Genomic DNA, 55,008 nt, shown 5'->3' with positions numbered 1-55,008 from the left:
TTGCCTGGCGGCTTTAGCGCGGTGGTCCCACCTGACCCCATGCCGAACTCAGAAGTGAAACGCCGTAGCGCCGATGGTAGTGTGGGGTCTCCCCATGTGAGAGTAGGGAACTGCCAGGCATCAATCAGAAGAACCCCGTACCGAAAGGTGCGGGGTTTTTTGCTTTTGGATTTTCTCTTAATTAGCCTTTCTCCTAATCGCTTATCCTGCTAATGGAATGTGTGATCTCTGTCTCAATGTTGTTTATAACAAAATTATAACATTTCATTTACGAGGTAATTGAGTCTCCTGGCTCAATACGCCGCTGTTTATGGCTGGAGCATAATCACAATGACAGAAAGCATTGCATCAAACGGGACGCTGGCTAACAGTGATACCCGCAGAAGGGTATGGGCAATCGTCAGTGCCTCTTCAGGGAACCTTGTTGAATGGTTCGACTTTTACGTCTACTCATTCTGTTCACTCTATTTCGCACATATCTTCTTTCCTTCGGGAAACACCACGACGCAGTTGCTACAAACGGCAGGGGTATTCGCTGCAGGATTCTTAATGCGACCAATCGGTGGCTGGCTGTTCGGTCGCATTGCGGATCGTCGTGGTCGTAAGGCCTCCATGTTGATCTCGGTTTGTATGATGTGCTTTGGCTCGCTGGTGATCGCCTGTCTACCGGGATATGAATCGATTGGGACCTGGGCACCGGCGCTACTTTTACTGGCCCGCTTATTCCAGGGGCTATCTGTCGGCGGTGAATACGGTACCAGTGCGACCTACATGAGTGAGATTGCACTGGAAGGCCGTAAAGGTTTTTACGCCTCATTCCAGTACGTCACGCTAATTGGTGGTCAACTGTTGGCCATCCTTGTCGTGGTGATCCTGCAGCAGATTTTGACGGATGAGCAGCTTCACACCTGGGGATGGCGGATTCCTTTCGCCATGGGGGCAGTACTGGCTATCGTCGCACTTTGGCTGCGTCGTCAGTTAGATGAGACCTCTCAGAAGGAAGTCAGAACGCTGAAGGAGGCGGGAACATTCAAAGGGTTATGGCGTAACCGCAAGGCTTTCCTGATGGTGCTGGGCTTTACTGCGGGCGGCTCTCTCAGTTTTTACACTTTCACCACTTATATGCAGAAGTATCTGGTGAACACTACAGGTATGCATGCGAATGTCGCCAGCGTTGTCATGACGGTGGCTTTATTTGTTTTTATGCTCATACAACCGCTCATCGGAGCGCTCTCGGATAAGATGGGTCGACGTACGTCGATGCTCATTTTTGGCGGATTATCTGCATTATGTACCGTCCCCATTTTGACTGCGCTTCAGCATGTTTCCTCACCGTATGCGGCATTTGCGCTGGTGATGGTGGCAATGGTGATCGTTAGTTTCTATACCTCGATCAGCGGCATACTCAAGGCGGAAATGTTCCCGGCTCAGGTTCGTGCGCTGGGGGTTGGGCTTTCGTATGCAGTGGCGAATGCGATTTTTGGCGGGTCTGCGGAATACGTTGCCCTGTCGCTAAAATCATGGGGCAGTGAAACAACGTTTTTCTGGTATGTTACGGTGATGGGGGCTCTGGCTTTCATCGTGTCCCTGATGCTGCACCGCAAGGGTAAAGGTATTCGACTTTAATCATGCGCCAACTGCCACACGGCATAGCCGGTCGTTGCGCCGGCGACATCCCAGGCAAAATCTTTCCAGCTCCAGCCGCTCCCTGCGGGGCGGCTGTCCCAAAGCTCTTTTGATGCTCCAAGGCTTACTGAGAACATCAGGCCGATTGCCGCACTCCGATCTCTGCTGTATCCCTGATGTTGCGCATACTCATTACCGGCAGCGGACAACATGGCAGAAGCGATAAAGTGTTGGGCTTTATCCTGACCCGACCAGCTATCGTTAGCCATGTGGCTACATCCTGTCAGGCACAAGAGGGCGAATAAGAGAGGGATGCGCATTAACGAACTCCATAAAAAAGCCCTGCTAATGACAGGGCCTGAACATTACAGAATACGGCTGATGAGGCGGTCTATCCGGATCCGACGTAAACGACGAATAAGTTTACGGACCTTCACAGGATAATCGGCAATGCTCTGCAGATCGCGGTAATGGCGAACGACGGTGGTATGAGTACGAATCAATTCCAGCTCGCGCTCGCGTTTCGCGGCTAATTCGTGCTGCGGATCGTGGATCAAAATGGCATTTTCCAGATCCAGGCGCCAGGCGCGTGGGTTCAGGTTATTGCCTGTCAGCAGCATCCATTCATCGTCGACCCACATACCTTTAAGGTGATAGCTGTTGTCTTCATCTTTCCAGAGACGCACAACCAGTTGGTCGGTATTCACATAATACTGCAAACGGCTCAGGAATCGACGCAGGTTGATCTCATAGAGATAAGGTAACGCGCCGATAATCTTGAACGGCTGATCTTCCGGGATAAAGAAGTCGTTTGCCGTTTTATCCCCGACAATGATTTCCACTTTTTTACCATCACGCAGCAGCTGGATGATATTGCGAACCAGCACCGCGGGAAGGTTAAAGTACGGCGTGCAGATGGTCAGTTTCTGTTCCGCACACGGCATTAAATGGAAAATGGTCTTGTTCAGCAGGCTCGATTTGCCTAAACCAACGAGTGGCGTAACGGAAAGCTCTTCGTTATTGGCATCGCCCTGAAAATGATACACCGCATCGCGCAGCTCCTGACGGAAAGTGCGAACATCGTTTTTGATTTCGGGGCTTTTAGGTCGATGGGGATCGTCGAGACGGTTCACGCCACGGCCATGGACCAGGTGTCTGTCAACCCAGTTAAACATGATATCCGCCATCTGCGCATTGCGAATCAGATGGTAGCGGTCATATCGATATTTATCGAGCTGATGGAGGTAAACGTCATTCAGACTCGCGCCGCTGTAGAGGACGCTATCATCAATAATGAAGCCTTTGAAATGCAGAACGCCGAGTGCTTCACGGGTATTGACCGGTACGCCATAAACCGGCACATCGACGCCAGGGTTCTCCTGCGCCGTGCGGCAATACCAGTCAGCATTCGTGTTAGACGCCGCCGCACCAATGCGGCCGCGCTGTGCACGGTGCCAGTCAACCAGAACGCGAACATCCAGCTCCGGACGTTGACGCTTAGCTTCATAGAGCGCGTTCAGGATCGCGCGCCCGCCTTCATCTTGTTCAAGATACAGCGCCACAATACAAATACGTCGCGTAGCGCTGGCGATCTTTTCCAGGATCGTCTCCCGAAAATGAGCGGGAGCGTAAAAGAACTCTACATCATCAACTGACTGAGAAATCTTCGGTAGTTGAGCAAGGTGTTGTTGATGTTTATTACGCTTGAATTTTGACAACATCACAGTGCGTTTCTTCTCTGTTCATTGAAGGGTTGTCTGTAGCATGCAAACAACATAAGCGGACAATGATACCCCAGTGCTATCAAAAGTGGGTAACATTTCCAGTAGGTTACTCTTGTTTATCTGCTGATGTCAGGGGGAGGGACAAGGCCACAATCCCTTCGTCCAGCTGAACATCCACGTCAAAACCCAGTTTGCGCGCCAGAGTGACCATACCGCGATTGTTGGGCATAGTAATGCCATTCAGGCGGAGCAATCCGTGATCTCGCGTATAACTGATGAGTTTTTCCAGCAGCCGTCTCCCCAGGCCCAGGCCTTTCAAATCAGAGCGTACCAGCACGGCAAACTCCGCATCGATATTATCCGGATCCGAAATAGCACGCGTCACGCCAAGGATCTCATCACTCTGCCCGGAACGCCGTACGGCCACAAACGCCATTTCTCGATCGTAGTCGATCTGCGTCATATTGGCTAAATCATCATGAGTGAATTCATTGATCTCGCTAAAGTAGCGGTAGTAAAGATCTTCTTTGGTCACCTGAGAGATGAACGTGCGTAGCTGCGGCTCATCTTCCGGCAGAATAGGGCGGAAGAGTGCGCGTTCGCCGTTTTTCATCTCCACCCATTCTTCGAGGTGTAAAGGATAAGGGCGGATCGCCAGACGGCTCTCTCTGTCTCCTGTGAATGGCGCAATATCCAGCGTGACATCCAGCGCGATAAACTCATTGCCGGACGCGAGCAGCGGGTGAATATCCAACCGCTGAATCTCGGCACAATCCACAATCAGGTTAGAGACCTGCACCAGGAACTGGCTTAATCCGGCAATATCAAGCGGGCGCAGGGCGCTCCGGCCACGGATTTTTTTGCTCTTTATCGCCTGTATTATCAGATAGCGTGCCAGATTCATATTCAATGGCGGTAATGCCACCACCGCCTGCTCTTCAGGTCGCCAGTCAACGCCGCCTTCACCCAGCATAATCAGCGGCCCAAAGACCGGATCGTGCTCAACCACCACGCGTAGCTCCTGGGCGCCTGCTCGGTTAGCCATGCTTTGCACGAGAAGGCCGTGGATCCTGGCCTGCGGCCAGGCCATTTTGACGCGATCGAAAATGGCATCTGCAGCTTGCTGCACTTCCGCAGCCGTGCGTAAGTACAACATTACGCCCTGAATATCCGACTTATGTGGGATATCCGGAGAGCGAAGCTTCAGGGCAACCGGGTAGCCAATTTGCTCAGCAATATGGACGGCTTCCGCGCTGTCGCTGGCGATCCATGTCGGCAGCGTTTGCATGCCGTAACTGCCGAGAACGGGCTGTACCTCATGCGTGTCGAGCGAGGTCGCCCCCTCTTCGATAGCCTGCTGCAGCAGTCGGTGGACGTCGACGGCATTCGCAGTCAGGTTACCTGGTAAAGCCGGGGTTTCACGCAGTTGCTTTTGGTTACGACGGTATTCCACCATATGCATAAATGCGGTGATAGTGCCTTCTGGTGTGCGATACGTCGGCAACCCGGCTTCACTGAACAGCCGGCGTGCCTCCTGAGAGGAAAATTCACCGCACCAGTTGGTGAGCACGGTAACGTATTTGCCGCGCGGATGATTACGCACAGCGTCAATGAGCGTCCGCGCGCTTTCAGTACCAGGCGCAACCGCACTGGGCGAGTGGATGATCATGAGCGCGTCGAAATCCTGGCTGTCCAGCAAAATTGAAATGGCCTTTATATAGCGCTCGCTGCTGGCATCATCGCGTAAATCCAGCGGGTTTCCGGGTGCGACGCTGACGGGTAATGCCTCACGCAGGTGTTGAAGCGTCTCTTCGCCGAGCGTAGCCAGCTTGCCGTTGCGTAGCCAGAGCTCATCCAGTGCCAGCGCTGCAGGTGCCGCCCCATTGCTGACAATCATTAGCTTTTCGCCGCGTAACGGACGCATATGGCTCAGCGTCTCAACGGCGGAAAAAAGCTCGTGCGTATCCTGCACCCGAAGTAAACCGGCACGCTGGATCGCGGCATCCCACGCGGGATCCATACCTGAATGCGAATTCAGCAGACGCTGCGCCGCCGGGCTACGCCCACTTTTGATGACCAGGATCGGTTTATTGCGCGATGCGCTACGCGAAGCTGACACAAAACGACGGGCATCGCTTAAGTGCTCGAGGTAGAGAAGAATCGCGCTGGTTTTACTGTCTCTGGCCAGAAAATCCAGCAGTTCATCTACGTCGATATCGAGGCTATCACCCAGAGCGATGAAGTAGGAGAATCCCATCTCACGTTGCTGCGCCCAGTCGAGAATGGTGTTCGATACGGCTGCCGACTGCGAGATAAAGGCCAGTTTGCCTTTGCGGATAGGCACCGGGGAGAAGCTGGCGTTCAGTCCTTGCCATGGTGCGAGCAGTCCCAGACTGTTTGGCCCCAGAATACGCATCTGAAAGCGACCGGCACAAGCAAGGAGTTCTGGCTGCTGTTCAGGAGGTGAGGAGAGGATAATGCAGGTTTTGCACCCTTTTTGGCCAAGTGACTCCAGTAAGTCCAGATTCCGTTTCGCATGCGTACAGATGATGGCGAGGTCGGGAACGAAGGGCAGGCTCTGAATATCTGGCCACGCAAGCACGCCCTGAACGGCTTTATAAGCAGGGGTGACGGGCATAACAGGGCCATTAAATCCGCCAGCCAGCAGGTTACGCATCATCAGGTAACCCGCACGGTCCGGTTTCATGGAGGCACCAATAACGGCAATGGATTTAGGTCGTAGTAGCGCTTCTAACCCTCGCTGGCTCATGCAACTCTCCTGTGAATGCAAGCGGCCTGATGATTTTAAACGCTTTCTGCCTCGGCTGCTGTGACGCTGCCCTTATGAACGGTTTTTCCTGCCAGGTAACGCTCGCGGAAACAGGAAAAATGGCTGCCTAACGCGCTGGCGGCCAGGGTATCTCCGGCCAGATCCAGAAGCGCAATTGCCACTTCCGCCGTACAATATTGCCCGTCAGCATGGGCTTCACGCAGGCGATAGGCCGAGACGCGAGACAAATCGACCGAAATCACCGGTAAAGCATCCAGATAGGGGCTTTTGCGGAACATTTTTCGCGCTTCGGTCCAGGTGCCGTCCAGCATAATAAACAGCGGCGGTTTACCGGATGGCGGCGCAGAAAGAACCTGACGCTGTTCTCCCGCGTAGGACGCCGGGAAAACCACCATTGGCTGATAGTCGGGGTTTGTGACTAAATCGAGCAGTGCCTGAGGGGGGTCTGTACGAGACCATTGAAACGCGGCGGTATTCGGTAAAATATCGGCGATAAGACGCCCCGTATTGCTGGGCTTCATCGGCTCGGTATCGAACATGACGAGACAAAAACGGCTTTCCGCCGTACTCGGGGTAAGCGTCTCGCAGAGGCAAACCTTCAGCGGCAGCAGGCAGCGCTGACAGCGGCGGATACGGTTGCCGCGGGCAAGAAACGGGCGCGTGGCGCGCGCAAGGCGTTCGGCGCGTAATTGGAGAACAGCGTTATCAGTCATGGGCGAAATGCAGGAAAAACCCTATTTTCGCAGAGGCGAGAACGGGGCACAAGATGTGCCCCGCGATTGTTACAGCGACTCGTTTAACCAGCTTTCAAATGGTGCCTTCGGAACTGCGCCGTTGAGCATGTCGATCACTTCACCATTTTTGAAAATCATAATGGTCGGGATGCTGCGAATACGAAAACGTGCGCTCAGTTCGCGCTCGGCTTCGGTGTTCACCTTAACGAAACGCATTTTTCCACTACGCTCTTCGGCCACGTCTTCGAAGATCGGCGCAAAGCTGCGACAGGGGCCGCACCACGGTGCCCAGAAATCGACCACCACAGGAAGATCGTCCTTGAGGAGTTTGTCCAGCGTAGCACCCGTCGCGTTAATGACATCGCCATCAAATAATTCATGGCCACAACGTCCGCATTTCGCACCATCTTCCATCCGATCGTCCGGAATGCGATTAAGAGCCTGACAGTTGGCACATACGGTATTCATAACTAACCTCTGATAGAACCGTGGGACAGCGGCAGAACGCCGATAATGTTTCTAATATGTTACATATTATCAATGAGCCTGTTTGAAACAACAATGCGTTTTATTCAATGAGAACAATAGTCACAGGCTTTTGTACGAAATTATGGCTATGCGCTGGCACATCGGGTAATCTGCGCGCTTCGCGCAGCGCTGGTGGAGAAAAGCATGAACGACGAAATGAAAAACAAAAGCGGCAAGGTCAAAGTGATGTATGTCCGCAGTGATGATGACTCTGATAAACGCACCCAAAATCCGCGTACCGGAAAAGGGGGCGGGCGTCCGGCGTCTTCTCGTGCAGACGGTGGCCGTCGCCCCGCCCGCGATGACAAAAATACCCGCGGTGATGACCGCAAACGTGACGATCGCAAACGCGATGACCGTCCGCGTTCCGACCGCCCACGTAATGACCGTCCACGCGACGATCGTCCGCGTGATGACTTCTCACGCGATAACGCCTCACCGTGGCGCACCGTTTCTCGCGCTCCTGGCGATGAGACGCCAGAAAAAGCCGATCACGGCGGTATCAGCGGTAAGAGCTTTATCGACCCGGAAGTGCTGCGCCGTCAGCGTGCGGAAGAGACCCGCGTGTATGGCGAGAATGCCTGTCAGGCCCTGTTCCAGAGCCGTCCTGAGTGTATCGTCCGCGCCTGGTTTATCCAGAGCGTGACTCCGCGCTTCAAAGAAGCGCTGCGCTGGATGGCCGCGAACCGCAAAGCCTACCACGTTGTGGATGATGCCGAGCTGACCAAAGCGTCCGGTACCGAACACCACGGCGGCGTTTGCTTCCTGATCAAAAAACGTAACGGCACCACCGTGCAGCAGTGGGTCAGCCAGGCGGATGCCGATGACTGCGTGCTGGCGCTGGAAGATGTGGGGAACCCGCACAACCTGGGTGCGATGATGCGTAGCTGCGCGCACTTTGGCGTGAAAGGCGTACTGTTGCAGGATGCCGCGCTGCTGGAATCCGGTGCCGCGATCCGTACTGCGGAAGGCGGAGCAGAGCACGTACAGCCGATCACCGGCGACAGCGTTCTGGATGCCCTTGAGCAGTTCCGTAAAGCGGGCTATTCCATCGTGACCACCTCGAGCCATGCCGGTACGCCGCTGTTTAAAGCGACGTTGCCACGTAAGATGGTGTTGGTGTTAGGTCAGGAACGCGATGGTCTGTCTGATGCAGCGCTCTCCAGTGCGGATCTGAGCGTCTCTATTGACGGGACAGGCAATGTGGAAAGTCTGAACGTTTCCGTTGCAACCGGCGTGCTGCTGGCTGAATGGTGGCGTCAGAATAAGGCATAAGCCTCTTATGTGCCGGGCCTGACCCGGCACATTCAAATCCTACTCGCTCTCTGCCGGTAACACAGGCATCCAGTCAATTGGCGTTTCGCCACGTTTTTCCAGCCATTCATTCGCCAGAACAAAATGATTACTGCCAAAGAAACCGCGATGAGCAGACAGCGGTGACGGGTGCGGTGCTTTCAACACGTGATGACGCTGACGGTCAATAATCGCCCCTTTCTTCTGCGCGTGAGAACCCCAGAGTAAAAACACCACTCCTTCGCGATGCTCGTTGATCAGGCTGATGACTTTATCGGTAAAGGTCTCCCATCCAAGGCTGGCGTGCGAGTGCGCCTGGCCCGCGCGCACGGTCAGGACGGTATTCAATAGCAGCACACCTTGATGCGCCCAGCTTTCCAGGTAGCCGTGGTTTGGCCGGGTAAACCCGGGCACGGTTCCCTCAAGCTCTTTATACATGTTGAGCAGAGAAGGGGGGATAGCCACGCCCGGACGTACGGAAAACGCCAGCCCATGCGCTTGCCCTGGGCCGTGATAGGGATCCTGACCCAAAATAACCACTTTTACATCGCTCAGTTCGGTATAGCGAAAGGCGTTGAACACATCTTTCTGCGGCGGGTAAATTGTCTGTCCGGACTGGCGCTCAGCAGCAACGGTGCTGAGTGTATTGATAAAATAAGGCTGCTGTTTTTCTTCTGCCAGCACGTCATGCCAGGTTAAAGGTGTCGTCATCTCGCTCTCCTGCGAATCTCAATCTGTGACTAGCTTACCTGTTTAACCCCGGTGAGCAAAATTACACGCTGAAATGTGCGCTAAGTGGCTAAATTTATGTTGAAAAGATGCAGGGCAAGTTGAATTGGTAAGGCTGTGAAATTGATCTAAAACAATAAATTCAAACCACACTCTTTATGTGGTTGGTGTTTTTGTTGATTTAAATCAATAAATCACCGAGGTGTGAATGATATATATACACACAAGAAACAATGGTTTTACCAATTGGCCGCGAGAGGCCGACATCAGTTAATGTAGCCTAGGGAGGCAACACATGATTACAGGTATCCAGATTACTAAAGCTGCAAATGACGATCTGCTCAACTCTTTCTGGCTGCTGGACAGCGAGAAAAACGAAGCGCGCTGTGTCGTAGCGAAAGCGGGTTTTGCAGAAGACGAAATCGTGCCAGTGAGCAAACTGGGCGAAATCGAATACCGTGAAATCCCAATGGAAGTGAAACCAGAAGTGCGCGTTGAAGGTGGTCAGCACCTGAACGTTAACGTGCTGCGTCGCGAAACGCTGATGGACGCCGTTGAGCACCCTGAAAAATACCCACAGCTGACCATTCGTGTGTCTGGCTATGCGGTACGCTTCAACTCACTGACTCCAGAACAGCAGCGCGACGTTATTGCCCGTACCTTTACTGAAAGCCTGTAAGGGTTTCAGCCACGGGGGTGGAATAAAAAAGCCGGGAAATTTCCCGGCTTTTTTTTACTCTTCAGTTTTCGTTTCTGGCGCGGCAGCGCTTGGCTTGCGACGTTTACCAATATTTTTGGTGTCGCGGTGGCGTTGCTTAACGCGCGGCTTCTCTTTTTCTTTCTCTTTTCTCTCAGCACGTTTCGCGAGCGCTTTTTTGGACGGCTTGCCCGTCATTTTTTCGCTCGGCGCACGGGTGGTCGGGCGAAGCTCATCAATGACGCGCGCTTTCAGCGGCTCATCAACATAGCGGCCAATCTTCTGCAGCAGCAGGTAGTCATGTGCTTCAACCAGTGAAATCGCAATCCCTTTGCGGCCCGCGCGGCCGGTACGGCCAATACGGTGCAGATAGGTATCTCCGCTGCGCGGCATATCGAAGTTAATGACGTGGCTGACGTCCGGGATGTCGATCCCGCGTGCGGCAACGTCAGTCGCAACCAGCACGTTCACGCGGCCATCGGTCAGACGCTTGATGCCTTCGGTGCGCTTGATCTGCGCCATCTCGCCTTCAAGATAGCAGTTGTTGATCCCGGCGTTACGCAACATTTCAGCCAACTCGTGCACGCGCTCGCGCTTACGCACAAACACGATTGTGCGCAGAGCGTCTTCCTGCTTCAGCAGGTGTTTCAGCAATTCTACTTTGTGCTCGAGGTTGTCCGCGCGGTAGTACCACTGGTGGATCTTCTTACGCTCACGGGTGGACGGCGTCGCCGAGACTTCCACCGGATCTTCCAGCAGACGCTCTGCGAAGTCTTTGATCGCTTCCCCTTCGAGAGTGGCAGAGAACAGCATTGTCTGGTTACGCCAGCGCGTTTCACCCGCAATGTGTTCAATATCCTGCGCGAAGCCCATGTCCAGCATGCGGTCGGCTTCGTCGAGGATCAGCGTTTCAACCGCGCGGCAGTCGAAGTTCTCTTCTTTGATGTACTGCAGCAGGCGGCCGGTCGTCGCAACGACGATGTCCTGGTTTTCACTGAACACTTCGGCGTGGTTCATGTACGCAACGCCGCCGGTGATGGTGGCGATATCCAGATGAGTATTTGCCGCGAGTTCACGCGCGTGATCGGCAACCTGCATTGCCAGTTCGCGCGTAGGCGTCAGAATTAAAATACGCGGTGGGCCTGATTTTTTACGTGGGAAATCGAGCAGGTGCTGCAAGACAGGCAGCAAGTAGGCTGCTGTTTTCCCCGTGCCGGTTGGCGCAGAACCGAGCACATCGCGGCCCTCAAGCGCAGGCGGAATGGCCGCGGCCTGAATGGCGGTCGGGCGTGTAAAGCCTTTGCTCTCAAGTGCATTGAGCAGGCTTTCATCGAGTTCAAGTTCGGAAAAAGTCGTTACAGTCATGTTCTACCTCTGTGTGGGGCGCTGATTATAGACGTTACGGCTGTAATCTTCATCTGTTTGTATGGATATCGCTTTTCGACCACTTCGCTTTCCCCTATGCTACTCCAGTTTCACTTAGAAGGTTGCCCTGACATGTCTCAACTCAAAGCGCAGCTGCGCCGCGATGGTTTTACGTTTAAGCAGTTTTTTGTGGCGCACGATCGCTGTGCGATGAAAGTCGGTACAGACGGTATTTTACTGGGTGCCTGGGCACCTGTCGCAGGTGTTAAGCGTATTCTTGATATCGGTACGGGCAGCGGGCTGGTGGCGTTGATGCTGGCGCAGCGCACGGAAGAACATGTCACCATTGATGCCGTCGAACTGGATGCGCAGGCCGCAGGGCAGGCGAGTGAAAATGCTGCGGAATCCCTCTGGGCACCACGCCTTTCCGTTGAGTGTGCGGATATTCTTGCCTGGGCGCCTGAGCAAACTTCACGTTACGATCTCATTGTCAGTAACCCTCCTTACTACGAACCCGGCGTGGAGTGCGGTACGCCCGAGCGCGAACGGGCTCGTTATACCGGTTCACTCGATCATAAGGCGCTGTTAACCAGTGCGGCTGAGCTGATCTCTGAAGAGGGTTTTTTCTGCGTGGTACTGCCAGAAAGTACCGGCAATAACTTTATTGAGATTGCCCGGGAGATTGGCTGGAATCTGCGTTTACGCACCGACATTTCGGACACTGAAGGGCGGTTGCCGCATCGTGTGTTGCTGGCTCTCTCACCGAAAGAAGGGGAGTGTTTCAATGACAGAATGGTCATCCGTGGGCCAGACCAGCGTTACTCCGAAGATTACACTGCTCTGACCCAGGCGTTCTATCTGTTTATGTGAGCGTGAGGAGACAAGACCGACGGGCCGGACGCTTCCAGCTGATCGGGATAGTCCAGGGTGTAATGCAGCCCGCGACTCTCTTTACGCATCATTGCGCAGCGTACGATAAGCTCCGCAACCTGTACCAGGTTGCGCAGTTCCAGCAGGTTATTGGAGACACGGAAATTGGCGTAATACTCATCAATCTCCTGCTGTAGCATCGTGATGCGGCGCAGGGCGCGTTCAAGACGTTTTGTCGTCCGTACAATCCCAACGTAGTCCCACATAAACAGCCGCAGTTCGTGCCAGTTATGCTGGATAACAACCAGTTCGTCCGGATTTTCTACACGACTTTCATCCCAGGCTGGCAAATGCTCTGTTTCACGTGCATACGGCATACGGCTGGTAATATCCTCTGCTGCAGACCATCCGTATACCAGACACTCCAGCAGCGAGTTTGAGGCCATGCGGTTCGCGCCGTGCAGGCCGGTATAACTCACTTCTCCAATGGCGTACAGGCCGTCCACGTCGGTGCGGCCGTGATCGTCAACCATCACGCCACCACAGGTATAGTGGGCTGCAGGCACAATGGGCACCGGGTCGCAGGTCAAATCGATGCCCAGGCCCAGCAGTTTTTCATAAATCATCGGGAAGTGCTGACGAATGAACTCAGCTGGCTTATGGCTGATATCCAGATACATACAATCCACGCCAAGACGTTTCATTTCATGGTCGATTGCGCGAGCGACAATATCGCGCGGGGCCAGTTCGCCCCTGGCATCAAAGTCAGGCATAAAGCGGGAGCCGTCGGGACGCTTCAGGTAAGCGCCTTCTCCGCGCAGGGCTTCCGTCAGCAGAAAATTACGCGCCTGAGGATGGAACAGGGCTGTTGGATGGAACTGATTGAACTCAAGGTTCGCCACGCGACAACCGGCACGCCAGGCCATGGCTATACCGTCTCCGGAGGCAATGTCCGGGTTAGTCGTGTACTGATACACCTTAGAAGCACCGCCTGTCGCCAGGACGACCGCTTTTGCCCGGCAGGTTTCCACCTTCTCTTTATTACGATTCCACACCCAGGCACCGACGACGCGTCGCGTGCCCGGTAGACCAATTTTATCGGAGATAATCAGGTCAACCGCATTGCTACGCTCAAGGACGCGAATATTAGGATGGCTAAGCGCTTTACTGACCAGCGTGGTTTCAACCGCTTTTCCGGTCGCGTCTGCCGCATGAAGGATCCGACGATGGCTATGTCCGCCTTCACGGGTCAGGTGGTAGCTCTCTTCACCGTTAGGCTGGACGTGGGTATCAAACAGCACCCCCTGATCGATAAGCCACTGTACGCAATGTCGGGCGTTGCTGGCGACAAACTCTGCGGCATGTTCATCCACAATCCCCGCCCCGGCAATGAGGGTGTCTTCAACGTGCGAGGCAATGCTGTCCGTTTCATCAAACACGGCCGCAATTCCGCCTTGCGCATAGAAAGTTGAACCCTCGCTCATCGGGCCCTTACTCAAGACGATCACGTTCTGGTGCTCAGCAAGGCGCAGCGCAAGGGAGAGACCAGCAGCACCGCTGCCGATGATCAGTACATCACAATGAAGTTCTGGCGTTGTGTTCATGATGTTTGTTTAATTTACTAAACAGTGTTTGGCCAGAATAGCACCTGACTGAGACGTTTCGCACGTTTTTTTTGTATGTTGTTATGGTGACTAAACGTAAAGTCAGAGCTAAACAAGAGGTAAATGAACGAAAATATTTTGCGAAGCAGATCGTTAGCTTCAGATTTTGTGGTGAAATAAAGCCGGTGTTGCGTTACTCTTCTGACGATAAAGTTGATGATTCTTGTCAGAAAGTGGGTGCGTATCGTGATCAGACTTATAATGAGAGAAAATGATCGGTCTGCGGCGCGATGAACAAAAACAAAAGCGTGACGGAACTTATTGAAGAATAGACGCTCTAAGCCAGTGCTTGCTCAAAGTACAATGCTGTTAGAGTGGCGTTTCGATAGCGCGTGGAATTTAGGTTTGGGGAGACATTACCTCGGATGAGCGAGCAGTTAACGGACCAGGTCCTGGTTGAACGGGTCCAAAAGGGAGATCAGAAAGCCTTTAACCTACTGGTGGTTCGCTACCAGCATAAGGTGGCGAGTCTGGTTTCTCGCTATGTCCCCTCGGGAGATGTTCCTGATGTGGTACAAGAGTCTTTTATTAAGGCCTATCGTGCGCTGGATTCATTCCGGGGAGATAGTGCTTTTTATACCTGGCTGTATCGCATTGCCGTGAATACAGCAAAAAATTATCTGGTCGCTCAGGGCCGTCGTCCGCCTTCTAGTGATGTGGACGCAATCGACGCCGAAAACTTCGAAAGTGGCGGCGCGTTGAAAGAAATTTCGAACCCTGAGAACTTAATGTTGTCAGAAGAACTGAGACAAATCGTTTTTCGCACGATCGAGTCGCTCCCGGAAGATTTACGCATGGCAATTACGTTACGGGAGTTGGATGGCCTAAGCTATGAAGAGATAGCGGTCATCATGGATTGTCCGGTCGGCACGGTTCGTTCACGAATTTTCCGTGCGCGAGAAGCAATTGATAATAAAGTTCAACCGCTTATCAGGCGTTGACGATAGCGGGATACTGGAAAAGGTATTAGGCATGCAGAAAGAACAACTTTCCGCTTTAATGGATGGTGAAACGCTGGATAGTGAGCTGCTCAATGAGCTGTCTCATTCTCCCGAAATGCAAGAGACCTGGGAGAGCTATCATCTCATCCGTGACACCTTACGTGGTGATACCGGCGAGGTTCCCCATTTCGATATCTCGGCTCGCGTCATGGCGGCCATCGAGAACGAGCCAGTACATCAGACCACTCCGCTGATTCCTGAAGCTCAGCCCGCGCCTCACCAGTGGCAGAAAATGCCGTTCTGGCAAAAGGTGCGTCCGTGGGCCAGCCAGCTTACCCAAATGGGTGTGGCTGCTTGCGTATCGCTTGCAGTTATCGTTGGCGTCCAGCACTATAACACTCAGTCTGAAGCCAATCAGCAGCCTGAAGCGCCAGTGTTTAATACACTGCCGATGATGGGCAAAGCCAGCCCGGTTAGCCTGGGCGTACCGGCAGATGCTTCCGCAAGCGGCGGTCAGCAACAGCAGGTACAAGAGCAGCGCCGTCGCATCAATGCGATGTTGCAGGATTATGAGTTGCAGCGTCGTCTGCACTCCGAACAGCTTCAGTTTGAGCAGGCACAAACCCAGCAGGCTGCTGTGCAAGTGCCCGGAAACCAAACTTTAGGAACGCAATCGCAGTAATGAAGCAACTTTGGTTCGCCATGTCTCTGATGACAGGTAGCCTGTTCTTCTCTGCCAACGCCTCGGCTGATGTTTCATCCGGGGCGTTGTTGCAGCAAATGAATCTGGCCAGCCAGTCACTCAATTACGAGTTGGCATTTATCAGCATTAATAAGCAGGGCGTCGAATCGTTACGCTATCGCCATGCCCGTCTTGATAACCAGCCGCTCGCCCAGCTTTTACAGATGGATGGTCCACGTCGGGAAGTGGTTCAGCGTGGCAATGAAATCAGCTACTTTGAACCTGGCCTGGAACCTTTCACTCTGAATGGCGACTATATCGTTGATTCCTTGCCATCGCTTATCTATACCGATTTCAAGCGTCTTGCGCCTTTCTACGATTTTATCGCGGTCGGCAAAACCCGCATCGCCGACAGACTCTGCGAGGTTATCCGCGTTGTTGCCAGAGACGGTACGCGTTACAGCTACATCGTCTGGATTGACGCAGAAACCAAGCTGCCAATGCGCGTTGACCTGCTCGACCGTGACGGTGAAACGCTGGAACAGTTCCGCGTCATCTCCTTCAGCGTGAATAATCAGGTGGGCAATAGCATGCAGAATCTTGCCAAAGCCAGCCTGCCGCCGCTGCTTTCTGTTCCTGCCGGTGATTCTGTGAACTTCAACTGGGTTCCTTCCTGGATCCCGCAAGGATTTAGTGAAGTCTCCAGTAGCCGTCGCCAGTTACCGACCATTGAAACGCCGGTCGAATCGCGTCTTTATTCAGACGGGTTATTCAGCTTCTCGGTGAACATCAACCGTGCAACGGCAAACAGTTCAGAACAAATGCTTCGTACCGGGCGCCGTACGGTGAGTACCACGGTACGTGATAACGCCGAGATCACCATCGTCGGGGAATTGCCGCCGCAAACGGCGAAGCGCATTTCCGACAGCATTAAATTCAGGGCTGCGCAATGATTAAAGAGTGGGCTACGGTCGTATCGTGGCAGGATGGTGTTGCGTTGGTGAGCTGTGACGTAAAAGCATCATGTAACAGTTGCGCGTCCAGAGCGGGTTGCGGCAGTCGCGTGCTCAACAAGCTGGGGCCGCAAACGTCGCATACGATCGCCGTCCCGAGCGAACAGCCGCTGGTGGCAGGGCAAAAGGTGGAACTGGGCATCGCAGAAGGCAGTCTGTTGACCTCCGCGATGCTGGTTTATCTCTCCCCACTGGTTGGTTTGTTTGTTATGGGCGGTATTTTCCAGACGTTGTTTGGCACCGATTTGGCTGCCATGTGTGGTGCTGCACTGGGTGGCGTAGGTGGATTTTGGCTTGCCAAAGGCCTGTCGCCAAAGCTCGCTGCACGTGAAGAGTGGCAACCCGTTATCCTCAATGTTGCACTCGCGCCTGACCAGCTTCGTGTCGAGACGCTCTCTTCTGAAGCCCGGTGATCCACCGGGCTTTATCATTATTTACATCTCAAAAAAGAAAACGCCGTTTCTTCGCGCTATGCTTGGCTCTAAGTGCATTTCCAGGTTGCGGGGATGTAGTGTAGAATGCTGCGTTTTCGCACTGAAAAACGTCAGGCTAAGAACAGCGGCCTCCAGGAATTCGTAAGGCATAATTATTTAACTATATGAAGAACATACGTAACTTTTCGATCATTGCTCACATTGACCACGGTAAGTCGACGCTGTCTGACCGTATTATCCAGATTTGCGGTGGCCTGTCTGATCGTGAAATGGCAGCCCAGGTACTGGACTCCATGGACCTGGAACGCGAACGCGGTATCACCATTAAAGCGCAGAGCGTGACGCTCGACTATAAAGCGACCGACGGTGAAACCTACCAACTGAACTTTATCGACACCCCTGGCCACGTTGACTTCTCCTATGAAGTTTCACGCTCGCTGGCGGCCTGTGAAGGCGCGCTGCTTGTGGTCGATGCCGGGCAGGGCGTAGAAGCCCAGACCCTGGCGAACTGCTACACCGCGATGGAAATGGATCTCGAGGTCGTGCCGGTTCTGAACAAAATTGACTTGCCTGCCGCCGATCCTGAGCGCGTAGCGGAAGAGATTGAAGACATCGTCGGCATTGATGCGACCGACGCGGTACGCTGCTCGGCGAAAACCGGCGTCGGTGTTCCCGATGTGCTGGAACGTCTGGTGCGTGATATTCCGCCACCGGAAGGTGACCCGGAAGCGCCGCTGCAGGCGCTGATCATCGACTCCTGGTTCGATAACTACCTTGGCGTTGTTTCGCTGGTGCGTATCAAAAACGGGACCATGCGTAAAGGCGACAAAATTAAGGTCATGAGTACCGGCCAGGTCTACAACGCTGACCGTCTGGGTATCTTCACGCCAAAACAGGTTGACCGTACCGAGCTGAAATGCGGCGAGGTAGGCTGGCTGGTCTGCGCGATTAAAGACATCCTCGGTGCTCCGGTGGGCGATACGCTGACGCTGGCACGTAACCCGGCGGACAAAGCGCTGCCAGGCTTTAAAAAGGTGAAGCCGCAGGTTTACGCGGGCCTGTTCCCGGTCAGCTCTGACGACTACGAAAACTTCCGTGATGCGCTCGGTAAGCTGAGCCTGAACGATGCTTCCCTGTTCTACGAACCAGAAAGTTCAACGGCGCTGGGCTTCGGTTTCCGCTGTGGCTTCCTTGGCCTGCTGCATATGGAGATCATTCAGGAACGTCTGGAGCGTGAATACGATCTGGATCTGATCACCACCGCACCGACCGTAGTGTATGAAGTGGAAACCACCTCGAAAGAAGTGATCTACGTCGACAGCCCGTCCAAGCTGCCGCCGCTGAACAATATTCACGAGCTGCGTGAGCCTATTGCTGAGTGTCACATGCTGCTGCCGCAGGAGTTCCTGGGCAACGTCATCACGCTCTGTATTGAGAAGCGTGGCGTGCAGACCAACATGGTTTACCATGGTAACCAGGTGGCGCTGACCTACGAAATCCCGATGGCGGAAGTGGTCCTCGACTTCTTCGACCGTCTGAAGTCGACCTCCCGTGGCTATGCGTCACTGGATTACAACTTCAAGCGTTTCCAGGCCTCTAACATGGTGCGTGTGGACGTGCTGATCAACAGCGAGCGCGTCGATGCGCTGGCGCTGATCACCCACAACGACAACGCGCCATACCGTGGTCGTGAGCTGGTTGAGAAGATGAAAGAGCTGATCCCGCGTCAGCAATTTGACATCGCGATTCAGGCGGCCATTGGTAACCACATCATCGCCCGTTCTACCGTTAAACAGCTGCGTAAAAACGTCCTGGCAAAATGCTACGGCGGTGACGTCAGCCGTAAGAAAAAGCTGCTGCAGAAGCAGAAAGACGGTAAGAAGCGTATGAAGCAGGTCGGTAACGTTGAGCTGCCGCAGGAAGCATTCCTTGCCATTCTTCATGTTGGTAAAGACGGCAAATAACCCTTAAGGAGTTGGCATGGCGAACATGTTTGCCCTGATCCTGGTCATCGCTACCCTGGTGACAGGTCTGCTGTGGTGTCTGGATAAGTTTATCTTCGCCCCAAAACGCCGTGAACGTCAGGCTGCCGCACAGGCAGCCACTGGCGATGGGCTTGATGCGAAAACCCTGAAGAAAGTTGGCCCGAAACCGGGCTGGCTGGAAACGGGAGCCTCGGTATTTCCGGTGCTGGCAATTGTGCTGGTGGTGCGTTCGTTCATTTACGAGCCTTTCCAGATCCCATCAGGTTCCATGATGCCAACACTGCTGATTGGCGATTTTATTCTGGTTGAGAAGTTTGCCTACGGCATTAAAGATCCGATCTACCAGAAAACGCTGATCGAAACCGGTCATCCGAAACGTGGCGATATCGTGGTGTTTAAATACCCGGAAGATCCGCGACTGGACTACATCAAGCGCGCGGTGGGTCTGCCGGGTGATAAAGTTACCTACGATCCGGCCTCGAAGGAAGTCACCGTTCAGCCGGGCTGCAGTTCCGGTACCGCATGTGAAAACGCGCTGGCCATCACCTACTCAAACGTTGAGCCAAGTGATTTTGTGCAGACCTTTGCCCGTCGTAACGGCGGTGAAGCGACCAGCGGCTTCTTCCAGGTACCGAAAGGCGAGACCAAAGAGAACGGCATCCGCCTGGTTGAGCGCAAAGAGACGCTGGGTGATGTCACCCATCGTATCCTGACGGTACCAATCGCGCAGGATCAAGTGGGTATGTATTACCAGCAGCCGGGTCAGCAGCTTGCCAGCTGGATCGTACCGCCAGGTCATTACTTCATGATGGGCGATAACCGCGATAACTCTGCCGATAGCCGCTACTGGGGCTTTGTGCCGGAAGCGAATCTGGTGGGTAAAGCGACGGCGATCTGGATGAGTTTTGAGAAGCAGGAAGGCGAATGGCCGACCGGGGTACGCCTGAATCGTATTGGCGGGATCCATTAATTCTCACGAAAAGAGCACGTAGCCGCATTATTTCGCGGCTACGTGAATTATTTCCACGATAAATCTCTTCGAACTAACGACATCCCTTGTCGTTGTGTATAGAATATTCCCCCGAAGTTTAAGGTTGGCCCTGCAAGGGAGCCACGGCACACGAAACCGCGTTGGTTTTCTCAGGTCGGTTTCGTGTGCTGCATTTTTGACGCATTCATTTATTGGTATCGCATGAACCCCATCGTAATTAATCGGCTTCAACGGAAGCTGGGCTACACTTTTCATCATCAGGAGTTGTTGCAACAGGCATTAACCCACCGCAGTGCCAGCAGCAAACACAATGAGCGCCTCGAGTTTTTAGGTGACTCTATTTTAAGTTTCGTGATTGCGAATGCGCTTTATCATCGTTTCCCGCGTGTGGACGAGGGTGATATGAGCCGCATGCGTGCCACGCTGGTTCGGGGTAATACCCTTGCGGAAATCGCGCGTGAATTTGAACTGGGCGAATGTCTGCGTCTTGGACCGGGTGAACTGAAAAGCGGCGGCTTTCGTCGTGAATCTATTCTTGCCGATACGGTCGAAGCATTAATTGGTGGTGTGTTCCTGGACAGCGATATCCAGACCGTAGAAAAGCTGATCCTGAACTGGTATCAGAGCCGTCTGGACGAAATCAGTCCGGGCGATAAACAAAAAGATCCGAAAACGCGTCTGCAGGAATATTTGCAGGGTCGTCATCTGCCGCTGCCATCCTATCTGGTGGTGCAGGTACGTGGCGAAGCGCACGATCAGGAATTTACCATCCATTGCCAGGTCAGTGGCCTGAGTGAACCGGTGGTGGGCACAGGTTCAAGCCGTCGTAAGGCTGAACAGGCTGCCGCCGAACAGGCGTTAAAAATGCTGGAGCTGGAATGAGCATCGACAAAACCTATTGCGGATTTATTGCCATCGTCGGACGTCCGAACGTTGGTAAATCCACCCTGCTGAATAATCTGCTTGGGCAGAAGATTTCCATCACCTCGCGTAAGGCGCAGACCACGCGTCACCGCATCGTCGGCATCCATACTGAAGGCGCGTATCAGGCGATCTACGTCGATACCCCGGGCCTGCACATGGAAGAGAAGCGTGCCATCAACCGTCTGATGAACAAGGCGGCGAGCAGCTCGATTGGCGACGTAGAGCTGGTGATTTTCGTTGTTGAAGGCACCCGCTGGACGCCGGACGACGAGATGGTGCTGAACAAGCTGCGTGACGGCAAAACGCCGGTCATTCTCGCGGTCAACAAAGTTGATAACGTGCAGGAAAAGGCCGACCTGCTGCCGCATCTGCAGTGGCTCGGAAGCCAGATGAACTTCCTCGACATCGTTCCGCTGTCTGCTGAGACCGGCCTGAATGTGGATACCATCGCGGGCATCGTGCGTAAGCATCTGCCGGAAGCGATTCATCACTTCCCGGAAGACTACATCACCGATCGCTCTCAGCGCTTTATGGCGTCTGAAATCATCCGTGAAAAGCTGATGCGTTTCCTGGGCGCTGAACTGCCGTACTCTGTGACGGTGGAGATCGAGCGTTTCCAGACCAACGAACGCGGTGGCTACGACATCAACGGCCTGATCCTCGTTGAGCGCGAAGGGCAGAAGAAGATGGTGATCGGCAACAAAGGCGCCAAGATAAAAACCATCGGTATCGAAGCCCGTAAGGACATGATGGAGATGTTCGAAGCGCCGGTTCACCTCGAACTGTGGGTGAAAGTGAAATCTGGCTGGGCCGATGATGAGCGTGCTCTGCGCAGCCTCGGTTACGGCGAAGATCAGTAAACAAAGACGACGAGTATATGGAAGGTTGGCAGCGTGCCTTCGTTCTCCATAGTCGTCCCTGGAGCGAAACCAGCCTTATGCTGGACGTCTTCACGGAAGAGTCGGGCCGCGTGCGCCTTGTTGCGAAAGGCGCACGTTCCAAACGTTCTAACCTGAAAGGTGCCTTACAGCCTTTCACCCCGCTGCTGGTACGCTTTGGCGGGCGAGGGGAAGTCAAAACCCTGCGCAGCGCTGAAGCCGTCTCTCTGGCGCTTCCCCTTTCTGGCATCACGCTCTACAGCGGTCTGTATGTCAACGAACTCATTTCTCGCGTCCTTGAACATGAGACTCGCTTCTCGGAACTTTTCTTCGATTATCTGCACTGTATCCAGGCACTTGCTGGCGCAACCGGCACACCCGAGCCTGCGCTGCGCCGCTTCGAACTGGCGCTGCTGGGCCATCTCGGGTACGGCGTAGATTTTCTGCACTGTGCGGGTAGCGGGGACGAGGTAGAAGACACTATGACCTACCGCTACCGTGAAGAAAAAGGCTTTATCGCCAGTATCGTAATAGACAACAGCACTTTTACCGGGCGCCAGCTCCGGGCGCTGTATGAGCGCGAGTTTCCCGATCAGGACACCCTGCGCGCAGCAAAACGCTTTACCCGGATTGCCCTCAAGCCGTATCTTGGCGGCAAGCCCTTAAAGAGCCGCGAATTATTCAGGCAGTTTGTGCCGAAACGTTAGACCACAGAATCGAAAAGAAAACCGAGGATTGTCATGGCTGAATTACTGTTAGGCGTCAACATCGATCACATCGCCACGCTGCGTAATGCGCGCGGCACGGCGTATCCCGATCCGGTTCAGGCGGCGTTTATCGCTGAACAGGCTGGCGCTGACGGCATTACCGTTCACCTGCGTGAAGACCGTCGCCATATTACTGACCGCGACGTGCGCATTCTGCGCCAGACGCTGGACACCCGTATGAATCTGGAGATGGCGGTCACCGAAGAGATGCTGACCATTGCCTGCGAGACCCAACCGCATTTCTGCTGTCTGGTGCCGGAAAAACGCCAGGAAGTGACCACCGAAGGCGGTCTGGATGTGGCCGGGCAGCTCGACAAAATGCGCGATGCCTGCAAACGTCTGGCAGATGCCGGTATCCTGGTTTCTCTGTTTATCGACGCTGATTTCACCCAGATTAAAGCGGCGGCCGACGTGGGCGCACAGTATATCGAAATTCACACCGGCTGCTATGCCGATGCCAAAAACGACGCCGAGCAGGCGAAAGAGCTGGAGCGTATCGCCAAAGCGGCCACGTATGCCTCAAGCCTGGGCCTGAAGGTTAATGCCGGTCACGGCCTAACCTATCACAACGTGAAGGCCATTGCCGCGCTGCCGGAAATGCACGAGCTGAACATCGGCCACGCCATCATTGGTCGTGCGGTGATGAGCGGTCTGAAAGAGGCGGTTTCAGAAATGAAACGCCTGATGCAGGAAGCGCGTCAGTAATGGCCATTCTGGGCTTAGGCACCGATATCGTTGAAATAGCCCGCATTGAAGCGGTGATCGCCCGTAGCGGCGATCGCCTCGCAAGACGCGTGCTGAGCGATAACGAATGGGCCATCTGGGAGGCGCATCAGCAGCCGGTGCGTTTTCTGGCGAAGCGCTTTGCGGTTAAAGAGGCGGCAGCTAAAGCCTTCGGAACCGGCATTCGCAACGGCCTGGCGTTTAACCAGTTCGAAGTGTTTAACGATGAGCTGGGCAAACCGAGCCTGCGTCTGTGGGGGGAAGCGCAAAAGCTGGCGGAAAAGCTGGGGGTGAATCACATGCACGTGACGCTCGCCGATGAACGCCACTACGCCTGCGCAACGGTGATCATTGAAAGCTAGAGTTTGTCTGCATGATGCATCAGGACAAACTTATCCCATAACTGCTCTTCGTTCTCGACGTGGGCCGGATCCTTCAGGATAGTATTCGGGATCGGGCACACTTTCTGACAGGTCGGCGTTTCATAGTGGCCGATGCATTCCGTGCAGCGGTCGCTGTTAATCTCATAAATGCTGTCGCCCATCGAAATCGCCTGGTTCGGGCATTCGGGCTCGCACATATCGCAATTAATGCATTTTTTGGTAATTAACAGCGCCATCAGGAAATTCTCAGAAACAACACAAACTGGGCGGGCATTATACGCGTCAAACCAGTTTCTTTACCAGTTCTTCGCTGTGACGAATGCGTTCGGGCGCGCGCTCAAGATCCTGCTGCACCAGCGCCATAAACAGCAGATCCGTCAGCATCATTTGAGCACTGGTGGACGAAATAGCCGCGCTGCGCGTGGCCTGCTCCTCGGCAATGGTATATAAACAGCGCGTTGCCCGCTGCTGGAGCGCGTTTGGCGTAAAACCCGTGATCGCCAGAATTTTACCGCCGACGCGCAGCGCTTCATCGGTCGCCATATTGATCTCTCGACGTTCACCGGAATAAGAGATCGCCAGCAGTAAATCGTCAGGATCCATCGCCTGAACGGTGGCGAGCAGGGCGTGCATGTCCTGCTCCACTATCGCGTTGTAACCGATCTTCGTCAGCTTCCAGCCAAAGTTACGCGCCACTAGCCCGGATGCACCTATCCCGGTAAGAATAATGCGCCGTGCCGCGCGCAGCATCGCCACGCTTTCCAGCAGCTTCTCTTCGGTATTCACATCCAGTGTCGCATGCATGGCCGCCACGTTCTCTTTGATCAGCTTTTCGCCCACCAGACGCATCGGGTCATCGCCCCGGATCTGATTATGCACCGGCATCGACTGCGGATTGGGGTTACTCACCAGCGCTTCGCTGATCGCCAGCTTGAGGGCCGGAAAGCCCTTAAACCCGATTTTCTGGGCAAACTTCACCACGCTGGACTGGCTCACACCCGCCTCACTCGCCAGCTGCTGCGAGCTAAGATGGCGCGCGTGATCGGGTTGAGAAAGTAGAAAATCCGCCAGCTTCTTGTCGCTTTGGGCAAAGCCTGCATAACGCTGGCGAATGCGAATTAAACAGTTCATACGGTCTCCTGGCGAAAATGTGATTATCTGCTCAAATACGAATTTTGCTCGCCTGAATGAATTTTATATTCCACTATAGTGTGATTATTATGAATTAAAAATTCTTGAGGTACAAAAAATGAATCTTGGCTCACTGGTTTCTGAAACGCGTAACCCGCAAACCATGGATCTTGACGCACTCTCCACGCTGGAGCTGGTTAACCGCTTTAATCAACAGGATACGCTGGTCGCGCAGGCAGTGAAAGAGACATTACCAGAGGTGGCGAAGGCGGTTGATGCGGCCGCAGCTGCGCTAAAGGCCGATGGACGCATTATTTACATGGGCGCGGGCACCAGCGGACGTTTGGGGGTTCTGGATGCCTCCGAATGTCCGCCAACCTTTGGCGTTCCGCACGGCCTGGTGATCGGGCTGATTGCCGGTGGCCCAGGCGCGCTGCTGAAAGCCGTTGAAGGGGCGGAAGACAACAAACAGCTCGGTGAAGATGATCTCAAAGCGCTGAACCTGACCGCGCAGGATCTGGTGGTTGGGCTGGCGGCATCCGGGCGCACGCCGTACGTCATTGGCGGCCTGGAATACGCCAACCAGACAGGCTGCACGACGGTTGCCATCTCCTGTAACCCGGGCTCGCCGATTGCCCAGGTGGCCGCTATCGCCATCTCTCCGGTTGTCGGGCCGGAAGCGCTGACCGGTTCCACGCGCCTGAAATCCGGGACCGCGCAAAAGCTGGTGCTCAATATGATCTCCACCGGCGCGATGGTGAAGTTCGGCAAGGTTTATCAGAACCTGATGGTCGATATGCAGGCCACCAACGTCAAGCTGGTGGACAGAGCCTGCCGCATGGTGATGGAGGCGACAGGCGCAGGCCGTGAAGAGGCGGAAGCGGTCCTGAAACAAACCGATCACGATGTTAAACCGGCCATTCTGATGATCTTAAGCGGGCTGGACGCCGCGGCGGCGAGAGCCAAACTCGATGCGCATAACGGGTTCTTACGGGCTGCATTAGAAAACTAACAGAGGCGTGTATGGAAAAGACAGCAGCGCTCGCCAGCGGCATCCTGCAGGGGATCGGCGGAGAAAAGAATATCCAGCGTCTGGAAAACTGCATGACGCGCGTGCGCGTCGAGGTGCATAACGACGACGATCTTGATCTACCGCGCCTGAAGCAACTCCCCGGCGTAAGTGGATACGTCAAACAGGGGCAGCAGCACCAGCTTATTGTCGGGCCGGGAAAAGCGGCGCAGGTTGTTGATGCCATGCGCGCGCTGATGGTTGGTGGTGAGGCGACGGCCTCATTTGACGATGCCGAAAGCACCAAAGCGCAGGCAAAAGCCAAATACAAGGCGCCAATGAGCGATGCGCTGCGACAGCTGGCAAACGTCTTTATCCCGCTGATCCCGGCGTTTATTGCTTCGGGCCTGATCACCGGCATTATCAATATCCTCAAGCGGCCGGATATCGTCGGGGATTTTGCCACGCAGTATCCAAACCTGCTGGGGATCCTTGGGATCTTCGGCAGCGCAGTTTTCGCCATCATGAACATTCTGGTCGGGGTGAATACCGCGAAGGTGTTTGGCGGATCGCTGGCCATGGGCGGGGTAATGGCGGGCATCTTGTCCAGCCCGCAGCTGGCGCAGATCACGCTGTTTGGTGAGGCGCTCCAGCCCGGGCGCGGTGGGGTGATTGCCGTGCTGCTGGTGGTCATCCTGATGTGCTGGATTGAGAAAAGGCTCCGTGCGATCCTGCCAGGCTCGATTGAGCTTATCCTCAACCCGCTGCTGACCACGCTTATTACCGGTAGCGTCGCGGTGGTGGCACTCCAGCCGTTAGGCGGCTGGATCTCAGAAGCCATCGCCCACGGTGCGTCTCTGGCTATCGACCGTGGTGGCCTGCTGGTGGGGGCGGTGCTCTCTGGTACCTTCCTGCCGCTGGTGCTGACCGGCCTGCATCAGGGGCTGGTGCCGATCCACGTCGAGCTGGTGCAGGCGCACGGCTATAACGCGCTGCTGCCTATCCTGTCGATGGCGGGCGTGGGGCAGGTCGGCGCGGCGATTGCCGTACTGATGAAAACCCGCAACGCGCGACTGAAAAAAGTGATTAAAGGCGCGCTCCCGGTCGGGTTGCTCGGCATCGGCGAGCCGCTGATTTTTGGCGTTACGCTGCCGCTGGGGAAACCTTTCCTCGCAGCCTGTCTGGGCGGCGCGGTGGGCGGGGCGCTCATTAGCTACTGGAAAGTGGCGACGGTGATCACCTTTGGACTTTCCGGTTTACCGCTGGCATTAACCATCGTGACCGGAAAAATGATGCTCTATCTGTTAGGCTATTTAGTAGCGGTAATCGCCGGGTTCCTGTTTACCTGGCTGTTAGGATTCAACGACCCAGAGGAGTAAGGTTTGGCAAATCACGCGCGTCGCGTTGTCTTTTTCGACCTGGATGGAACGCTGCATCAGCAGGATATGTTTGGCACCTTTATGCGCTACCTGCTGCGGCGTCAGCCTCTGAATGCGCTGCTCGTCTTACCGCTCTTACCCGTGATTGGCATCGCGCTGCTGGTGAAAGGCCGTGCAGCGCGCTGGCCGATGAGCCTGCTGCTCTGGGGATGCACCTTTGGTCACAGCGAAGCACGGCTTAAACAGCTCGAACAGGATTTTGCGCACTGGTTTCGCGGCCATGTCGCCGCGTTTCCCGTGGTGCAGGCGCGTCTCACCAGCTACCTCGACGCGAACGATGCCGACATCTGGCTAATTACCGGCTCCCCGCAGACGCTGGTGGAGCAGGTCTATTTTGATACGCCCTGGCTGCCGCGCGTAAATCTTATCGCCACGCAAATTTCCCGCGCTTACGGCGGTTGGGTGCTGACTATGCGCTGCCTCGGGCACGAGAAAGTGGTTCAGCTGGAGAAGCGCATCGGCACGCCGCTGCGCCTGTACAGCGGCTACAGCGACAGCAAGCAGGACAACCCGCTGCTCTATTTTTGCCAGCACCGCTGGCGCGTCACGCCATCAGGTGAACTTCAGCAACTCGAATAGTCTTCTCTAAAACGGGCGTGTATAATGCCGCCCGCTTTTCGACTGGAGTACAACCGTTGTCCAACCCTGAACACAATCATGAATACTGGATGCGCCACGCGCTAACGCTGGCTCAACGTGCCTGGGATGAGGGCGAAGTGCCCGTGGGCGCGGTGCTGGTTCATCATAATCAGGTGATTGGCGAAGGGTGGAACCGCCCCATTGGCCGCCACGATCCTACCGCGCACGCCGAAATTATGGCGCTTCGTCAGGGCGGGCTGGTACTGCAAAACTATCGTCTGCTCGATACGACTCTGTACGTCACCCTTGAACCCTGCGTCATGTGTTCCGGCGCGATGGTGCACAGTCGTATCGGTACGCTGGTGTTTGGTGCGCGGGATGAAAAAACAGGCGCGGCCGGTTCGCTAATAGACGTGCTAGGCCATCCGGGGATGAACCACCAGGTGCAGACTATCGGTGGGGTACTTGCACCAGAGTGTTCGGGTCTGCTGAGTGACTTCTTTCGAATGCGCCGGCAGCAGAAAAAGCAACAAAAGGCAGAATTGAAGCAGGTGGACGATTAAGTTCGTCCGGTGCGACCACCGGGTAGCTCTGAGCCAGCTGTTTAGCTTCTGCCGCTTCTTTCTCTTTCTCCAGCAGATACCCCACCAGGCTTATCTGATACTTACGAATATTTTCAACGTAAGCGTAGGCTTCATGCCCGCGCGCATACCCGTAGGTCAGCTTGTTGTACCACGGTTTCTGGCTCAGCAGCGGCAGACGCTGTTTTACATCAGACCAGCTGTCCGGGTTACCTTTGGTTTTTGCCGTCAGCGCGCGCGCGTCCAGCATGTGCGCATAACCCATGTTGTAGGCGGCCAGTGCAAACCAAATCCGCTCTTCTTCCGGCACGGTCTCCGGTACTTTGGCCATCATATCCTGTAAATACTGTGCGCCGCCGCTGATGCTTTGCTCCGCATCGGTACGGTCATTGACGCCCAGGCTCAGCGCGGTATTTTTCGTCAGCATCATGAGACCACGCACGCCGGTCGGAGAGGTAGCCTGAGTATCCCAGTGGGATTCCTGATACGAAATCGCCGCCAGCAGCTTCCAGTCAATCTCCTGGGCGTATTTTTCGAACAACGGCTGCAGGTCCGGCAGGACGCTATCAACTGCGCGCAAGAAGCTGCGGGTGTCGACGTAATCGAAGTCATCACCATGGCCGAGGTATTTTTCTTCCAGGCGCGCCAGCGTACCGTCTTCATTGATGGCGTTATAGAAATCGAGCATGGCCGCAGAGAGGGTCTGATCGTTATCCAGTTGGGTAAACCAGGTCACCGGCTGTTCGTCAGTCACATCCAGCGCCACGGCGATTTCAGGGTGCACGCGCTGGAACAGGCTGATGGCCACCGAATCGGCAATGGTGTAGGGCAGCTTTTTGTCTTTAACCTGATCGAGCAGTTCTGTGGTGCCCAGTTTTGGGTCAATCGTCCAGCTCAGGTCAGGATACTTTTTCTCTTTGAGCGCGCGCAGGTCGTCAATCACGACATGGCCGGGGGCAATCGTCAGCTGTTGCTCGTTAATGGTGGCGAGCGAGCGCGGGCGCACGCTTCCCACGCGGTAAACCAACTGCTGGGAGACAGAGTAGTAGGTCGGGCCTGGCTGGTAGTTCTTGCTGCGCTCGCTGTTGTACACCAGCCCGGCTGCAAGGATATCGGCGTCGTCGTTATCCAGGTCATCGAACAATTGGCTGATGTTCTGACGCACGGTAATTTTGAGCTTAACACCCAGATAGTCGGCAAACTGCTGGGCCAGTTCATAATCCAGACCAATGGTTTTGCCGTTGATGTCGCCGTAAATCAGCGGAGAGGAGAGGGTACTGACGCGCAATTCCCCCCGCTCCTGAATGGCGGCGATACGGTTTTCGGCTTTACCGAACCAGGGGATAGAAGGCCAGAGGGCCACTGCCAGCAGCAACGTAACAATGCCGATGAGCAGATAATTAATCTTTAATTTTTTCAATTAGTTAATTCTCTGCGACGCCGGTTGCCTCAGTATGCTGTAGCCATGTTAAGAATAAGGTTTGCCATTGAATGAGCGGCATTTTGCGCAAAGTTACGCCACTTGGCAACAAATTAGAGAGACAGGTCACACCTATTGTTAAACCGCTGTGCAAATTTTATTTCGACGCAAACGGTTTCGTCGGCGCTCAGGATTCTCTATAATGACGCCCGTTTTCCCCCCTTGCGCACACTGTAAGCGCCCCGGCGCTTCGAAGACGAGAGACTTATGATGGAAATTCTGCGTGGTTCGCCTGCACTGTCTGCCTTCCGTATTACCAAACTGCTGGCACGTTTTCAGGCGGCCGACCTTCCGGTAAGCAATATTTACGCTGAGTATGTCCATTTTGCTGACCTGAATGCCCCCCTGAATGCAGAGGAGCGCGTACAGCTGGAACGCCTGCTCAAGTATGGTCCAAGCCTGAGCAGCCATACGCCAACCGGCAAACTGATCCTTGCGACGCCGCGTCCGGGCACCATCTCCCCCTGGTCTTCCAAAGCCACCGACATCGCCCACAACTGTGGTCTGAGCCAGATTAACCGTCTGGAACGCGGCGTGGCGTACTATGTTGAAGCCTCCACCCTGAACGACGCGCAGTGGCAGGCGGTTGCGGCTGAGCTGCACGACCGCATGATGGAGAGCGTATTTGCCTCTCTCGACGACGCGCAGAAGCTGTTCTCACACCATCAGCCTGCGCCGGTACAGAGCGTTGACCTGCTGGGGCAGGGCCGTCAGGCGCTGATTGACGCCAACCTGCGTCTCGGCCTGGCGCTGGCAGAAGACGAAATTGATTACCTGCAGGACGCGTTCGTTAAGCTCAACCGCAACCCGAACGACATCGAACTCTACATGTTCGCGCAGGCCAACTCTGAGCACTGCCGCCATAAGATTTTCAACGCCGACTGGATTATTGACGGCGAACAGCAGCCGAAGTCGCTGTTCAAAATGATCAAAAACACCATGGAGCAAACCCCTGACCACGTGCTGTCTGCCTATAAAGACAACGCCGCGGTAATGGAAGGTTCCGAGGTGGGCCGCTTCTTCGCCGATCGCGAAGCAGGGCGCTATGACTTCCATCAGGAGCCCGCGCATATCCTGATGAAAGTGGAAACCCACAACCACCCGACGGCGATCTCCCCGTGGCCGGGTGCGGCGACCGGCTCCGGCGGTGAAATCCGTGACGAAGGTGCGACCGGTCGTGGCGCTAAACCTAAAGCGGGTCTGGTCGGTTTCTCCGTCTCTAACCTGCGTATCCCGGGCTTTGAACAGCCATGGGAAGAAGATTTCGGCAAGCCAGAGCGCATTGTAACCGCGCTGGATATCATGACCGACGGCCCGCTGGGCGGCGCGGCGTTTAACAACGAGTTTGGTCGTCCGGCGCTGAACGGTTACTTCCGTACCTATGAAGAGAAAGTGGACAGCCACAACGGCGAAGAGCTGCGCGGTTACCACAAACCGATCATGCTGGCGGGCGGGATCGGCAACATCCGTGCCGATCACGTGCAGAAAGGCGAGATCGTCGTCGGCGCGAAGCTGATCGTGCTCGGTGGCCCGGCGATGAACATCGGTCTGGGCGGCGGGGCAGCGTCTTCTATGGCGTCCGGCCAGTCTGATGCGGACCTCGATTTTGCTTCCGTGCAGCGTGACAACCCGGAAATGGAGCGTCGCTGCCAGGAAGTGATCGACCGCTGCTGGCAGCTGGGCGACGCCAACCCGATTCTGTTCATCCACGACGTGGGTGCGGGCGGTCTGTCCAACGCCATGCCGGAGCTGGTGAGCGACGGTGGCCGCGGTGGCCGTTTCAACCTGCGCGATATCCTGAGCGATGAGCCGGGCATGAGCCCGCTGGAAATCTGGTGTAACGAATCCCAGGAGCGCTACGTGCTGGCGGTTGCCGCGGATCAGCTGCCGCTGTTTGACGAGCTGTGCCGCCGCGAGCGTGCGCCGTATGCGGTGATCGGTGAAGCGACCGAAGAGCAGCACCTTTCCTTAAGCGACACCCACTTTGACAACCAGCCGATCGATCTGCCGCTGGACGTCCTGCTCGGTAAAACGCCGAAGATGACCCGCGACGTGACAACCCGCAAAGCGGCGGGCAAAGCGCTGGATCGCCAGGGCATCACCGTGGCAGAAGCGGTTAACCGCGTGCTGCACCTGCCTGCCGTGGCGGAGAAAACGTTCCTGGTGACCATCGGCGACCGTACCGTGACCGGTATGGTATCGCGCGACCAGATGGTTGGCCCGTGGCAGATCCCGGTGGCGAACTGCGCGGTGACGACCGCGAGCCTCGACAGCTACTACGGCGAAGCGATGGCCCTGGGCGAACGCACCCCGGTGGCGCTGCTGGACTTCGCCGCCTCCGCACGTCTGGCGGTCGGTGAAGCGCTGACCAACATCGCCGCGACGCAGATTGGCGACATCAAACGTATCAAACTCTCTGCAAACTGGATGGCCGCAGCCGGTCACCCTGGCGAAGATGCTGGCCTGTATGAAGCCGTAAAAGCGGTGGGTGAGGAGCTGTGTCCTGCCCTCGGCCTGACCATTCCGGTGGGTAAAGACTCCATGTCGATGAAAACCCGCTGGCAGGAAGGCAGCGAGCAGCGCGAGATGACCTCTCCGCTGTCGCTGGTGATCACCGCGTTTGCCCGCGTGGAAGACGTGCGCCACACCGTTACGCCGCAGCTTGCGACCGAAGACAACGCCCTGCTGCTGATTGACCTGGGTAAAGGCCACAACGCGCTGGGTGCCACCGCGCTGGCACAGGTTTACCGCCAGCTCGGCGACAAGCCAGCCGATGTGCGCGACGTCGCGCAGTTGAAAGGCTTCTACGACGCCATCCAGGCGCTGGTGGCGGAGCGTAAGCTGCTGGCCTACCACGACCGTTCTGACGGCGGCCTGCTGGTGACGCTGGCAGAGATGGCCTTCACCGGCCACTGCGGCGTTGAAGCGAACATTGCCACGCTTGGCGAAGACCGTCTGGCGGCGCTGTTCAATGAAGAGTTGGGTGCGGTAATTCAGGTACGTGCCGCAGATCGCGACGCGGTTGAAGCGATTCTGGCGAAGCACGGTCTGGCAGACTGCGTCCACTATCTGGGCAAAGCCGTTCAGGGTGACCGCTTCGTCATTGAAGCAGACGGCCACGCGGTGTTCAGCGAAAGCCGCACCACGCTGCGCATGTGGTGGGCAGAAACCACCTGGCAGATGCAGCGCCTGCGTGATAACCCGGAATGTGCCGATCAGGAGCATAACGCGAAAGCGAATGACCAGGATCCTGGCCTGAACGTGAAGCTCTCCTTTGATATCAACGAAGATATCGCTGCACCGTACATTGCGACAGGCGCGCGTCCAAAAGTAGCCGTGCTGCGCGAGCAGGGCGTTAACTCCCACGTTGAGATGGCGGCTGCCTTCCATCGCGCGGGCTTTGACGCTATCGACGTCCACATGAGCGACCTGCTGGCCGGACGTACCGGTCTGGAAGATTTCCAGGCGCTGGTGGCGTGCGGCGGTTTCTCCTACGGCGACGTGCTGGGCGCGGGCGAAGGTTGGGCGAAGTCCATCCTGTTCAACAGCCGCGTGCGTGACGAGTTCGAAACCTTCTTCCATCGTCCGCAGACCCTGGCGCTGGGCGTGTGTAACGGCTGCCAGATGATGTCTAACCTGCGCGAACTGATCCCGGGCAGCGAAGCCTGGCCGCGCTTTGTGCGCAACCAGTCTGACCGCTTCGAAGCGCGCTTCAGCCTGGTGGAAGTGACCCAAAGCCCTTCTCTACTGCTGCAGGGAATGGTGGGTTCACAGATGCCAATCGCCGTTTCCCACGGTGAAGGTCAGGTAGAAGTGCGTGATGCTGCGCATCTGGCTCAGCTGGAGAGCAAAGGTCTGGTGGCGCTGCGCTTTGTCGATAACTTCGGCAAGGTGACAGAAACCTACCCGGCTAATCCGAACGGCTCCGCCAACGGTATTACGGCAGTCACCAGTGAAAGCGGTCGTGCGACCATCATGATGCCGCACCCGGAGCGCGTGTTCCGCACCGTGAGCAACTCCTGGCACCCGGAAAACTGGGGCGAGGATAGCCCGTGGATGCGTATCTTCCGCAACGCGCGTAAGCAACTGGGTTAAGTTTTAGCACCCTAACCCTTGTAGGCCCGGTAGGCGTGAGTGCCACCGGGCTTTTTTATGCGTGTCGCGAAATTGCGACAATCCTGCCTCGCCGATGTCTCCAAAAGGTGACATTTAACTTGTTGATTTATATAAGTAGAAAAATCATGGTCTAAAGGTGTTGTTAAATAGCGACACTTAGCCTGGAAATCATTCTGCCAACAAGTAATAGGTTGAGTGTATAAAACCCTTTCAATTCATCATGTTAATTTATTGTTTTGCAAACTGGCACGGCTGTTGCATAATATTAATCAGTGGCTCATTCACCTTCTTATGTCAGCCCCTTCGGGACGCGCTACATAAACTTAGAATGACGCACAAAAAGGTGCCTGCCGTCCAACTACTGATCATAGCGATGCTTTATCAGGACAGGGCGAAACGTCGAGTTAGGCACCGCCTCATTCCACAACAAAGCCGGGTTTTTACCCGGCTTTGTTGTATCTGAAGGGCAGACTCAGTTACGCTCTGCGTAAACCCCCATTAAGAGAGTAATGCGTTGAAACGCTGGTCTGTTTTCCCTCGCTCCCTGCGACAGCTCGTCATGATGGCATTCCTGCTGATCCTGCTCCCTTTACTGATACTGGCGTGGCAGGCCTGGCAAAGTCTCAATGCGCTAAGCGCGCAGGCGGCATTGACGAATCGCACGACGCTAATTGATGCAAGGCGAAGCGAAGCAATGACTAACGCCGCGCTGGAGATGGAGCGAAGCTATCGCCAGTATTGCGTGCTGGACGATCGCACCCTGGAGCGGGTTTACCAGAATCAACGTAAACGCTACAGCGAAATGCTGGATGCCCACGCGGGCGTGCTGCCGGACGACAAACTCTACCAGGCATTACGTCAGGACCTGAACGATCTGGCTCAGCTACAGTGTAAAAATAGCGGCCCGGATGCCGCCGCCGCCGCGCGGCTGGAAGCTTTTGCTAATGCCAATACGGAAATGGTCCAGTCTACACGCACGGTGATCTTCTCTCGCGGGCAGCAGCTGCAGCAGGAAATCGCCGAGCGCGGTCAATTCTTCGGCTGGCAGGCGCTGGTCCTGTTCCTGGTCAGTCTTGCTCTGGTTCTGCTGTTCACCCGCATGATTATCGGTCCGGTGAAGGGCATACAGCGGATGATTAACCGTCTGGGTGAGGGGAAGTCTCTCGGGGATACGGTTGTTTTCACCGGGCCGCGCGAGCTGCGTTCAGTGGGTCAGCGGATCATCTGGCTTTCCGAACGTCTGGCGTGGCTGGAAACGCAGCGTCATCAGTTCCTCCGTCACATTTCCCACGAACTCAAAACGCCTCTCGCCAGCATACGAGAAGGCACCGAGCTGCTGGCGGACGAAGTGGCTGGCCCGCTGACCTCTGAGCAAAAAGAGATTGTCGAGATCCTCGATGACAGCAGCCGGAATCTGCAAAAGCTGATTGAGCAACTGCTGGACTACAACCGTAAGCTGGCGGACGGGGCAGTGGTACTGGAAAATGTGGAGATTGCACCGATAGTGGATATGGTGATCTCCGCCCATAGCCTGCCAGCAAGAGCTAAAATGATGCATACCCAGGTCGATCTTAGCGAGCCCGCTTGTCTTGCAGAGCCCATGCTGTTTATGAGTGTTCTGGATAATCTTTATTCCAATGCGGTGCACTATGGTACTGAATCCGGTAACATTTATATCCGAAGCTACAGGGCGGGTTCCCGGGTGTTTATCGATGTAGCGAATACGGGCACCCCGATTCCGGATGAAGAAAAAACGATGATTTTTGAACCCTTTTTCCAGGGCAGTCATCAGCGAAAAGGTGCGGTAAAAGGAAGTGGTCTGGGGCTCAGTATTGCCCGCGACGGCATACGACGCATGCACGGCGAACTGAATATCGTCAGTGATGAACGGTCGGATGTGTGCTTTCGTATCGAACTGCCTCTTAAGCCGGAAAATCAATAAAATGAATCTAAGTCTGGTGAGTATGTCACACGTTTTTTTCCGCGCCGCACGCGCGATGTTTTCCCGCAATACCGTACGTCTAAGTCTGCCGTGTTTACTGCTGGCAGGGTGTGTGACCCATGCCCCGAAGAGCGCAATCAGTGAAAAGCCGGAAGAAAAATGGCCTGAAAATCAGCTGGCGGATTTCCTGACCACCCCCTGCGAGGGCATCTGGCACTTATCAGGACATGAAGTTGATACCAACCCGCTGTTTTGGCTGCGTGGCATCGATTGTGCGCAGCGTCTGGAACCCGTAGAGGCACGGGCGCAAGCCACGATGTGGGGCGACAACGCATGGCAGGCGACCTTTAAACGTGCCATTCTGCTTGGCGATGCCAAAATCACGCCCGTGGAGCGCCGCACGAATATCACGCGTCTGGACGCGTTCAGCGCCAACATTCCTGCGCAGGTGCGGCCGATATATCAACTCTGGCGGGACGGCCAGGCATTACAGCTTCAGCTGTCTGAAGAGCGTTCCCGCTACAGCAAATTACAGCAGTCAACGGACGGCGAGCTTGATACGCTTCGCCAGCAGCAGAATTATCTGCGCACCCAGCTTGAGACCACCACGCGCAAGCTTGAAAATCTGACCGATATTGAAAGGCAACTGTCGACGCGTAAACCCGCAGGCAGCTATTTGCCGGATTCGTCGAAAGGAAATTCTGCCGCGTCGCCGGACGGTGACGCGCAGAAAGAAGAGGATGTGAAGCCATGACAAGCCGTAAACCTGCCCATCTCTTACTGGTCGATGACGATCCTGGGCTGTTAAAGCTGCTGGGAATGCGCCTGGTCAGTGAAGGCTACAGCGTTGTGACGGCGGAAAGCGGGCAGGAGGGGCTGAAAGTGCTCAGCCGCGAGAAAATTGATCTGGTGATCAGCGATCTGCGGATGGACGAAATGGATGGCCTGCAGCTTTTTGCAGAGATTCAAAAGCAGCAGCCCGGCATGCCGGTTATCATCTTGACCGCCCACGGCTCGATCCCGGATGCGGTCGCGGCAACTCAGCAAGGGGTGTTCAGCTTCCTCACTAAACCGGTGGACAAAGACGCGCTTTATAAAGCCATCGACAGCGCGCTGGAGCATGCCGCGCCTTCTGGTGATGATGCCTGGCGCGAGTCCATCGTGACGCGAAGCCCTGTCATGCTGCGTCTGCTTGAGCAGGCGCGAATGGTGGCGCAATCTGACGTCAGCGTTTTGATCAACGGCCAGAGCGGTACCGGGAAAGAGATCCTGGCGCAGGCGATCCACAACGCCAGCCCGCGCGCTAAAAATGCCTTTATCGCCATTAACTGCGGTGCGCTTCCGGAGCAACTGCTCGAGTCTGAACTCTTTGGTCACGCGCGCGGCGCCTTCACCGGCGCGGTGAGCAGCCGGGAAGGGTTGTTCCAGGCGGCGGAAGGCGGCACGCTGTTCCTCGACGAGATTGGCGATATGCCTGCGCCGTTGCAGGTGAAACTGCTGCGCGTGTTGCAGGAGAGAAAGGTGCGTCCGCTCGGCAGCAACCGCGATATCGACATCAACGTGCGTATTATTTCCGCCACCCACCGGGATCTGCCAAAAGTGATGGCGCGCAATGAGTTTCGTGAAGATCTCTACTACCGCCTGAACGTGGTGAACCTGAAAATTCCTGCGCTGGCCGAGCGTGCGGAAGATATCCCACTGCTGGCAAACCATCTGCTGCGCCAGTCCGCGGATCGCCATAAACCCTTCGTGCGCGCGTTTTCCACGGATGCAATGAAAAGGCTAATGACCGCCGGGTGGCCTGGCAACGTGCGCCAGTTGGTCAACGTGATTGAGCAGTGCGTGGCGCTGACGTCGTCGCCCGTTATCAGCGACGCGCTGGTGGAGCAGGCGCTGGAAGGGGAAAATACGGCGTTGCCGACCTTTGCCGAAGCGCGTAACCAGTTCGAACTGAACTACCTGCGCAAACTGCTGCAGATTACGAAGGGTAACGTGACCCACGCGGCGCGCATGGCCGGACGCAACCGCACCGAGTTCTACAAGCTGCTGTCGCGCCACGAGCTGGAAGCAAACGATTTTAAAGAGTAATGCCGTATGGTACTGTGAGCAATCGATTACGAGGCAGCTTACAGGCATGAGTTTAAGGACCCACCATGAAAAAGATTGATGCGATTATTAAACCTTTCAAACTGGATGATGTACGTGAAGCGCTGGCGGAAGTTGGCATCACCGGGATGACAGTAACGGAAGTGAAAGGTTTTGGTCGTCAGAAGGGCCACACCGAGCTTTACCGTGGCGCGGAGTACATGGTCGACTTTCTGCCGAAAGTGAAAATTGAAATCGTGGTCAGCGACGATATCGTCGATACCTGCGTGGATACCATCATTCGTACCGCGCAGACGGGCAAAATTGGCGACGGGAAAATCTTCGTCTTTGACGTGGTGCGCGTGATCCGTATCCGTACCGGTGAAGAAGACGACGCTGCGATTTAACAGCGCCAACGGTTTTGTAGGCCGGGTAAGGCGCAGCCGCCACCCGGCGAAAAAAAGCCCCTCGAACGAGGGGCTTTTTCATTACAGCACCTTATGCGGCCCGAAACATTCGTAATGAATGTTGTCTTTGTTCACGCCCAGCTCAACCAGCTGCTTCGCAGCATACTGCATAAACGCCACCGGCCCACAGACGTAAAACTGCATGTCCGGTGCGCTAAACGCCCCTTCATGCTGGCTTAAATTCATCAGACCTTCGCTGTCGAAGCGTGAGGCCTGGCGGTCTGCGTCCGTTGGCAGGCGATACCAGGTGTGCGCGGTGAAGCGCGGCAGGGACGCCCCGAGCGTTTTCACTTCATCCGCAAAGGCGTGAACGTCGCCGTTCTCTGCGGCGTGGAACCAGTTTACCTGCGCGTCGTGGTTTGCCTTTGCCAGCGTATCGAGCATCGCCAGCATTGGCGTTTGACCGACACCCGCAGAGATCAGCGTCACTGGCGTATTGCCGTCAACGGCCATAAAGAAATCACCCGCCGGCGCGGCCAGATGAACTACATCGCCCACGCTGGCTTCGTTGTGCAGCCAGGTTGAGACCTGACCGCCATCTTCGCGTTTCACCGCAATGCGGTAGCCTTTGCCGTTTGGCTTGCGGGTGAGGGAATACTGGCGAATTTCCTGATGCGGGAAGCTTTCAGGCTTCAGCCACACGCCCAGATACTGGCCCGGTTGATATTCGGCCACAGGTTTACCGTCCACCGGCTCAAATTCAAAGCTGGTAATCAATGCACTGCGTGGGGTTTTCTCGACGATGCGGAACGGGCGCGTGCCTTCCCAGCCGCCGTTCTTGCTGGCGTTTTCGCGGTAGATTTGCGCTTCACGGTTGATAAATACGTTTGCCAGCACACCGTAGGCTTTACCCCACGCGTCCAGCACTTCCTGGCCCGGGCTGAACATTTCGTCCAGCGTGGCCAGCAGGTGGCCGCCCACGATGTTGTACTGCTCAGGCTGGATCTGGAAGCTGGTATGTTTCTGCGCAATCTTTTCTACCGCAGGCAGCAGTGCCGCAAGGTTTTCGATATTGCTGGCGTAGGCTGCGATGGCGTTAAACAACGCTTCACGCTGGTCGCCATTGCGCTGGTTGCTCATGTTGAAAATTTCTTTGAGCTCCGGGTTGTGCGAAAACATGCGATCGTAGAAATGCGCGGTGAGTTTAGGGCCGGTTTCCACTAGCAGGGGAATGGTGGACTTAACGGTAGCGATGGTTTGAGCGTCGAGCATGAGCGCGTCCTTCTGATGTTATATTTAATGATGTATTTTAAATGCATCTTATAAAAAATAACCCTGCGTTGTAAATGGTTCTTTGCAAGATGAAAAATATGCATCACAAACCTGAAAAGAAATCCGTTGAAAATGATGAGAGCTTTATTCCTCAAACCCTTGCGCGGCGTGGAGGTAAACGTTTGCGTAAAATCGTTTGTCAAGACCTGTTATCGCAGAACTATTCAGTTATACTGTTGCCCGTCGTCCAACGGGACTGCCTTTTCAGGCCAAAATTTACTTGTTAGCTGAGTCAGGAGATGCGGATGTTAAAGCGTGAAATGAACATTGCCGATTATGATGCCGAACTGTGGCAGGCTATGGAGCAGGAAAAAGTACGTCAGGAAGAGCACATCGAACTGATCGCCTCCGAAAACTACACCAGCCCGCGCGTGATGCAGGCGCAGGGTTCTCAGCTGACCAACAAATACGCTGAAGGTTATCCGGGCAAGCGCTACTACGGCGGTTGCGAGTACGTTGATATCGTTGAGCAACTGGCGATTGACCGTGCGAAAGAACTCTTTGGCGCAGACTACGCGAACGTGCAGCCGCACTCAGGCTCTCAGGCTAACTTCGCGGTCTACACCGCGCTGCTGCAGCCGGGCGATACCGTTCTGGGTATGAACCTGGCGCAGGGCGGCCACCTGACTCACGGCTCCCCGGTTAACTTCTCCGGCAAACTGTACAACATCATCCCTTACGGTATTGATGAGTCCGGTAAAATTGACTACGAAGACATGGCTAAGCAGGCCAAAGAGCACAAACCGAAGATGATCATCGGTGGCTTCTCTGCTTACTCCGGTATCGTTGACTGGGCAAAAATGCGTGAAATCGCAGACAGCATCGGTGCTTACCTGTTCGTGGATATGGCGCACGTTGCGGGTCTGATCGCGGCAGGCGTTTACCCGAACCCGGTTCCACACGCTCACGTTGTGACCACCACCACCCACAAAACCCTGGCGGGTCCACGCGGTGGCCTGATCCTGGCGAAAGGCGGTGACGAAGATCTGTATAAGAAACTGAACTCTGCCGTGTTCCCAAGCGCGCAGGGCGGCCCGCTGATGCACGTTATCGCCGCAAAAGCGGTAGCGTTGAAAGAAGCGATGGAGCCAGAGTTCAAGGTTTACCAGCAGCAGGTTGCTAAGAACGCTAAAGCGATGGTGGAAGTGTTCCTGAGCCGTGGCTACAAAGTGGTGTCTGGCGGTACTGAAAACCACCTGTTCCTGCTGGATCTGGTTGATAAGAACCTGACCGGTAAAGAAGCTGACGCCGCCCTGGGCCGCGCCAACATCACCGTGAACAAAAACAGCGTGCCAAACGATCCGAAGAGCCCGTTCGTGACCTCCGGTATCCGTATCGGTTCTCCGGCAGTGACTCGCCGCGGCTTCAAAGAAGCGGAAGTGAAAGAGCTGGCGGGCTGGATGTGTGACGTTCTGGACAACATCAATGACGAAGCGGTTATCGAGCGCGTTAAAGGTAAAGTTCTGGATATCTGCGCACGCTTCCCGGTATACGCATAATCCCTCTGCTTTGCAGAAATAAAAAAGGCCGCGCTTGCGGCCTTTTTTATGGGCTAACGTCGGTCGAGAGATATGGCCCCCGGTCCCACAATCGCCAGCAAAATAAACGCACCAGCAATACTCACATTCTTATAGAAGTTAATCATGTTCGGCACAACCGCATCACCGGCCATATCCCAGTAATGGTGGCCTATCACCGCCGTTCCCAGCGTATAAAAGACAAAGAGCACCGCGATGGGGCGGGTGAAAAAGCCCAGCACGATCAGAATTGCCGCGGGGACCTCCATCACCACCGCAATAATCGCGGCAAGCATAGGCATGGGGGCGCCGAGCGACGTCATATACTGAACGGTGCCGCTAAACCCCGTGAGTTTGGGATAGCCAAAAATAATAAACAGGACAACGATAGCAATACGGGCAATCAAAAGCAGGAAAGAACGTGAGGAGCCGAAATCGAAATAACGTAAGCTGTTCATGGCAAACGACCTCTTCAGGCGATGTTCTTTAAACGTAATACAATTTTGCCGCTCTCGCCATACGCCGACCGGCTGTCCATGATGTTAATTTATCGTTAATTTATAGCGCGCTAACGACTTGCTAAAGTGCAGGATAAACGCCAGACTATCGCCTCCATTTCGGGAGGGATTCATGGTCTTGCATTCCACGCGCTGGCTGGCGCTCAGCTATTTCACCTACTTCTTTAGCTACGGTATTTTTCTGCCTTTCTGGAGCGTCTGGCTCAAGGGAATCGGCCTCACCCCTGAGTCCATCGGCGTTCTGCTTGGCGCAGGACTGGTGGCGCGTTTCCTGGGCAGTCTGCTGATTGCGCCGCGCGTCAGCGATCCCTCCTTACTGATCAAGGCCGTGCGCATACTTGCGCTGCTCACGCTGGTCTTTGTCGCCTGCTTCTGGGTGAGTCAGCAGTTTGCCTGGCTGATGGTGGTCATGGTTGGCTTTAACCTGTTCTTCTCACCGCTGGTGCCGCTGACGGATGCCCTGGCGAACACCTGGCAAAAGCAGATCACCATGGACTATGGCCGCGTGCGTCTCTGGGGATCGATTGCGTTCGTGATCGGCTCGGCGCTGGTGGGTAAGCTGGTCAGCCTGTACGACTATCACGCCATCCTTGCGTTACTGAGCGTGGGTATTGCCTCCATGCTGCTGGGGATGTTGTTGCGTCCGTCGGTAATGCCGCAGGGCGAAAGCCGTCACCAGGAGAGCGCAGGCTGGCCGGCCTGGCGGAGCCTGGTGGCACAAAGCTGGCGTTTTCTGGCGTGCGTTTGCCTGCTTCAGGGGGCGCATGCGGCGTACTATGGGTTCAGCGCCATCTACTGGCAGGGGGCGGGCTACTCTGCTTCTGCGGTAGGCTACCTGTGGTCGCTCGGCGTCGTGGCGGAAGTGATCATCTTTGCGCTCAGTAAAAAACTGTTCCGTCGCTTCGGCGCGCGCGATTTGCTGCTGCTTTCTGCCGTGTGCGGCGTGGCACGCTGGGGGATTATGGGCTGGACGACCGAACTCCCGTGGCTGATTCTGGCGCAAATTCTGCACTGCGGTACCTTTACCGTGTGCCACCTGGCGGCGATGCGCTACATCTCTGCGCGTGAGGGTGGGGATGTGATTCGACTGCAGGCGGTCTACTCTGCGGTGGCAATGGGCGGCAGCATAGCCGTGATGACGGTCTTTGCTGGCTTCCTGTATCAGCACCTTGGGCACGGCGTATTCTGGGTGATGGCGCTCGTTGCACTACCTGCAATGCTCGTTCGCCCCAAAGTGACGGCACGCGCGTAACTAGGATTCCAGCATCGCGCGAATATGTTCTTGCTGCTGCGCGTTCAATGTCTCAACGGCATGGATCAGCGGCGGCGAGAACAACGGCAGGGCGGTTGGGTAAGGGGTGATCACCAGCGCAGCTTCACGGGGCGCACCTCCCTTCTGAAACGCGTGCAGGGTCAGATAACGAATATTGAGCGGCAACAGCGTCAGCTCGCGCAGCTGCTGCTCAATCAACGCTTCACATGCTTTATCTTCCCCGGTCAGTAACACCACCTGTTTTTCATGCAGATCGGTCTCCTGCATCAGCCAGGCACCAAAAATCACCGCCACCAGGCTCATCTCTTCATCGGAGAAACGCAGCCCGAACTCCGCTTCCAGCTCAAACAGCGCCTCTTTGGTGGTGCGTAACAGCCGCGGATAAAGCCGATGAATCTCTTCCGGCAGGCTGTTATCGATGCCGATTTCAAACAGTGAGCGATCTAACGCCTGAGCAAGATGGATATAAAGCTGATCGGTCAGCCCCTGTTCATCGCTAAAATTCATCCCGGTTTGGGCCCGAAAGCGCGCGATCATCCGCACTATGGTGCGGCGCAGGCGTTGATCCTGCTGATGTCTGTCAAGCACCGGATCGGGGGTGCGCAGCATCATAAACAGCAGCGCGAGGAACAGCTGTTCATCGCTGTGCGTTCCCTGCGGAACGCGCCGTTTCCAGTGGCGCACGATTTCCTGCGCGGTGAAATATTCCCCTCTCGATTGCGTCCAGCTGCGCTGAACGTGGGAAAACTGCGGCGTATTGCCCAGATGATGCTGGATCAGACAGTATTGCAAAAACAGCTGTAAAAACTGTACGTCGCGGCAGTCAAACGGACGCTGAAGCTTTCGCGAACAGAAGTTGATCAATGCGCGCAGGTTGGTGTCATCATAGAGTGGACGAGCGATGCCCTGCTGTTTAAGTGCGGTTTTAAGCGCGGGAGTAAACTGTTGAGAGACGAACTGCGGGCAAAGCCGAAGTGCCCTGCGCAGCCAGTGCAGCAGGCATAAACGCTGATTCAGGACCGAACCTTCAATTCGGTAGCTGCCGTCGAGGTGCGTGACGATATCAAGCCGATGATAGCGCTGGATTTCATCGCGCGTCTCGGCTATATCTTGCCGTGCCATTGCGTCGTCCACGCCATTGGCAGCGATTATGCTCTGTGCGGTGACGGCAGCATCGGGCAGGTAAAGCATCAAAAGCACCTGGCAGCGGCGCTGCGAACTGGAAAGCACAGATGGAATTTCAAGCGTCGTCATCATCTGTCGGGTATCCAGTGTGAATGTTTGATAAGAATAGCTAAAGGATGGGCGCTGAAAAGCGCGCCGGCAGGCCTTTCATTCAGGATTGCTGGGGAACATCACAGAATTTTTGACGTGAGGAATTGATGCAAATAGTTAAACAAAGCGCGATGGCGTTATTTTTGGCGGTTATCACCTTTGCCGTCAGCGCACATCCTCACAGTTTTATCAGCCTGAAAACCGAGCTTGTGACGGACGGCACGCAGCTCAGCGGCCTGAAAATGCGCTGGACGATGGATGAAATCACCTCGGCGGATCTGCTCTATGATGCGGGAAACGCAAAGCCTGGCGATGAGATCTGGAAAAAGCTGGCGGCAGAAGTGATGGCCAACGTGCTCGGTCAGCACTATTTCACCGAGTTCTGGCATAACGGACAAAAGGTCAAATTTCTTAACCGGCCCACGGAATACGGTATGACGCGAGACGGGCATCAGGCGGTGCTGACATTTATTCTCCCGCTGGCACACCCTCAGCCGCTGGCAGGGCAAAAGTATCGTTTCTCCACCTTTGACCCCACCTACTATGTCGATATGAGCTACGCCGAGGACAGCGACGTGCAGCTTCCGGCATCGCTACAAAAGAAATGCAAGCTGACCGTCCACACGCCTAAGCCCAGCGAAGAGACGCTGAACTTTGCGGTCTCTCTCGACAAAGAAGATGCGCCGCCGGAGGACATGGAGCTGGGTAAACAGTTTGCGCAGGAGGTGACGTTACAATGTCAGTGATCTCCTCTTCGCACCAAAAACCGCGCCGCTGGCTTCATCTCTGGCCGCTGGCGCTTTTTCTCCTGCTCGCCGTTTGCGGTTCGCTCTGGCTGTGGCAGGCCTGGCCACAGGTGATGATGAAAAGCATCATCTGGCAGCGTGAAGTCAATCAACAGATGAGCGGGCTGCTGAAGGCGGTGGCGGAGAACCCGACAAAAGCGGGCGGTTCCCTGCTGGCGTTTAGCTTTATCTATGGTGTTCTGCACGCGCTGGGGCCGGGGCACGGCAAAATCGTCATCACCACCTGGCTTGCTACTCATCCCTCGAAGTTGAGATCGAGCATTGGCCTGACGCTGGTCTCCTCGCTGCTGCAGGGCGGCGTGGCGATTGCGCTCGTCGTGATAGTCCTTTCACTCTTACAGCTGCCTGCCCGTCAGCTGCACATGAGCAGCTTCTGGCTTGAAAAAGGAAGCTATGCGCTGGTGGGCGTGCTGGGGCTGATCCTCTGCTGGCGGGCGCTCAAAAAGCTGCGCGTGCTGCTGCAAAAGCCGAAATTCAAGACCTTTACGCCGCACCACGTTCATGATGAAAACTGCGGATGCGGGCATCAGCATCTGCCCACGCAGGAACAATTACAGAACGGCGACGACTGGCGCGCGCGGCTGATGATTATTCTCTCGATGGGTATGCGCCCGTGCTCGGGGGCGATCATGGTGCTGCTGTTCAGTAAGGTAATCGGCGTGTTTGGCTGGGGAATGTTGTCCGCGCTGGCGATGGCGGCAGGAACGTCTCTCACCATTTCGTCTTTAGCGCTGCTGGTACACGGCTTCCGTCAGCTGGCGGTTAAACTCAGCGGCAATAAAACGCCGGTGCTGTGGCGACAGGTAGGGTGGACGACGCTTGCGCTGGCGGGCGGGGTGGTTCTGCTGGTGGCGGCGGTGACGATGTGGATGAGTGCGGTGCCGGTGGGGAGGGGATTGCGGCCTTTCTAGCGTACTGAGGGATTTTGTAAGCCCGGTAAGCGTAGCGCCACCGGGCTTAACAAACTGGATTAACGCTTTAGCGCATCGCTCAGTTCTTCACGCATGTTTGCCAGCATGGCTTTAACAACGCGTGGGTTACCTGCAACGATGTTGCCGGTGGTCATGTAGTTGTGGCCGCCGGTGAAATCGCAAACAATCGCGCCTGCTTCACGTGCGATCAGCTCGCCCGCCGCAAAGTCCCACGGCTTCAGTGACAGCTCGAAGTAACCGTCAACGCGGCCGGTCGCAACGTAGGCCAGATCCAGCGCTGCAGAACCGGTGCGACGGAAATCTGCGCATTCGGTGAACAGTTTGCCCAAGATATTCATATAGGTCGTCGCGTGCTGTTTCGCCTTGAACGGGAAACCGGTCGCCAGAATGGTGCCGTCCAGATCGCGTGCATTGCTGCAGCGCAGGCGGTAGCCGTTCAGCTGAGCGCCCTGACCGCGGGTAGCGGTGAACAGTTCGTTACGCATTGGATCGTAAACAACGGCGACTTCAGTACGACCTTTAATGCGTACTGCGATAGACACAGAGAAGTGTGGCAGGCGTTTGACGAAGTTGGTGGTGCCATCCAGTGGATCGATAACCCATTGAACATCCTGATCGGTACCTTCATGTTCACCGCTTTCTTCGGTGATGATGGTGTGCTGTGGGTAAGATTTGCGGATCGTTTCGATAATAATCGCTTCTGCGGCTTTATCGACGTTAGTCACGAAATCATTGCTGCCTTTCTGGCTGGTTTCTACGGAGTCTGGAGTTTCGTAGTGTTTGGCAATTACATTACCCGCCTTGCGCGCTGCGCGCACGGCGATGGTCAGCATCGGATGCATCGGTCTCTCTCACTGGATGTTAAAGAACAGGAAAATCGGCGCAGAGTATAGCAGCGGGATCGGATTATGTCTCCCGTTTATGATAATATGCCCGAATATTCTTCAGACACAGAATCCAGACATCTAAAATTATGCTGCAAAACATTCGAATCGTGCTGGTCGAAACATCGCACACCGGCAACATGGGCTCCGTTGCCCGCGCTATGAAAACCATGGGCTTAACGAACCTGTGGCTGGTTAACCCGCTGGTAAAACCAGACTCGCAGGCCATCGCCCTGGCGGCCGGTGCCAGCGACGTGATCGGCAACGCCCAGATCGTCGATACCCTTGATGAAGCCCTGGCCGGTTGTAGCCTCGTTGTCGGCACAAGCGCGCGCTCCCGCACGCTGCCGTGGCCGATGCTGGACCCGCGCGAATGCGGCCTGAAAAGTGTCTCAGAAGCGGAACAGGCCCCGGTTGCGCTGGTGTTTGGCCGTGAGCGCGTTGGCCTGACCAACGACGAGCTGCAGAAGTGCCACTATCACGTAGCGATTGCCGCCAACCCGGAATACAGCTCGCTGAACCTGGCGATGGCGGTGCAGGTGATCGCCTATGAAGTGCGTATGGCGTGGCTGGCAACGCAGGAAAAAGAGCGTACTGAGCCTCAGGAAGAGAGCGCCTACCCGCTGGTGGACGACCTTGAGCGCTTCTACGGTCACCTGGAGCAGACGCTGCTCTCAACCGGCTTTATCCGCGAAGGCCACCCGGGACAGGTGATGAACAAGCTGCGCCGTATGTTCACCCGCGCGCGTCCGGAAAGCCAGGAGCTGAACATCCTGCGCGGGATCCTGGCGTCGATTGAGCAGAAGAATAAAGAATAGCGTTGTCTGTTCGCCGGGTGGCGCTTCGCTTACCCGGCCTACTAAACCGTAGGTCGGGTAAGCGCAGCGCCATCCGACAAAAACGGCACGGAAGGTTAAATACCTGACTAAAACAGTCAAGTAAATAGTTGACCATTTTAGTCAGGAATGTCAGACTTGGCCCTGCTATGCAATACCCCCATTTTACAATAAAAAACCCCGGGCAGGGGCGAGTTTGAGGTTAAGTAAGACATGAGACTGACATCTAAAGGGCGTTATGCCGTGACCGCGATGCTGGACGTTGCGCTCAACTCCGAAGCGGGCCCGGTTCCGTTGGCTGATATTTCTGAACGACAGGGGATCTCCCTCTCTTATCTGGAACAGCTGTTCTCCAGACTGCGTAAAAATGGACTGGTTTCCAGCGTTCGTGGCCCAGGCGGCGGCTATCTGCTGGGTAAAGACGCGGGCAGTATTGCAGTTGGCGAAGTGATCAGCGCCGTTGACGAATCCGTTGACGCGACCCGTTGCCAGGGTAAAGGCGGCTGCCAGGGCGGCGATAAGTGCCTGACCCACGCGCTGTGGCGCGATTTGAGCGACCGTCTGACCGGCTTCCTGAACAACATCACCTTGGGTGAACTGGTGAATAACCAGGAAGTTCTGGACGTATCGGGTCGTCAGCAAAGCCATGAGTCACAACGCAGCACCCGCGCGCAAGACGCTATCGACGTCAAACTGCGCGCGTAATAAAAAGATAAGTATTTCAGAATCAGGCCGGGGCGGTCACGCCCCGTGTACTCGGTCGTACATCCAGCCGGTTGCCTGATTCCTTGCATTGAAGCGATGTACGGAGTTTAAAGAGCAATGAAATTACCGATTTATCTCGACTACTCCGCAACCACGCCGGTGGACCCGCGTGTTGCCGAGAAAATGATGCAGTGTCTGACCCTGGACGGAAACTTTGGTAACCCAGCTTCCCGTTCACACCGTTTTGGCTGGCATGCTGAAGAGGCGGTCGATATCGCCCGTAATCAGATTGCTGACCTGGTCGGTGCCGACCCGCGTGAAATTGTTTTCACCTCCGGTGCGACCGAATCCGACAACCTGGCGATCAAAGGTGCAGCCAACTTTTATCAGAAAAAAGGCAAGCACATCATCACCAGCAAAACCGAACACAAAGCCGTGCTGGACACCTGCCGTCAGCTGGAGCGTGAAGGGTTCGACGTGACTTACCTGGCGCCGCAGAGCAACGGGATCATCGACCTGAAAGAGCTCGAAGCGGCCATGCGTGATGACACCATTCTGGTTTCCATCATGCACGTTAACAACGAAATCGGCGTCGTTCAGGACATCGCGACCATCGGTGAAATGTGCCGCGCGCGCGGTATCATCTACCACGTGGACGCGACCCAGAGCGTGGGCAAACTGCCTATCGACCTGAGCCAGCTGAAAGTCGACCTGATGTCCTTCTCCGGTCACAAAATCTATGGCCCGAAAGGGATTGGCGCGCTGTACGTTCGTCGTAAGCCACGTATCCGCATCGAAGCACAGATGCACGGCGGCGGTCACGAGCGCGGCATGCGTTCCGGTACGCTGCCTGTTCACCAGATCGTGGGCATGGGCGAAGCGTACCGCATCGCGAAAGAAGAGATGGAAACCGAGATGGCGCGCCTGCGCACGCTGCGTAACCGTCTGTGGGACGGCGTGAAGGATATGGAAGAAGTGTATCTGAACGGCGATCTAGAGCAGGGCGCACCGAACATCCTCAACGTCAGCTTCAACTATGTTGAAGGCGAATCGCTGATCATGGCGCTGAAAGACCTGGCCGTTTCTTCCGGTTCTGCCTGTACGTCTGCAAGCCTTGAGCCATCCTACGTGCTGCGCGCGCTGGGCATGACTGACGAGCTGGCACACAGCTCTATCCGTTTCTCTTTAGGTCGTTTCACTACCGAAGAAGAGATTGACTACACCATCAAGCTGGTTCGCAACTCCATCGGCCGTCTGCGCGACCTTTCTCCACTGTGGGAAATGTTCAAGCAGGGCGTGGATCTGAACAGCATTGAATGGTCACATCACTAATCGGTACATAAGGAGAATTCAATCATGGCATACAGCGAAAAAGTCATCGATCATTACGAGAACCCGCGCAACGTTGGCTCATTTGACAACAGCGACGAATCTGTCGGTAGCGGTATGGTTGGCGCACCGGCGTGTGGCGACGTGATGAAGTTGCAGATTAAAGTCAACAATGAAGGTATCATTGAAGACGCGCGCTTCAAGACCTACGGCTGCGGTTCTGCTATCGCGTCCAGCTCCCTGGTGACCGAATGGGTGAAGGGCAAGTCTCTGGACGAAGCACAGGCAATCAAGAACACCGATATTGCTGAAGAACTCGAACTGCCACCGGTGAAAATTCACTGTTCAATTCTGGCAGAAGACGCGATCAAAGCCGCGATTGCGGACTATAAAAGCAAACGTGAAGCAAAATAATTGAGGTTTGAGTATGTCGATTACCCTTAGCGACAGCGCTGCCGCGCGAGTAAGCTCTTTTCTGGCGAACCGTGGTAAAGGCTTTGGCCTGCGACTGGGCGTACGTACCTCCGGCTGTTCTGGTATGGCTTACGTACTGGAGTTTGTTGATGAACCGGCGTCTGACGACACCGTGTTTGAAGACAAGGGCGTGAAGGTGGTGGTCGATGGCAAAAGCCTGCAATTCCTCAACGGCACTCAGCTGGACTTCGTCAAAGAAGGCCTGAACGAAGGGTTCAAATTTACGAACCCGAACGTCAAAGACGAGTGTGGTTGCGGCGAAAGCTTCCACGTTTAACCGCGCGTCATCCGAAACCCCACCGCAGTATCTCTGTGTGTGGGGTTTGTTCTAACAGGCTACCCCTGAGATTGTTATGGATTACTTCACTCTCTTCGGACTACCCGCTCAATATCCGATTGATCTGCAGGCACTGACGATCCATTTTCAGGATCTGCAGCGTCAGTATCACCCGGATAAATTCGCGAGCGGTACTCAGTCAGAGCAATTGGCTGCGGTCTCCCAATCTGCGACCATCAACCAGGCCTGGCAGACGCTGCGCCATCCGCTGAGCCGTGCCGAGTACCTGCTTTCACTGCACGGTTTCGACCTGGCGAGCGAACAGCATACCGTGCGCGACACCGCGTTTCTGATGGAACAGCTGGAGCTTCGCGAAGAACTGGATGAGATTGAACAGGCCAAAGACGAAGCGCGTCTGGAAAGCTTCATCAAGCGCGTGAAGGGCATGTTCGATACCCGCCATCAGCAGATGGTGGAGCAACTGAACAACGAGACCTGGGACGTGGCGGCAGACACTGTGCGCAAACTCCGTTTTCTCGATAAACTGCGAAGCAGTGCTGAACAACTCGAAGAAAAGCTGCTCGATTTTTAATTTCGGAAGCAATTATGGCCTTATTACAAATTAGTGAGCCTGGCTTAAGTGCCGCACCGCACCAGCGTCGTCTGGCGGTGGGTATCGATCTGGGCACCACCAATTCCCTCGTGGCGACCGTGCGCAGCGGCCAGGCGGAAACGCTGGCTGATGAGCAGGGCCGCCATCTGCTGCCTTCCGTGGTCCACTACCAGCAGCAGGGTCACGCGGTGGGCTATGACGCCCGCGCCAACGCCTCGCGCGATCCGGCCAACACCATCAGCTCCGTCAAGCGCATGATGGGCCGCTCGCTGGCCGATATCCAGACCCGCTATCCGCATCTCCCTTACCAGCTGCAGGCCAGTGAAAACGGCCTGCCGATGATTGCCACCGCGGCCGGTCTGCTGAACCCAATCCGCGTGTCCGCTGACATCCTCAAAGCGCTGGCGGCGCGTGCGACCGCAACGCTCGGCGGCGATCTGGACGGCGTAGTCATCACCGTTCCGGCCTATTTTGACGACGCACAGCGTCAGGGCACCAAAGACGCCGCGCGTCTGGCGGGCCTGCACGTGCTGCGACTGCTGAACGAACCGACGGCGGCGGCGATTGCCTACGGCCTCGACTCCGGTCAGGAAGGGGTCATTGCGGTTTACGATCTCGGCGGCGGTACCTTTGATATCTCGATCCTGCGCTTAAGCCGCGGGGTGTTTGAAGTGCTGGCGACCGGCGGGGATTCCGCGCTGGGCGGCGATGACTTCGACCATCTGCTGGCTGATTACATCCGCGAGCAGGCAGGCATCAGCGATCGCAGCGATACGCGCGTGCAGCGTGAACTGCTGGATGCGGCCATCGATGCCAAAATCGCCCTGAGCGATGCGCACACGGTTACCGTAAACGTTGCGGGCTGGCAGGGTGACATCACCCGCGACCAGTTCAGCGATCTGATTGCCCCGCTGGTGAAACGCACCCTGCTGGCCTGCCGTCGCGCATTGAAGGATGCAGGCGTTGAGGCGAACGAGGTGCTGGAAGTCGTCATGGTGGGCGGTTCGACCCGCGTGCCGCTGGTGCGCGAGCGCGTGGGAGAATTCTTTGGCCGCACGCCGCTGACCTCCATCGACCCGGACAAAGTGGTCGCCGTGGGCGCCGCTATCCAGGCCGATATTCTGGTCGGCAACAAGCCGGACAGCGAAATGCTGCTGCTGGACGTCATCCCGCTGTCGCTGGGGTTAGAAACCATGGGTGGCCTGGTGGAGAAAGTGATCCCGCGTAACACCACCATTCCGGTGGCGCGCGCGCAGGAGTTCACCACTTTCAAAGACGGCCAGACCGCGATGTCCATCCACGTGATGCAGGGCGAACGCGAGCTGGTGCAGGACTGCCGTTCACTGGCGCGCTTTGCGCTGCGCGGCATCCCGGCGCTGCCTGCGGGCGGGGCGCATATTCGCGTCACCTTCCAGGTGGATGCGGACGGCCTGCTGAGCGTCACGGCGATGGAAAAATCCACCGGCGTGGAATCGTCCATCCAGGTGAAGCCGTCCTACGGCCTGACCGATGGCGAAATCGCCTCCATGATTCAGGACTCAATGAGCTACGCCGAGCAGGATGTGAAGGCGCGTATGCTGGCTGAACAAAAAGTTGAAGCCGCACGCGTGCTGGAAAGCCTTAACGGCGCGCTCGCTGCCGATGCCGCGCTGTTAAGCGCCGCTGAGCGTCAGGTGATTGACGATGCTGCCGCGCGCTTGAGCGCAGTGGCCGAAGGCAATGACGCTGACGCAATAGAAGAAGCCATTAAAAACGTTGATAAACAAACCCAGGACTTTGCTGCTCGCCGCATGGACAAATCTGTCCGCGTCGCGCTGAAAGGCCAGTCCGTGGACGAGGTTTAATATGCCAAAGATTGTAATTTTGCCTCATGCGGACCTTTGTCCGGATGGCGCTGTTCTGGAAGCGAAGACCGGTGAAACCATTCTCGATGTTGCCCTGCGTGCAGGTATCGAAGTGGAACACGCCTGTGAAAAATCCTGTGCCTGCACCACCTGCCACTGCATCGTGCGTGAAGGTTTCGACTCTCTCGCCGAGAGCACCGAAGACGAAGACGACATGCTGGATAAAGCATGGGGTCTGGAGCCAGACAGCCGCCTGAGCTGCCAGGCCGCGGTGACCGATGAAGATCTGGTCGTGGAATTCCCACGCTACACCATCAACCACGCACGCGAGCATTGATATGGGACTGAAGTGGACAGACAGCCGTGAAATCGGCGAAGCGCTCTACGACGCGAACCCGGATCTCGATCCGAAGACCGTACGATTCACCGACATGCACCAGTGGATCTGCGATTTAGAGGATTTCGACGATGATCCAAACGCATCCAATGAAAAAATTCTGGAGGCGATTCTGTTAGTCTGGTTAGATGAAGCAGAATAAAAAACATAACGGGCTGCCTTCAGGCGGCCCGTTTGCTAGTTGCTAATAAGGAAAAATAAAATGACCGAAGCGATGAAGATTACGCTCTCTACGCAGCCAGCCGATGCGCGCTGGGGCGAGAAAGCCACCTACAGCATTAACAACGACGGCATTACCCTGCACCTGACGGGCAACGATGACTTGGGCCTAATCCAGCGCGCCGCGCGTAAAATTGACGGCCTGGGGATTAAACACGTCTCTCTGGAAGGCGAAGGCTGGGACACCGACCGCAGTTGGGCATTCTGGGCAGGCTACAAAGGCCCGAAAGGCACCCGTAAAATCGAGTGGGCTAACCTTGATGAAGCCGGTCAGAAAGAGCTGGAAAGCCGCCTGCAAATCATCGACTGGGTGCGCGACACCATCAACGCCCCGGCGGAAGAGTTAGGCCCTGAGCAGCTGGCGCAGCGTGCGGTTGACCTGCTGTGCGGCGTGGCGGGCGAGAAAATGTCCTACCGCATCACCAAAGGTGAAGATCTGCGCGAGCAGAACTACATGGGCATCCACACCGTGGGCCGTGGTTCTGAGCGTCCTCCGGTCCTGCTGGCGCTGGATTACAACCCAACCGGCGATAAAGAAGCGCCGGTCTTTGCCTGCCTGGTCGGGAAAGGCATTACTTTCGACACCGGCGGCTACAGCCTCAAGCAGAGCGCGTTCATGGACTCCATGAAGTCCGACATGGGCGGCGCGGCAACCATCACCGGCGCGCTGGCGTTTGCGATTACCCGCGGTCTGAACAAGCGCGTGAAGCTCTACCTGTGCTGCGCGGACAACATGGTCAGCGGTAACGCCTTCAAGCTGGGCGACATCATTCGCTACCGCAACGGCAAAAACGTTGAGGTGATGAACACCGACGCCGAAGGCCGCCTGGTGCTGGCCGATGGCCTGATCGACGCTTCTGCGCAGAAGCCAGAGCTGATTATCGACATGGCGACCCTGACCGGTGCGGCAAAAACCGCCCTGGGCAACGACTACCATGCGCTGTTCAGCTTTGACGACAAGCTCGCTGCCCGCCTGCTGGCAAGCGCTGCTGCGGAAAACGAGCCGTTCTGGCGTCTGCCGCTGGCCGAGTTCCACCGCAGCCAGCTGCCGTCCAACTTTGCCGAGCTGAACAACACCGCGAGCGCGGCGTACCCGGCGGGTGCAAGCACCGCAGCAGGCTTCCTGTCTCACTTTGTTGAGAACTACCACGAGGGCTGGCTGCACATCGACTGTTCTGCAACGTACCGTAAAGCGGCAGTTGAGCAGTGGTCCGCGGGCGCGACCGGTCTGGGCGTGCGTACCGTGGCGAACCTGCTGACGGCGGA

General features: G+C 55.7%; 55 protein-coding genes and 1 rRNA gene (1 of these 56 only partly in view). 40 read left to right on the top strand and 16 right to left on the bottom strand.

The features are described 5' to 3' along the window. The first annotated feature begins 3 nt into the window (after nt 1–3). Together rrf and AC2T6E_RS19845 are read left to right on the top strand one after the other, a co-directional pair. Nucleotides 4–119, top strand: a 5S ribosomal RNA gene (gene rrf, locus AC2T6E_RS19850). A gap of 211 nt (nt 120–330) precedes the next feature. Further along, nucleotides 331–1,626: an MFS transporter gene (locus AC2T6E_RS19845; protein WP_120157677.1), complete on the top strand. Its 1,296-nt coding sequence runs from the start codon at nt 331–333 to the stop codon at nt 1,624–1,626. Here AC2T6E_RS19845 and AC2T6E_RS19840 read toward each other — a convergent pair. The 6 genes from AC2T6E_RS19840 to trxC all read right to left on the bottom strand — a co-directional run bounded on the left by AC2T6E_RS19840 (nt 1,623) and on the right by trxC (nt 7,343). Then, complete coding sequence (locus AC2T6E_RS19840) at nt 1,623–1,946, bottom strand: YfiM family lipoprotein (RefSeq protein WP_174340930.1); 324 nt, start codon at nt 1,944–1,946, stop codon at nt 1,623–1,625. The genes AC2T6E_RS19845 and AC2T6E_RS19840 overlap by 4 nt on opposite strands. A 45-nt stretch (nt 1,947–1,991) precedes the next feature. Next, complete coding sequence (gene pssA / locus AC2T6E_RS19835) at nt 1,992–3,344, bottom strand: CDP-diacylglycerol--serine O-phosphatidyltransferase (RefSeq protein WP_228864761.1); 1,353 nt, start codon at nt 3,342–3,344, stop codon at nt 1,992–1,994. Continuing rightward, a complete protein-coding gene (locus AC2T6E_RS19830; RefSeq protein ID WP_214594211.1) occupies nt 3,325–3,372 on the bottom strand; it encodes a hypothetical protein in 48 nt (15 codons plus the stop codon). Before AC2T6E_RS19830 ends, pssA begins: the two co-directional genes overlap by 20 nt. 84 nt (nt 3,373–3,456) lie before the next feature. Next, complete coding sequence (locus AC2T6E_RS19825) at nt 3,457–6,120, bottom strand: bifunctional acetate--CoA ligase family protein/GNAT family N-acetyltransferase (RefSeq protein ID WP_174340929.1); 2,664 nt, start codon at nt 6,118–6,120, stop codon at nt 3,457–3,459. A 35-nt stretch (nt 6,121–6,155) separates the two neighbouring features. Beyond that, nucleotides 6,156–6,854 carry a tRNA-uridine aminocarboxypropyltransferase gene (gene tapT, locus AC2T6E_RS19820; RefSeq protein WP_260662451.1) on the bottom strand — a complete coding sequence of 233 codons (699 nt, stop codon included), beginning with the start codon at nt 6,852–6,854 and terminating at the stop codon, nt 6,156–6,158. A 69-nt stretch (nt 6,855–6,923) separates the two neighbouring features. Continuing rightward, nucleotides 6,924–7,343 (bottom strand): thioredoxin TrxC, encoded by a 420-nt coding sequence (gene trxC, locus AC2T6E_RS19815; RefSeq protein ID WP_089598419.1) that lies wholly within the window; start codon nt 7,341–7,343, stop codon nt 6,924–6,926. Nucleotides 7,344–7,547: 204 nt separating this feature from the next. On the opposite strand from trxC, the gene AC2T6E_RS19810 reads away from it, so the two are divergent. Then, nucleotides 7,548–8,678 carry a tRNA/rRNA methyltransferase gene (locus AC2T6E_RS19810; RefSeq protein WP_089598418.1) on the top strand — a complete coding sequence of 377 codons (1,131 nt, stop codon included), beginning with the start codon at nt 7,548–7,550 and terminating at the stop codon, nt 8,676–8,678. Between the two features lie 39 nt (nt 8,679–8,717). On the opposite strand, the gene ung is transcribed toward AC2T6E_RS19810, so the two are convergent. Next, nucleotides 8,718–9,407, bottom strand: coding sequence for a uracil-DNA glycosylase (gene ung / locus AC2T6E_RS19805; RefSeq protein WP_089598417.1), 690 nt, complete (start codon nt 9,405–9,407; stop codon nt 8,718–8,720). A 313-nt stretch (nt 9,408–9,720) separates the two neighbouring features. On the opposite strand from ung, the gene grcA reads away from it, so the two are divergent. Then, nucleotides 9,721–10,104, top strand: coding sequence for an autonomous glycyl radical cofactor GrcA (gene grcA, locus AC2T6E_RS19800; protein ID WP_008502190.1), 384 nt, complete (start codon nt 9,721–9,723; stop codon nt 10,102–10,104). A 54-nt stretch (nt 10,105–10,158) separates the two neighbouring features. Here grcA and srmB read toward each other — a convergent pair whose 3' ends face one another. Continuing rightward, nucleotides 10,159–11,487 (bottom strand): ATP-dependent RNA helicase SrmB, encoded by a 1,329-nt coding sequence (gene srmB / locus AC2T6E_RS19795; protein WP_214593652.1) that lies wholly within the window; start codon nt 11,485–11,487, stop codon nt 10,159–10,161. Nucleotides 11,488–11,619: 132 nt separating this feature from the next. On the opposite strand from srmB, the gene trmN reads away from it, so the two are divergent. Beyond that, nucleotides 11,620–12,357 (top strand): tRNA(1)(Val) (adenine(37)-N(6))-methyltransferase TrmN, encoded by a 738-nt coding sequence (gene trmN / locus AC2T6E_RS19790; protein ID WP_260662449.1) that lies wholly within the window; start codon nt 11,620–11,622, stop codon nt 12,355–12,357. Here trmN and nadB read toward each other — a convergent pair. After that, a complete protein-coding gene (nadB, locus tag AC2T6E_RS19785) occupies nt 12,342–13,961 on the bottom strand; it encodes an L-aspartate oxidase (protein WP_325840598.1) in 1,620 nt (539 codons plus the stop codon). The two genes, trmN and nadB, sit on opposite strands and share 16 nt — an antisense overlap. Nucleotides 13,962–14,324: 363 nt before the next feature. Here nadB and rseD point away from each other — a divergent pair, with 363 nt between their 5' ends. The 12 genes from rseD (at nt 14,325) to acpS (ending at nt 23,721) form a co-directional block, all read left to right on the top strand. Continuing rightward, on the top strand, nt 14,325–14,390 hold the full coding sequence (gene rseD, locus AC2T6E_RS19780) for a rpoE leader peptide RseD (protein ID WP_226348011.1): 66 nt from the start codon (nt 14,325–14,327) through the stop codon (nt 14,388–14,390). Beyond that, entirely contained in the window at nt 14,387–14,962 is a 576-nt protein-coding gene (rpoE, locus tag AC2T6E_RS19775) for an RNA polymerase sigma factor RpoE (RefSeq protein ID WP_010434081.1), read from the top strand. Before rseD ends, rpoE begins: the two co-directional genes overlap by 4 nt. A gap of 31 nt (nt 14,963–14,993) precedes the next feature. After that, nucleotides 14,994–15,644: an anti-sigma-E factor RseA gene (gene rseA / locus AC2T6E_RS19770; protein WP_486692962.1), complete on the top strand. Its 651-nt coding sequence runs from the start codon at nt 14,994–14,996 to the stop codon at nt 15,642–15,644. After that, nucleotides 15,644–16,597 carry a sigma-E factor regulatory protein RseB gene (gene rseB / locus AC2T6E_RS19765; RefSeq protein WP_010434078.1) on the top strand — a complete coding sequence of 318 codons (954 nt, stop codon included), beginning with the start codon at nt 15,644–15,646 and terminating at the stop codon, nt 16,595–16,597. The genes rseA and rseB overlap by 1 nt, the downstream gene beginning before the upstream one ends. Then, entirely contained in the window at nt 16,594–17,070 is a 477-nt protein-coding gene (rseC, locus tag AC2T6E_RS19760) for a SoxR-reducing system protein RseC (protein ID WP_416719308.1), read from the top strand. Before rseB ends, rseC begins: the two co-directional genes overlap by 4 nt. 185 nt (nt 17,071–17,255) lie before the next feature. Then, nucleotides 17,256–19,055 (top strand): translation elongation factor 4, encoded by a 1,800-nt coding sequence (lepA, locus tag AC2T6E_RS19755; RefSeq protein WP_089598413.1) that lies wholly within the window; start codon nt 17,256–17,258, stop codon nt 19,053–19,055. A gap of 16 nt (nt 19,056–19,071) precedes the next feature. After that, nucleotides 19,072–20,046, top strand: coding sequence for a signal peptidase I (lepB, locus tag AC2T6E_RS19750; RefSeq protein WP_486692959.1), 975 nt, complete (start codon nt 19,072–19,074; stop codon nt 20,044–20,046). A gap of 222 nt (nt 20,047–20,268) precedes the next feature. Further along, nucleotides 20,269–20,949 (top strand): ribonuclease III, encoded by a 681-nt coding sequence (rnc, locus tag AC2T6E_RS19745; RefSeq protein ID WP_010434072.1) that lies wholly within the window; start codon nt 20,269–20,271, stop codon nt 20,947–20,949. Continuing rightward, entirely contained in the window at nt 20,946–21,851 is a 906-nt protein-coding gene (era, locus tag AC2T6E_RS19740) for a GTPase Era (RefSeq protein WP_042715851.1), read from the top strand. The genes rnc and era overlap by 4 nt, the downstream gene beginning before the upstream one ends. Before the next feature lie 17 nt (nt 21,852–21,868). After that, a complete protein-coding gene (gene recO, locus AC2T6E_RS19735) occupies nt 21,869–22,576 on the top strand; it encodes a DNA repair protein RecO (RefSeq protein ID WP_089598411.1) in 708 nt (235 codons plus the stop codon). Nucleotides 22,577–22,609: 33 nt separating this feature from the next. After that, a complete protein-coding gene (pdxJ, locus tag AC2T6E_RS19730) occupies nt 22,610–23,341 on the top strand; it encodes a pyridoxine 5'-phosphate synthase (RefSeq protein WP_278435783.1) in 732 nt (243 codons plus the stop codon). Beyond that, nucleotides 23,341–23,721, top strand: a complete 381-nt coding sequence (acpS, locus tag AC2T6E_RS19725; RefSeq protein ID WP_042715848.1) for a holo-ACP synthase — start codon at nt 23,341–23,343, stop codon at nt 23,719–23,721. Before pdxJ ends, acpS begins: the two co-directional genes overlap by 1 nt. Here acpS and AC2T6E_RS19720 read toward each other — a convergent pair. Together AC2T6E_RS19720 and AC2T6E_RS19715 are read right to left on the bottom strand one after the other, a co-directional pair. Further along, on the bottom strand, nt 23,718–23,978 hold the full coding sequence (locus tag AC2T6E_RS19720) for a YfhL family 4Fe-4S dicluster ferredoxin (RefSeq protein WP_010434061.1): 261 nt from the start codon (nt 23,976–23,978) through the stop codon (nt 23,718–23,720). The genes acpS and AC2T6E_RS19720 overlap by 4 nt on opposite strands. 46 nt (nt 23,979–24,024) lie before the next feature. Next, nucleotides 24,025–24,873 carry a MurR/RpiR family transcriptional regulator gene (locus AC2T6E_RS19715; RefSeq protein WP_010434058.1) on the bottom strand — a complete coding sequence of 283 codons (849 nt, stop codon included), beginning with the start codon at nt 24,871–24,873 and terminating at the stop codon, nt 24,025–24,027. Between the two features lie 118 nt (nt 24,874–24,991). On the opposite strand from AC2T6E_RS19715, the gene murQ reads away from it, so the two are divergent. The 4 genes from murQ to tadA are packed head-to-tail and all read left to right on the top strand — an operon-like array spanning nt 24,992 to nt 28,463. Next, complete coding sequence (gene murQ, locus AC2T6E_RS19710; RefSeq protein ID WP_182401152.1) at nt 24,992–25,885, top strand: N-acetylmuramic acid 6-phosphate etherase; 894 nt, start codon at nt 24,992–24,994, stop codon at nt 25,883–25,885. 11 nt (nt 25,886–25,896) lie between these two features. Next, nucleotides 25,897–27,261 carry a PTS transporter subunit EIIC gene (locus tag AC2T6E_RS19705; RefSeq protein WP_278435782.1) on the top strand — a complete coding sequence of 455 codons (1,365 nt, stop codon included), beginning with the start codon at nt 25,897–25,899 and terminating at the stop codon, nt 27,259–27,261. Nucleotides 27,262–27,264: 3 nt separating this feature from the next. Beyond that, a complete protein-coding gene (gene yfhb, locus AC2T6E_RS19700) occupies nt 27,265–27,900 on the top strand; it encodes a phosphatidylglycerophosphatase C (RefSeq protein WP_042715843.1) in 636 nt (211 codons plus the stop codon). Nucleotides 27,901–27,956: 56 nt separating this feature from the next. Further along, nucleotides 27,957–28,463, top strand: a complete 507-nt coding sequence (gene tadA / locus AC2T6E_RS19695; RefSeq protein ID WP_174340924.1) for a tRNA adenosine(34) deaminase TadA — start codon at nt 27,957–27,959, stop codon at nt 28,461–28,463. On the opposite strand, the gene mltF is transcribed toward tadA, so the two are convergent. Beyond that, entirely contained in the window at nt 28,351–29,901 is a 1,551-nt protein-coding gene (gene mltF / locus AC2T6E_RS19690; protein WP_260662445.1) for a membrane-bound lytic murein transglycosylase MltF, read from the bottom strand. The two genes, tadA and mltF, sit on opposite strands and share 113 nt — an antisense overlap. 267 nt (nt 29,902–30,168) lie before the next feature. Between mltF and purL the strand changes: the two genes are divergently transcribed. The 5 genes from purL to glnB all read left to right on the top strand — a co-directional run bounded on the left by purL (nt 30,169) and on the right by glnB (nt 38,511). Further along, nucleotides 30,169–34,056 (top strand): phosphoribosylformylglycinamidine synthase, encoded by a 3,888-nt coding sequence (gene purL / locus AC2T6E_RS19685; RefSeq protein WP_126816188.1) that lies wholly within the window; start codon nt 30,169–30,171, stop codon nt 34,054–34,056. Between the two features lie 535 nt (nt 34,057–34,591). After that, entirely contained in the window at nt 34,592–36,019 is a 1,428-nt protein-coding gene (gene qseE, locus AC2T6E_RS19680; protein WP_486692952.1) for a two component system sensor histidine kinase QseE/GlrK, read from the top strand. 1 nt (nt 36,020) lies between these two features. Next, nucleotides 36,021–36,773: a two-component system QseEF-associated lipoprotein QseG gene (qseG, locus tag AC2T6E_RS19675; protein WP_108416743.1), complete on the top strand. Its 753-nt coding sequence runs from the start codon at nt 36,021–36,023 to the stop codon at nt 36,771–36,773. Continuing rightward, a complete protein-coding gene (gene glrR, locus AC2T6E_RS19670; RefSeq protein ID WP_100165739.1) occupies nt 36,770–38,107 on the top strand; it encodes a two-component system response regulator GlrR in 1,338 nt (445 codons plus the stop codon). The genes qseG and glrR overlap by 4 nt, the downstream gene beginning before the upstream one ends. A 65-nt stretch (nt 38,108–38,172) precedes the next feature. Beyond that, nucleotides 38,173–38,511 (top strand): nitrogen regulatory protein P-II, encoded by a 339-nt coding sequence (glnB, locus tag AC2T6E_RS19665; RefSeq protein ID WP_486692949.1) that lies wholly within the window; start codon nt 38,173–38,175, stop codon nt 38,509–38,511. A gap of 81 nt (nt 38,512–38,592) precedes the next feature. Here glnB and hmpA read toward each other — a convergent pair whose 3' ends face one another. Beyond that, complete coding sequence (hmpA, locus tag AC2T6E_RS19660) at nt 38,593–39,783, bottom strand: NO-inducible flavohemoprotein (RefSeq protein WP_486692947.1); 1,191 nt, start codon at nt 39,781–39,783, stop codon at nt 38,593–38,595. Between the two features lie 305 nt (nt 39,784–40,088). Here hmpA and glyA point away from each other — a divergent pair, with 305 nt between their 5' ends. Further along, nucleotides 40,089–41,342 carry a serine hydroxymethyltransferase gene (glyA, locus tag AC2T6E_RS19655; protein WP_042714241.1) on the top strand — a complete coding sequence of 418 codons (1,254 nt, stop codon included), beginning with the start codon at nt 40,089–40,091 and terminating at the stop codon, nt 41,340–41,342. A 53-nt stretch (nt 41,343–41,395) separates the two neighbouring features. On the opposite strand, the gene AC2T6E_RS19650 is transcribed toward glyA, so the two are convergent. Beyond that, the gene (locus AC2T6E_RS19650) at nt 41,396–41,818 is read right to left on the bottom strand and encodes a DoxX family protein (protein WP_464357573.1); all 423 of its coding nucleotides are present in this window, start codon (nt 41,816–41,818) and stop codon (nt 41,396–41,398) included. A 172-nt stretch (nt 41,819–41,990) separates the two neighbouring features. On the opposite strand from AC2T6E_RS19650, the gene AC2T6E_RS19645 reads away from it, so the two are divergent. Continuing rightward, nucleotides 41,991–43,130, top strand: coding sequence for a 3-phenylpropionate MFS transporter (locus AC2T6E_RS19645; protein WP_010434021.1), 1,140 nt, complete (start codon nt 41,991–41,993; stop codon nt 43,128–43,130). Here AC2T6E_RS19645 and csiE read toward each other — a convergent pair whose 3' ends face one another. Beyond that, nucleotides 43,131–44,408 (bottom strand): stationary phase inducible protein CsiE, encoded by a 1,278-nt coding sequence (gene csiE / locus AC2T6E_RS19640; RefSeq protein ID WP_486692940.1) that lies wholly within the window; start codon nt 44,406–44,408, stop codon nt 43,131–43,133. A 125-nt stretch (nt 44,409–44,533) separates the two neighbouring features. Between csiE and AC2T6E_RS19635 the strand changes: the two genes are divergently transcribed. Together AC2T6E_RS19635 and AC2T6E_RS19630 are read left to right on the top strand one after the other, a co-directional pair. Continuing rightward, nucleotides 44,534–45,172 carry a DUF1007 family protein gene (locus AC2T6E_RS19635; protein WP_108416738.1) on the top strand — a complete coding sequence of 213 codons (639 nt, stop codon included), beginning with the start codon at nt 44,534–44,536 and terminating at the stop codon, nt 45,170–45,172. Beyond that, entirely contained in the window at nt 45,163–46,143 is a 981-nt protein-coding gene (locus AC2T6E_RS19630; RefSeq protein WP_348553011.1) for a nickel/cobalt transporter, read from the top strand. Before AC2T6E_RS19635 ends, AC2T6E_RS19630 begins: the two co-directional genes overlap by 10 nt. Nucleotides 46,144–46,202: 59 nt before the next feature. Here the strand turns inward: AC2T6E_RS19630 and suhB are convergent, their stop codons facing one another. Continuing rightward, a complete protein-coding gene (gene suhB, locus AC2T6E_RS19625; RefSeq protein WP_010434013.1) occupies nt 46,203–47,006 on the bottom strand; it encodes an inositol-1-monophosphatase in 804 nt (267 codons plus the stop codon). A 131-nt stretch (nt 47,007–47,137) separates the two neighbouring features. Here suhB and trmJ point away from each other — a divergent pair, with 131 nt between their 5' ends. From trmJ to pepB, 10 genes are all read left to right on the top strand, one after another. After that, a complete protein-coding gene (gene trmJ, locus AC2T6E_RS19620; protein WP_010434012.1) occupies nt 47,138–47,866 on the top strand; it encodes a tRNA (cytosine(32)/uridine(32)-2'-O)-methyltransferase TrmJ in 729 nt (242 codons plus the stop codon). A 231-nt stretch (nt 47,867–48,097) separates the two neighbouring features. Then, a complete protein-coding gene (iscR, locus tag AC2T6E_RS19615) occupies nt 48,098–48,589 on the top strand; it encodes a Fe-S cluster assembly transcriptional regulator IscR (protein WP_089597799.1) in 492 nt (163 codons plus the stop codon). 117 nt (nt 48,590–48,706) lie between these two features. Beyond that, nucleotides 48,707–49,921: a cysteine desulfurase gene (iscS, locus tag AC2T6E_RS19610; protein ID WP_020883022.1), complete on the top strand. Its 1,215-nt coding sequence runs from the start codon at nt 48,707–48,709 to the stop codon at nt 49,919–49,921. 24 nt (nt 49,922–49,945) lie between these two features. After that, nucleotides 49,946–50,332, top strand: coding sequence for a Fe-S cluster assembly scaffold IscU (gene iscU, locus AC2T6E_RS19605; RefSeq protein WP_003860661.1), 387 nt, complete (start codon nt 49,946–49,948; stop codon nt 50,330–50,332). A 13-nt stretch (nt 50,333–50,345) separates the two neighbouring features. After that, on the top strand, nt 50,346–50,669 hold the full coding sequence (iscA, locus tag AC2T6E_RS19600; protein ID WP_003860659.1) for an iron-sulfur cluster assembly protein IscA: 324 nt from the start codon (nt 50,346–50,348) through the stop codon (nt 50,667–50,669). Nucleotides 50,670–50,745: 76 nt separating this feature from the next. Next, complete coding sequence (gene hscB, locus AC2T6E_RS19595) at nt 50,746–51,261, top strand: co-chaperone HscB (RefSeq protein WP_348553012.1); 516 nt, start codon at nt 50,746–50,748, stop codon at nt 51,259–51,261. Between the two features lie 14 nt (nt 51,262–51,275). Next, nucleotides 51,276–53,126, top strand: a complete 1,851-nt coding sequence (gene hscA, locus AC2T6E_RS19590) for a Fe-S protein assembly chaperone HscA (RefSeq protein ID WP_348553013.1) — start codon at nt 51,276–51,278, stop codon at nt 53,124–53,126. A 1-nt stretch (nt 53,127) separates the two neighbouring features. Then, complete coding sequence (gene fdx, locus AC2T6E_RS19585; RefSeq protein ID WP_003860652.1) at nt 53,128–53,463, top strand: ISC system 2Fe-2S type ferredoxin; 336 nt, start codon at nt 53,128–53,130, stop codon at nt 53,461–53,463. A 1-nt stretch (nt 53,464) separates the two neighbouring features. Further along, nucleotides 53,465–53,665, top strand: a complete 201-nt coding sequence (gene iscX, locus AC2T6E_RS19580; protein ID WP_003860650.1) for a Fe-S cluster assembly protein IscX — start codon at nt 53,465–53,467, stop codon at nt 53,663–53,665. Nucleotides 53,666–53,725: 60 nt separating this feature from the next. After that, nucleotides 53,726–55,008: the 5' portion of an aminopeptidase PepB gene (gene pepB, locus AC2T6E_RS19575; protein ID WP_058685879.1), read on the top strand. Its footprint extends 4 nt past the window's final position; 1,283 of the gene's 1,287 nt are visible here — the first part of the coding sequence; the start codon lies at nt 53,726–53,728; its stop codon lies off the right edge, out of view.

The organism is Enterobacter sp. B79-1 (genome assembly GCF_057444735.1).
This window is presented reverse-complemented; position numbering and strand designations above follow the sequence as displayed.

Coding starts and splice junctions, on each gene's coding strand:
- AC2T6E_RS19845 (WP_120157677.1), top strand. CDS start 331: ATGACAGAAAGCATTGCATCAAACGGGACGCTGGCTAACAGTGATACC.
- AC2T6E_RS19840 (WP_174340930.1), bottom strand. CDS start 1,946: ATGCGCATCCCTCTCTTATTCGCCCTCTTGTGCCTGACAGGATGTAGC.
- AC2T6E_RS19825 (WP_174340929.1), bottom strand. CDS start 6,120: ATGAGCCAGCGAGGGTTAGAAGCGCTACTACGACCTAAATCCATTGCC.
- tapT (WP_260662451.1), bottom strand. CDS start 6,854: ATGACTGATAACGCTGTTCTCCAATTACGCGCCGAACGCCTTGCGCGC.
- trxC (WP_089598419.1), bottom strand. CDS start 7,343: ATGAATACCGTATGTGCCAACTGTCAGGCTCTTAATCGCATTCCGGAC.
- AC2T6E_RS19810 (WP_089598418.1), top strand. CDS start 7,548: ATGAACGACGAAATGAAAAACAAAAGCGGCAAGGTCAAAGTGATGTAT.
- ung (WP_089598417.1), bottom strand. CDS start 9,407: ATGACGACACCTTTAACCTGGCATGACGTGCTGGCAGAAGAAAAACAG.
- grcA (WP_008502190.1), top strand. CDS start 9,721: ATGATTACAGGTATCCAGATTACTAAAGCTGCAAATGACGATCTGCTC.
- srmB (WP_214593652.1), bottom strand. CDS start 11,487: ATGACTGTAACGACTTTTTCCGAACTTGAACTCGATGAAAGCCTGCTC.
- trmN (WP_260662449.1), top strand. CDS start 11,620: ATGTCTCAACTCAAAGCGCAGCTGCGCCGCGATGGTTTTACGTTTAAG.
- nadB (WP_325840598.1), bottom strand. CDS start 13,961: ATGAACACAACGCCAGAACTTCATTGTGATGTACTGATCATCGGCAGC.
- rpoE (WP_010434081.1), top strand. CDS start 14,387: ATGAGCGAGCAGTTAACGGACCAGGTCCTGGTTGAACGGGTCCAAAAG.
- rseA (WP_486692962.1), top strand. CDS start 14,994: ATGCAGAAAGAACAACTTTCCGCTTTAATGGATGGTGAAACGCTGGAT.
- rseB (WP_010434078.1), top strand. CDS start 15,644: ATGAAGCAACTTTGGTTCGCCATGTCTCTGATGACAGGTAGCCTGTTC.
- rseC (WP_416719308.1), top strand. CDS start 16,594: ATGATTAAAGAGTGGGCTACGGTCGTATCGTGGCAGGATGGTGTTGCG.
- lepA (WP_089598413.1), top strand. CDS start 17,256: ATGAAGAACATACGTAACTTTTCGATCATTGCTCACATTGACCACGGT.
- lepB (WP_486692959.1), top strand. CDS start 19,072: ATGGCGAACATGTTTGCCCTGATCCTGGTCATCGCTACCCTGGTGACA.
- rnc (WP_010434072.1), top strand. CDS start 20,269: ATGAACCCCATCGTAATTAATCGGCTTCAACGGAAGCTGGGCTACACT.
- era (WP_042715851.1), top strand. CDS start 20,946: ATGAGCATCGACAAAACCTATTGCGGATTTATTGCCATCGTCGGACGT.
- recO (WP_089598411.1), top strand. CDS start 21,869: ATGGAAGGTTGGCAGCGTGCCTTCGTTCTCCATAGTCGTCCCTGGAGC.
- pdxJ (WP_278435783.1), top strand. CDS start 22,610: ATGGCTGAATTACTGTTAGGCGTCAACATCGATCACATCGCCACGCTG.
- acpS (WP_042715848.1), top strand. CDS start 23,341: ATGGCCATTCTGGGCTTAGGCACCGATATCGTTGAAATAGCCCGCATT.
- AC2T6E_RS19720 (WP_010434061.1), bottom strand. CDS start 23,978: ATGGCGCTGTTAATTACCAAAAAATGCATTAATTGCGATATGTGCGAG.
- AC2T6E_RS19715 (WP_010434058.1), bottom strand. CDS start 24,873: ATGAACTGTTTAATTCGCATTCGCCAGCGTTATGCAGGCTTTGCCCAA.
- murQ (WP_182401152.1), top strand. CDS start 24,992: ATGAATCTTGGCTCACTGGTTTCTGAAACGCGTAACCCGCAAACCATG.
- AC2T6E_RS19705 (WP_278435782.1), top strand. CDS start 25,897: ATGGAAAAGACAGCAGCGCTCGCCAGCGGCATCCTGCAGGGGATCGGC.
- purL (WP_126816188.1), top strand. CDS start 30,169: ATGATGGAAATTCTGCGTGGTTCGCCTGCACTGTCTGCCTTCCGTATT.
- qseG (WP_108416743.1), top strand. CDS start 36,021: ATGAATCTAAGTCTGGTGAGTATGTCACACGTTTTTTTCCGCGCCGCA.
- glrR (WP_100165739.1), top strand. CDS start 36,770: ATGACAAGCCGTAAACCTGCCCATCTCTTACTGGTCGATGACGATCCT.
- glnB (WP_486692949.1), top strand. CDS start 38,173: ATGAAAAAGATTGATGCGATTATTAAACCTTTCAAACTGGATGATGTA.
- hmpA (WP_486692947.1), bottom strand. CDS start 39,783: ATGCTCGACGCTCAAACCATCGCTACCGTTAAGTCCACCATTCCCCTG.
- glyA (WP_042714241.1), top strand. CDS start 40,089: ATGTTAAAGCGTGAAATGAACATTGCCGATTATGATGCCGAACTGTGG.
- AC2T6E_RS19650 (WP_464357573.1), bottom strand. CDS start 41,818: ATGAACAGCTTACGTTATTTCGATTTCGGCTCCTCACGTTCTTTCCTG.
- AC2T6E_RS19645 (WP_010434021.1), top strand. CDS start 41,991: ATGGTCTTGCATTCCACGCGCTGGCTGGCGCTCAGCTATTTCACCTAC.
- csiE (WP_486692940.1), bottom strand. CDS start 44,408: ATGATGACGACGCTTGAAATTCCATCTGTGCTTTCCAGTTCGCAGCGC.
- AC2T6E_RS19635 (WP_108416738.1), top strand. CDS start 44,534: ATGCAAATAGTTAAACAAAGCGCGATGGCGTTATTTTTGGCGGTTATC.
- AC2T6E_RS19630 (WP_348553011.1), top strand. CDS start 45,163: ATGTCAGTGATCTCCTCTTCGCACCAAAAACCGCGCCGCTGGCTTCAT.
- suhB (WP_010434013.1), bottom strand. CDS start 47,006: ATGCATCCGATGCTGACCATCGCCGTGCGCGCAGCGCGCAAGGCGGGT.
- trmJ (WP_010434012.1), top strand. CDS start 47,138: ATGCTGCAAAACATTCGAATCGTGCTGGTCGAAACATCGCACACCGGC.
- iscR (WP_089597799.1), top strand. CDS start 48,098: ATGAGACTGACATCTAAAGGGCGTTATGCCGTGACCGCGATGCTGGAC.
- iscS (WP_020883022.1), top strand. CDS start 48,707: ATGAAATTACCGATTTATCTCGACTACTCCGCAACCACGCCGGTGGAC.
- iscU (WP_003860661.1), top strand. CDS start 49,946: ATGGCATACAGCGAAAAAGTCATCGATCATTACGAGAACCCGCGCAAC.
- iscA (WP_003860659.1), top strand. CDS start 50,346: ATGTCGATTACCCTTAGCGACAGCGCTGCCGCGCGAGTAAGCTCTTTT.
- hscB (WP_348553012.1), top strand. CDS start 50,746: ATGGATTACTTCACTCTCTTCGGACTACCCGCTCAATATCCGATTGAT.
- hscA (WP_348553013.1), top strand. CDS start 51,276: ATGGCCTTATTACAAATTAGTGAGCCTGGCTTAAGTGCCGCACCGCAC.
- fdx (WP_003860652.1), top strand. CDS start 53,128: ATGCCAAAGATTGTAATTTTGCCTCATGCGGACCTTTGTCCGGATGGC.
- iscX (WP_003860650.1), top strand. CDS start 53,465: ATGGGACTGAAGTGGACAGACAGCCGTGAAATCGGCGAAGCGCTCTAC.